The 55,702-nt window shown below is 71.7% G+C and carries 54 protein-coding genes (2 of these 54 only partly in view); 26 read left to right on the top strand and 28 right to left on the bottom strand.

What is annotated here, in order from left to right:
* Positions 1-721: the 5' portion of a cell division protein FtsQ/DivIB gene (locus B0I28_RS02605; RefSeq protein ID WP_106362235.1), read on the bottom strand. The gene continues 14 nt to the left of window position 1, outside the view; 721 of the gene's 735 nt are visible here — the first part of the coding sequence; its start codon is at positions 719-721; the stop codon falls past the left edge of the window.
* 96 nt (positions 722-817) lie between these two features.
* On the opposite strand from B0I28_RS02605, the gene B0I28_RS02600 reads away from it, so the two are divergent.
* On the top strand, positions 818-1,741 hold the full coding sequence (locus B0I28_RS02600; protein ID WP_106362234.1) for a siderophore-interacting protein: 924 nt from the start codon (positions 818-820) through the stop codon (positions 1,739-1,741).
* Between the two features lie 43 nt (positions 1,742-1,784).
* Here the strand turns inward: B0I28_RS02600 and B0I28_RS02595 are convergent, their stop codons facing one another.
* The 9 genes from B0I28_RS02595 to B0I28_RS02555 form a co-directional block, all read right to left on the bottom strand.
* Positions 1,785-4,892: a COR domain-containing protein gene (locus B0I28_RS02595; protein ID WP_181245610.1), complete on the bottom strand. Its 3,108-nt coding sequence runs from the start codon at positions 4,890-4,892 to the stop codon at positions 1,785-1,787.
* Between the two features lie 134 nt (positions 4,893-5,026).
* Positions 5,027-6,436, bottom strand: coding sequence for a UDP-N-acetylmuramate--L-alanine ligase (murC, locus tag B0I28_RS02590; protein ID WP_106362232.1), 1,410 nt, complete (start codon positions 6,434-6,436; stop codon positions 5,027-5,029).
* Positions 6,433-7,545 carry a UDP-N-acetylglucosamine--N-acetylmuramyl-(pentapeptide) pyrophosphoryl-undecaprenol N-acetylglucosamine transferase gene (locus tag B0I28_RS02585; protein WP_106362231.1) on the bottom strand — a complete coding sequence of 371 codons (1,113 nt, stop codon included), beginning with the start codon at positions 7,543-7,545 and terminating at the stop codon, positions 6,433-6,435. Before B0I28_RS02585 ends, murC begins: the two co-directional genes overlap by 4 nt.
* A 2-nt stretch (positions 7,546-7,547) precedes the next feature.
* Positions 7,548-8,840: an FtsW/RodA/SpoVE family cell cycle protein gene (locus B0I28_RS02580; protein WP_245888858.1), complete on the bottom strand. Its 1,293-nt coding sequence runs from the start codon at positions 8,838-8,840 to the stop codon at positions 7,548-7,550.
* Positions 8,837-10,201, bottom strand: a complete 1,365-nt coding sequence (gene murD / locus B0I28_RS02575; protein WP_245888857.1) for a UDP-N-acetylmuramoyl-L-alanine--D-glutamate ligase — start codon at positions 10,199-10,201, stop codon at positions 8,837-8,839. The genes B0I28_RS02580 and murD overlap by 4 nt, the downstream gene beginning before the upstream one ends.
* A 3-nt stretch (positions 10,202-10,204) precedes the next feature.
* A complete protein-coding gene (mraY, locus tag B0I28_RS02570; RefSeq protein ID WP_106362229.1) occupies positions 10,205-11,332 on the bottom strand; it encodes a phospho-N-acetylmuramoyl-pentapeptide-transferase in 1,128 nt (375 codons plus the stop codon).
* Positions 11,329-12,699 (bottom strand): UDP-N-acetylmuramoyl-tripeptide--D-alanyl-D-alanine ligase, encoded by a 1,371-nt coding sequence (locus B0I28_RS02565; RefSeq protein WP_106362228.1) that lies wholly within the window; start codon positions 12,697-12,699, stop codon positions 11,329-11,331. Before B0I28_RS02565 ends, mraY begins: the two co-directional genes overlap by 4 nt.
* A 45-nt stretch (positions 12,700-12,744) precedes the next feature.
* Positions 12,745-14,247, bottom strand: a complete 1,503-nt coding sequence (locus B0I28_RS02560) for a UDP-N-acetylmuramoyl-L-alanyl-D-glutamate--2,6-diaminopimelate ligase (RefSeq protein WP_106362227.1) — start codon at positions 14,245-14,247, stop codon at positions 12,745-12,747.
* Positions 14,248-14,319: 72 nt separating this feature from the next.
* Complete coding sequence (locus B0I28_RS02555) at positions 14,320-14,820, bottom strand: MarR family winged helix-turn-helix transcriptional regulator (RefSeq protein ID WP_106362226.1); 501 nt, start codon at positions 14,818-14,820, stop codon at positions 14,320-14,322.
* Positions 14,821-15,067: 247 nt separating this feature from the next.
* Here B0I28_RS02555 and B0I28_RS02550 point away from each other — a divergent pair, with 247 nt between their 5' ends.
* Positions 15,068-16,075 carry a VldE C-terminal domain-containing protein gene (locus B0I28_RS02550; RefSeq protein ID WP_106362225.1) on the top strand — a complete coding sequence of 336 codons (1,008 nt, stop codon included), beginning with the start codon at positions 15,068-15,070 and terminating at the stop codon, positions 16,073-16,075.
* Positions 16,076-16,144: 69 nt separating this feature from the next.
* Complete coding sequence (locus tag B0I28_RS02545) at positions 16,145-17,350, top strand: L,D-transpeptidase (protein ID WP_106362224.1); 1,206 nt, start codon at positions 16,145-16,147, stop codon at positions 17,348-17,350.
* 50 nt (positions 17,351-17,400) lie between these two features.
* Here B0I28_RS02545 and B0I28_RS02540 read toward each other — a convergent pair whose 3' ends face one another.
* Both B0I28_RS02540 and B0I28_RS02535 read right to left on the bottom strand, forming a co-directional pair.
* A complete protein-coding gene (locus tag B0I28_RS02540; protein WP_106362223.1) occupies positions 17,401-17,745 on the bottom strand; it encodes a DUF3817 domain-containing protein in 345 nt (114 codons plus the stop codon).
* Positions 17,742-18,074 carry a hypothetical protein gene (locus tag B0I28_RS02535; RefSeq protein ID WP_146147944.1) on the bottom strand — a complete coding sequence of 111 codons (333 nt, stop codon included), beginning with the start codon at positions 18,072-18,074 and terminating at the stop codon, positions 17,742-17,744. The genes B0I28_RS02540 and B0I28_RS02535 overlap by 4 nt, the downstream gene beginning before the upstream one ends.
* Before the next feature lie 65 nt (positions 18,075-18,139).
* Here B0I28_RS02535 and B0I28_RS02530 point away from each other — a divergent pair, with 65 nt between their 5' ends.
* Complete coding sequence (locus B0I28_RS02530; protein ID WP_106362221.1) at positions 18,140-19,048, top strand: acyltransferase domain-containing protein; 909 nt, start codon at positions 18,140-18,142, stop codon at positions 19,046-19,048.
* Positions 19,049-19,100: 52 nt separating this feature from the next.
* Here B0I28_RS02530 and B0I28_RS02525 read toward each other — a convergent pair whose 3' ends face one another.
* The gene (locus B0I28_RS02525) at positions 19,101-19,586 is read right to left on the bottom strand and encodes a cupin domain-containing protein (RefSeq protein WP_106362220.1); all 486 of its coding nucleotides are present in this window, start codon (positions 19,584-19,586) and stop codon (positions 19,101-19,103) included.
* A 116-nt stretch (positions 19,587-19,702) separates the two neighbouring features.
* On the opposite strand from B0I28_RS02525, the gene B0I28_RS02520 reads away from it, so the two are divergent.
* From B0I28_RS02520 to B0I28_RS02505, 4 genes are read left to right on the top strand one after another with little or no spacing between them, the layout of a single operon-like run.
* Positions 19,703-20,206 carry an RrF2 family transcriptional regulator gene (locus B0I28_RS02520; protein ID WP_106362219.1) on the top strand — a complete coding sequence of 168 codons (504 nt, stop codon included), beginning with the start codon at positions 19,703-19,705 and terminating at the stop codon, positions 20,204-20,206.
* Between the two features lie 10 nt (positions 20,207-20,216).
* Positions 20,217-21,092 (top strand): TIGR01777 family oxidoreductase, encoded by an 876-nt coding sequence (locus B0I28_RS02515; protein ID WP_106362218.1) that lies wholly within the window; start codon positions 20,217-20,219, stop codon positions 21,090-21,092.
* 38 nt (positions 21,093-21,130) lie between these two features.
* On the top strand, positions 21,131-21,583 hold the full coding sequence (locus B0I28_RS02510) for a hypothetical protein (RefSeq protein ID WP_106362217.1): 453 nt from the start codon (positions 21,131-21,133) through the stop codon (positions 21,581-21,583).
* Positions 21,584-21,616: 33 nt separating this feature from the next.
* A complete protein-coding gene (locus B0I28_RS02505) occupies positions 21,617-22,180 on the top strand; it encodes a hypothetical protein (protein WP_106362216.1) in 564 nt (187 codons plus the stop codon).
* Here the strand turns inward: B0I28_RS02505 and B0I28_RS02500 are convergent.
* Together B0I28_RS02500 and B0I28_RS02495 are read right to left on the bottom strand one after the other, a co-directional pair.
* On the bottom strand, positions 22,137-23,174 hold the full coding sequence (locus B0I28_RS02500; RefSeq protein ID WP_106362215.1) for an LLM class flavin-dependent oxidoreductase: 1,038 nt from the start codon (positions 23,172-23,174) through the stop codon (positions 22,137-22,139). The two genes, B0I28_RS02505 and B0I28_RS02500, sit on opposite strands and share 44 nt — an antisense overlap.
* A 31-nt stretch (positions 23,175-23,205) precedes the next feature.
* Positions 23,206-24,588, bottom strand: coding sequence for a class II 3-deoxy-7-phosphoheptulonate synthase (locus B0I28_RS02495; RefSeq protein ID WP_219926511.1), 1,383 nt, complete (start codon positions 24,586-24,588; stop codon positions 23,206-23,208).
* Positions 24,589-24,732: 144 nt separating this feature from the next.
* Between B0I28_RS02495 and B0I28_RS02490 the strand changes: the two genes are divergently transcribed.
* The 3 genes from B0I28_RS02490 to B0I28_RS02480 all read left to right on the top strand — a co-directional run bounded on the left by B0I28_RS02490 (position 24,733) and on the right by B0I28_RS02480 (position 26,826).
* The gene (locus B0I28_RS02490; protein ID WP_106362213.1) at positions 24,733-25,356 is read left to right on the top strand and encodes a cyclodeaminase/cyclohydrolase family protein; all 624 of its coding nucleotides are present in this window, start codon (positions 24,733-24,735) and stop codon (positions 25,354-25,356) included.
* Positions 25,353-26,201 (top strand): bifunctional 5,10-methylenetetrahydrofolate dehydrogenase/5,10-methenyltetrahydrofolate cyclohydrolase, encoded by an 849-nt coding sequence (locus B0I28_RS02485; protein ID WP_106362212.1) that lies wholly within the window; start codon positions 25,353-25,355, stop codon positions 26,199-26,201. Before B0I28_RS02490 ends, B0I28_RS02485 begins: the two co-directional genes overlap by 4 nt.
* Before the next feature lie 235 nt (positions 26,202-26,436).
* Complete coding sequence (locus tag B0I28_RS02480) at positions 26,437-26,826, top strand: hypothetical protein (protein WP_146147943.1); 390 nt, start codon at positions 26,437-26,439, stop codon at positions 26,824-26,826.
* A 21-nt stretch (positions 26,827-26,847) separates the two neighbouring features.
* Here B0I28_RS02480 and B0I28_RS02475 read toward each other — a convergent pair whose 3' ends face one another.
* The 3 genes from B0I28_RS02475 to B0I28_RS02465 all read right to left on the bottom strand — a co-directional run bounded on the left by B0I28_RS02475 (position 26,848) and on the right by B0I28_RS02465 (position 29,112).
* A complete protein-coding gene (locus tag B0I28_RS02475) occupies positions 26,848-27,282 on the bottom strand; it encodes a hypothetical protein (protein WP_106362210.1) in 435 nt (144 codons plus the stop codon).
* A gap of 145 nt (positions 27,283-27,427) precedes the next feature.
* The gene (locus B0I28_RS02470) at positions 27,428-28,453 is read right to left on the bottom strand and encodes a 6-phosphofructokinase (RefSeq protein ID WP_106362209.1); all 1,026 of its coding nucleotides are present in this window, start codon (positions 28,451-28,453) and stop codon (positions 27,428-27,430) included.
* Between the two features lie 110 nt (positions 28,454-28,563).
* On the bottom strand, positions 28,564-29,112 hold the full coding sequence (locus B0I28_RS02465; RefSeq protein ID WP_106362208.1) for a polyadenylate-specific 3'-exoribonuclease AS: 549 nt from the start codon (positions 29,110-29,112) through the stop codon (positions 28,564-28,566).
* A gap of 327 nt (positions 29,113-29,439) precedes the next feature.
* On the opposite strand from B0I28_RS02465, the gene B0I28_RS02460 reads away from it, so the two are divergent.
* Positions 29,440-30,129 carry a Crp/Fnr family transcriptional regulator gene (locus B0I28_RS02460; RefSeq protein WP_198667126.1) on the top strand — a complete coding sequence of 230 codons (690 nt, stop codon included), beginning with the start codon at positions 29,440-29,442 and terminating at the stop codon, positions 30,127-30,129.
* Between the two features lie 23 nt (positions 30,130-30,152).
* Here B0I28_RS02460 and B0I28_RS02455 read toward each other — a convergent pair whose 3' ends face one another.
* The gene (locus tag B0I28_RS02455) at positions 30,153-30,833 is read right to left on the bottom strand and encodes a lysophospholipid acyltransferase family protein (RefSeq protein ID WP_106362614.1); all 681 of its coding nucleotides are present in this window, start codon (positions 30,831-30,833) and stop codon (positions 30,153-30,155) included.
* Positions 30,834-31,045: 212 nt separating this feature from the next.
* Here B0I28_RS02455 and B0I28_RS02450 point away from each other — a divergent pair, with 212 nt between their 5' ends.
* Entirely contained in the window at positions 31,046-31,816 is a 771-nt protein-coding gene (locus tag B0I28_RS02450) for an alpha/beta hydrolase (RefSeq protein ID WP_219926510.1), read from the top strand.
* Positions 31,809-32,303, top strand: coding sequence for a hypothetical protein (locus B0I28_RS02445; RefSeq protein WP_106362207.1), 495 nt, complete (start codon positions 31,809-31,811; stop codon positions 32,301-32,303). Before B0I28_RS02450 ends, B0I28_RS02445 begins: the two co-directional genes overlap by 8 nt.
* Before the next feature lie 106 nt (positions 32,304-32,409).
* Here B0I28_RS02445 and B0I28_RS02440 read toward each other — a convergent pair whose 3' ends face one another.
* Both B0I28_RS02440 and B0I28_RS02435 read right to left on the bottom strand, forming a co-directional pair.
* Positions 32,410-33,039 (bottom strand): hypothetical protein, encoded by a 630-nt coding sequence (locus B0I28_RS02440; protein WP_106362206.1) that lies wholly within the window; start codon positions 33,037-33,039, stop codon positions 32,410-32,412.
* Positions 33,036-34,385: a flavin-containing monooxygenase gene (locus tag B0I28_RS02435; RefSeq protein WP_245888855.1), complete on the bottom strand. Its 1,350-nt coding sequence runs from the start codon at positions 34,383-34,385 to the stop codon at positions 33,036-33,038. The genes B0I28_RS02440 and B0I28_RS02435 overlap by 4 nt, the downstream gene beginning before the upstream one ends.
* Positions 34,386-34,541: 156 nt before the next feature.
* On the opposite strand from B0I28_RS02435, the gene B0I28_RS02430 reads away from it, so the two are divergent.
* Positions 34,542-35,666: a cytochrome P450 gene (locus B0I28_RS02430; protein ID WP_219926509.1), complete on the top strand. Its 1,125-nt coding sequence runs from the start codon at positions 34,542-34,544 to the stop codon at positions 35,664-35,666.
* A 67-nt stretch (positions 35,667-35,733) separates the two neighbouring features.
* Positions 35,734-36,219, top strand: coding sequence for an NUDIX domain-containing protein (locus B0I28_RS02425; protein WP_106362205.1), 486 nt, complete (start codon positions 35,734-35,736; stop codon positions 36,217-36,219).
* Between the two features lie 136 nt (positions 36,220-36,355).
* On the opposite strand, the gene bioD is transcribed toward B0I28_RS02425, so the two are convergent.
* From bioD to bioA, 3 genes are all read right to left on the bottom strand, one after another.
* The gene (gene bioD, locus B0I28_RS02420; protein ID WP_106362204.1) at positions 36,356-37,009 is read right to left on the bottom strand and encodes a dethiobiotin synthase; all 654 of its coding nucleotides are present in this window, start codon (positions 37,007-37,009) and stop codon (positions 36,356-36,358) included.
* Complete coding sequence (locus tag B0I28_RS02415) at positions 37,006-38,106, bottom strand: aminotransferase class I/II-fold pyridoxal phosphate-dependent enzyme (RefSeq protein ID WP_106362610.1); 1,101 nt, start codon at positions 38,104-38,106, stop codon at positions 37,006-37,008. The genes bioD and B0I28_RS02415 overlap by 4 nt, the downstream gene beginning before the upstream one ends.
* A 164-nt stretch (positions 38,107-38,270) precedes the next feature.
* Complete coding sequence (gene bioA, locus B0I28_RS02410) at positions 38,271-39,593, bottom strand: adenosylmethionine--8-amino-7-oxononanoate transaminase (protein ID WP_106362203.1); 1,323 nt, start codon at positions 39,591-39,593, stop codon at positions 38,271-38,273.
* 387 nt (positions 39,594-39,980) lie between these two features.
* Between bioA and B0I28_RS02405 the strand changes: the two genes are divergently transcribed.
* The 3 genes from B0I28_RS02405 (at position 39,981) to B0I28_RS02395 (ending at position 44,032) form a co-directional block, all read left to right on the top strand.
* Positions 39,981-41,276, top strand: a complete 1,296-nt coding sequence (locus B0I28_RS02405) for an MFS transporter (RefSeq protein ID WP_106362202.1) — start codon at positions 39,981-39,983, stop codon at positions 41,274-41,276.
* Positions 41,277-41,402: 126 nt separating this feature from the next.
* Positions 41,403-42,647 (top strand): ornithine cyclodeaminase, nickel-pincer nucleotide-dependent, encoded by a 1,245-nt coding sequence (locus tag B0I28_RS02400; RefSeq protein ID WP_219926508.1) that lies wholly within the window; start codon positions 41,403-41,405, stop codon positions 42,645-42,647.
* A gap of 263 nt (positions 42,648-42,910) precedes the next feature.
* The gene (locus B0I28_RS02395) at positions 42,911-44,032 is read left to right on the top strand and encodes a hypothetical protein (protein WP_106362200.1); all 1,122 of its coding nucleotides are present in this window, start codon (positions 42,911-42,913) and stop codon (positions 44,030-44,032) included.
* 67 nt (positions 44,033-44,099) lie between these two features.
* On the opposite strand, the gene B0I28_RS02390 is transcribed toward B0I28_RS02395, so the two are convergent.
* Positions 44,100-45,059: an ROK family glucokinase gene (locus B0I28_RS02390; RefSeq protein WP_106362199.1), complete on the bottom strand. Its 960-nt coding sequence runs from the start codon at positions 45,057-45,059 to the stop codon at positions 44,100-44,102.
* A 282-nt stretch (positions 45,060-45,341) separates the two neighbouring features.
* Between B0I28_RS02390 and B0I28_RS02385 the strand changes: the two genes are divergently transcribed.
* Genes B0I28_RS02385 through B0I28_RS02375 form a run of 3 tightly spaced genes read left to right on the top strand, consistent with a single transcriptional unit; the run spans position 45,342 to position 49,606 of the window.
* The gene (locus B0I28_RS02385) at positions 45,342-47,153 is read left to right on the top strand and encodes an AMP-dependent synthetase/ligase (protein WP_106362198.1); all 1,812 of its coding nucleotides are present in this window, start codon (positions 45,342-45,344) and stop codon (positions 47,151-47,153) included.
* 11 nt (positions 47,154-47,164) lie between these two features.
* Positions 47,165-48,922 (top strand): sensor histidine kinase, encoded by a 1,758-nt coding sequence (locus B0I28_RS02380; RefSeq protein ID WP_106362197.1) that lies wholly within the window; start codon positions 47,165-47,167, stop codon positions 48,920-48,922.
* Between the two features lie 12 nt (positions 48,923-48,934).
* Positions 48,935-49,606 carry a response regulator transcription factor gene (locus tag B0I28_RS02375; RefSeq protein WP_106362196.1) on the top strand — a complete coding sequence of 224 codons (672 nt, stop codon included), beginning with the start codon at positions 48,935-48,937 and terminating at the stop codon, positions 49,604-49,606.
* A gap of 18 nt (positions 49,607-49,624) precedes the next feature.
* On the opposite strand, the gene B0I28_RS02370 is transcribed toward B0I28_RS02375, so the two are convergent.
* Positions 49,625-50,761, bottom strand: a complete 1,137-nt coding sequence (locus tag B0I28_RS02370) for a glycosyltransferase family 4 protein (RefSeq protein WP_106362195.1) — start codon at positions 50,759-50,761, stop codon at positions 49,625-49,627.
* A 131-nt stretch (positions 50,762-50,892) separates the two neighbouring features.
* Between B0I28_RS02370 and B0I28_RS02365 the strand changes: the two genes are divergently transcribed.
* Positions 50,893-52,308, top strand: a complete 1,416-nt coding sequence (locus B0I28_RS02365) for an NYN domain-containing protein (RefSeq protein ID WP_106362194.1) — start codon at positions 50,893-50,895, stop codon at positions 52,306-52,308.
* Here the strand turns inward: B0I28_RS02365 and B0I28_RS02360 are convergent.
* Positions 52,305-52,733, bottom strand: coding sequence for an RDD family protein (locus B0I28_RS02360; protein ID WP_106362193.1), 429 nt, complete (start codon positions 52,731-52,733; stop codon positions 52,305-52,307). The two genes, B0I28_RS02365 and B0I28_RS02360, sit on opposite strands and share 4 nt — an antisense overlap.
* A 277-nt stretch (positions 52,734-53,010) precedes the next feature.
* Here B0I28_RS02360 and glnA point away from each other — a divergent pair, with 277 nt between their 5' ends.
* The 3 genes from glnA to B0I28_RS02345 all read left to right on the top strand — a co-directional run bounded on the left by glnA (position 53,011) and on the right by B0I28_RS02345 (position 55,540).
* Positions 53,011-54,435 carry a type I glutamate--ammonia ligase gene (gene glnA, locus B0I28_RS02355; RefSeq protein ID WP_106362192.1) on the top strand — a complete coding sequence of 475 codons (1,425 nt, stop codon included), beginning with the start codon at positions 53,011-53,013 and terminating at the stop codon, positions 54,433-54,435.
* A gap of 98 nt (positions 54,436-54,533) precedes the next feature.
* Complete coding sequence (locus tag B0I28_RS02350; RefSeq protein ID WP_106362191.1) at positions 54,534-55,232, top strand: AzlC family ABC transporter permease; 699 nt, start codon at positions 54,534-54,536, stop codon at positions 55,230-55,232.
* Positions 55,229-55,540, top strand: a complete 312-nt coding sequence (locus tag B0I28_RS02345; protein WP_106362190.1) for an AzlD domain-containing protein — start codon at positions 55,229-55,231, stop codon at positions 55,538-55,540. The genes B0I28_RS02350 and B0I28_RS02345 overlap by 4 nt, the downstream gene beginning before the upstream one ends.
* 89 nt (positions 55,541-55,629) lie before the next feature.
* Here B0I28_RS02345 and B0I28_RS02340 read toward each other — a convergent pair whose 3' ends face one another.
* Positions 55,630-55,702, bottom strand: partial view of an LPXTG cell wall anchor domain-containing protein gene (locus B0I28_RS02340; RefSeq protein ID WP_181245609.1) — the final stretch only. The gene runs 1,004 nt beyond the window's last position; the window shows 73 of its 1,077 coding nt (coding positions 1,005-1,077); its start codon lies beyond the right edge, outside the window — the gene reads right to left on this strand; its stop codon occupies positions 55,630-55,632.

The raw sequence follows: 55,702 nt of genomic DNA, 5'->3' as shown, positions 1-55,702 counted from the left end.
GGGCATCTGGTGCGCTGACATCGACATGTTCGTACCCGACCGCGAGCAATCGATCGGCGACCTCGGCCTTCTGCTCCCCCTCGGAACCGTCGCCCCACGTGAGCGTCCGTCCACCTTCGAGGAACAGCGTCACCCCCGCGGGGGACGGCGATTCGACGTGTTCGACCTCGTCGGCCAGGCTCGCGGGGAGCGATTCGAGGACCTTCAGGGTCTCCACCGTGGCGAGGTCGTCCGGTGACGGATCGTCGAGTTCGACTATCCATACAGAACCGGAAGGCGAATCGGTCTCGTCGAATGCCACACCTTCGGAATCGACCATGAGAAAAGTCTCGTCGCCCGACGGAACGGCCATATACGGCTCGCGTTCCGTGACGTCCACGCGCAGCGCGTCCGGCCACGACCGGGTGACGTCCACCGACTTCACCGGCGCGAGCCCCGCGACCGCCGACGCGAGCGAGTCCAGGTCGGCGCCGAGCAGCGGATCGCCAAGGGCCCCTTGGCCGAGCGCCTGGACCTCCGCCGGGTCGAGCACCGAGGTCCCCTCGACCTCGATGCGCTGCACCTGGAACCACGGCACGGTCCACAGCACGAGCAGTGAGGCCAGGAACAGGGCCAGCAGGCCGAGGACCGTGTACCTCAATCTCTTGTCGGGCAGGCCGCGGCGCACCACGTGGACCAGTCGCCAGGGACCGGGCCCGGCCGGATCTTCGGAGCCGCGCATGCACCGATCATGGCACGGGCGGGCCACCTGACGGTGGCGGCACGCCGCACCTTCGGATAAGGTTAGGCAATCCTAAACCTCAAGGAGGGGCAGCGCGTGGCGACGCAGACACAGGCCGAAGCGGCACCGGAGCAGACCGTCCGGGCGTTCGACATCTTCCCCGGGGAAGTGCGGGCGCTGCGGCGCCTCAGCCCCTCCTTCCTTCGGGTGACGTTCGCCGGGGAGTCCCTCGCCCACTTCGCGGACAACGGGAACGACCAGCGGTTCAAGCTCATCTTCCCCGCCCCCGCGTGCGGCTTCGACAAGATGCCCCGCTCCGAGCGCTGGTACTCCGAGCTGCGCGCCCTCCCCGAGCAGGAGCAGTGCGGGGTGCGCACCTACACCGTGCGCGCCGTCCGCCCCGAACTCGGCGAAGTCGACGTCGACATGGTCGTCCACGAGGCCGGCGCGAACGAGCACTGCGGCCCGGCCCTGCGCTGGCTCCAGACCGTCCAGGTCGGCGACGAGCTCCTGCTCCTCGGCCCCGACGCCCGCTACGACGGCCCCCACGGCGGCGTCGACTTCCACGCGCCCGAGGGCGCGGACCTCTTGATCGCAGGCGACGAGACGGCGGCCCCCGCCATCGCCGCGATCCTGGAGGACCTCCCGGTCACCGCCCGCGGCAAGGTCTACATCGAGATCCCCACCGCCGCCGACGTCCTCGAACTCGACGCCCCCGAAGAGGTCGAGGTCCACTGGCTGCCCCGCGAAGGCGCCGTCTGGGGCGACAAGCTCGTCCCCGCCGTCACCGACGCCGCCCGCGCCATGGACTTCGGCGCCCGCGGCGAGTTCGAGGAGACCGGCGAGGAGATGATCTGGGACGCCCCGCAGGAACCCGTCACCGCGGGCGCGTACGTCTGGATCGCCGCCGAGACCGGCGTCGTCAAGACCCTCCGCTTCACCATCCGCAAGGAGCTGGGCCTGCCGAAGGAGTCCGGCGCGTTCATGGGCTACTGGCGCAACGGGATGCCCTGGGACTGAACGGCTTTGAAGCAGGGGCGGGCGCTCAGCGCCCGCCCCTTCGTCATGTGGCGTCGAAGGTCGGCACGCCCGGCTCGTACTCCCCCGCGAACCGCCGGTGCACCCACAGGAACCGCCCCCGGTCCTGGACCCGTTCGAGGCCCCCGTAGCCCGGGTCGGTCTTGTTGAGGAACGCGTGCAGGCGCCGCAGCTCCGCGCCCGAACGGGCGCTCCCCGAACCCGCGGCCCACGGCTGCTCGGCCGCCAGCGCGTCCTCCCCGACCTCGGCGATCACCTTGAAGGACTCCTCCGCGAGCTCCAGGTGGTTCTCGATCGCGGCCGGGTCGAACGACGGCATGAGCAGGTCCAGCGCGACCGACCCGCCCGGCAGGACCGTCGACCACAGGACCTTCAGGGTGCGGCGGATCAGCGGCGCCGACTTCAGCAGCCACTCGCGCGGCACGTCGATGTCGAACACGCCGCTCGACGGGTCGCCGTCGAGGACGTACAGCGGCAGCTGCGAGTGCTCGCACCACAGGACCACCCGGATGCCGACGTGCGTCAGCCGCTTCGCCCAGGACCCCTTGTCCCGCAGCTCGACCGTGTAGAACCGCGGTCCCTGGACCGCCTCGTCGGAGAGCAGGCCGATGATCTTCCGCAGCTCTTCCTGGGTCCGCGTCCACTGCTCGATCGCGTCGAGCCCCTGCGGCGCGCCGGGGGCCTCGTCGGGCTCGTCGTCGGCGGGTCGGCGGTGCAGGAGCGCGTCGATCGGCACGTCCTGCCAGCAGCGGCGGCACTCCGCGGTCTTCTTGCCGAGGCGGCGCCGCGACAGCAGCCGCTCCATGCCGAACAGGCCCGCTTCCGAGACCTCGGGGTCGATGCACACGCCCGCGCACGGCACGAGCCGCTTGAGCCGCAGGCCGGGCCACAGCTCGCCCGCGTACGCCTCCAGGTCCCGCACGAACTCGTGGAGGAACTGCTCGGGGTAGACGGCCTTCACTTCGATGCGCAGGCGCTGTCCCTCCAGGCGGACCAGGGCCCGCGAGAACGGGTCCGGTTCGATGACGAAGCCGCTGTGCCAGTGGACGGAGTCCTCGAAGCGCTCGCGGCCGAGGGAGCGGCGGTGCCAGCGCACGATGAGCTGGTGCATGAGGCCCTCGGGGACGGCCTTGGCGCCGTTGGCGTCGAGGAACTCGCACAGCTGCGCGTCGCGGGCGAGGCGCGGGCCGAACGCGTGCCACACGTCGTCGAGCGGGGGCGGGGCCTCGTCGAGGAGCTGCGCGATGAGGCTCGACTCGGGGCGGCCCGGCTCGCGGGCGATGCGGTAGGAGATGTCGTACTTCTCCATGAGCTGCACCAGGGCCGGGTGGAACTTCGGGTCGTAGCGGTAGCGGGGGCCGCGGCCGGGGTCGTCCCACAGGTCGCCGAGGCGCGGGTGGGCGACGAGGCCGTTGGCGGCCGCGGCGGCGGGGTCGTCGAGGACGAGGCTGACGGCGGTGGAGAGCCAGTCGCCCTTGAGGACCACGATGTCGTCGAGGCCGGGGATCTCGGGGTAGTGGATCCAGTAGCCGAGCTGGGTGGCGATGCGGGCGAGGGCGCGGGCGGCGTCGGCGTCGAGGCCGAACGCGTCGGCGCGGCGCTCGTAGGCGTCGTATTCGAGGTAGGACTCGCCGCTCTCGATGAGGTTGCGGCGCAGGTTCCTCCAGCTGGCGGGGACCTCGCGCTCGATCTGGGGCATCGCGGCGGCGGACTCCCACAGGGCTGCTTTGAGGGCGGGGATGCCGGTGCCGGTGGCGGAGTCGATGAAGTGGAAGCCGCCGACGAGGTCGCCGTGGCGCTCCCTGATGCCGGCCTGGTCGATCTTGGGGTGCTGGCCCTCGGCGTCGACGTGGGTGGCGACGACGTGGATCTTCACGTTCGCGTCGCTGGTGCGGCGGCGGATCAGGTCGATCCAGTAGTCGACGAAGCCCTGCATGGGGCCCTGGCGGGCCTTCCACACGACGACGTAGACGGCGGGCGCGGTGAAGAACAGCTGGTGCGTGGGGCGGTAGGCCTTCTGGCCGCCGAAGTCCCAGGCGTTCAAGGAGATCGCGTCGGCGGGGTCGGCGCCGGGCCCGGCGAGTTCGAGGGTCTTCACCTCGATGCCGTGGGTGGAGCCGCGGTCGGGGTTGAAGGGCTCGCCGCGCATGGCGGCGAGGAGGGAGCTCTTGCCGACCTCGCCTTCGCCGACGAGCACGAGCTTCGACTCGCGGAAGTCGGCGCCTTCGACGTCGGTGCGCTCGATGAGCTTGCGCAGTTCGGGCAGGCCGGTCTCGGCGGCGCCGCGCTGCTCGGCGGGTAGGAGGTTCCCGTCGAGGTGGAGCACGGCGAGCTTGTCGAGGCGGAACAGGGAGCGGGGCAGGGCGCGCAGGCCGTTGCCCTCGACGTCGAGGCGGCTGAGCTCGGTGAGGGCGCCGATGTGCTCGGGCAGCTCCTTGAACTGGTTGCCGTTGAGGTTGAGGCGGTCGAGGGCGGTGAGCGAGGCGATCGAGCGGGGCAGGGTGGTGAGCCGGTTGTCGCCCAGGCCCAGGTGGATGAGGTTGACGAGGCGGCCGATCGCGTCGGGCAGTTCGGTGAGGCCGACGCGGGACAGTTCGAGCCAGGTGAGGCCGGTGAGCGCGGTGATGGGCGCGGGGAGGGTCCCGAAGCGGTTGTCGCCCGCGTCGAGCCACGTGAGCGCCTGGAGCCGTTCGAGGGCGACGGGGAGGTCGGTGAGGCGGTTGCGGAACAGGTCGAGCCGTGCGAGGCGCGTGAGGCGGCCGATGGAGCCCGGGAGCGCGGTGATCCGGTTGAGGTCGAGATCGAGCCGGGTGAGGGCGGCGAGCCGCCCGATGGACGCGGGGAGCGCGGTGAGCTGGTTGTCGCCGGCGTTGAGCCACGCGAGCCGGTCGAGCCCGCCGGCGGACTCGGGCAGGGCGGCGAGGCGGTTGCCGTACAGGTTGAGGCTGGTGAGCGCGGTGAGCTCCCCGATCCAGTCGGGGAGGCGGGTCAGGCCGTTGACGGAGAGGTCGAGTTCGGTGAGGTTCGTGAGCCCCCGAACGGCTTCGGGGACTGCGGTGAGGTTCCTGCGGGAGAGGTCGAGCCGGGTGCGGCCGGAGCGTTTCGCGTCCGCGATGAGCCTCTTGACGGACATGGTGCGGTCACCTGCCGGGGGGGTGGGATGGCGTTCGGGGGCAACATGGTACCCACCGAAGGCGACCTCCCGGTTACAAGCGGGAGCACGACGACGGGGCGGTGCCGGACCGGCACCGCCCCGTCGTCGAGTCGTCAGCGCAGGAGGTCGTCGGGCATGAGGGAGACGGGCGGGGCGCCCATGGTGACGACGACGTCGCCTTCGGAGGCGAGGGCCGCGACGGCGGCGGGGACGTCGTCCCATTCGGGGACGAAGACCTTGTCGTCGGCGTGGAGCGCGATGGCGTCCAGGAGCGTTTGTCCCCCTTCGCCTTCGGGGATCTCCTCGCCGGGGCCGAAGATCTCCATGACGACGACCTTGTCGGCGAGGGAGAGCGCGGCGGCGATCTCCTCGCGCATCGCGATGGTGCGGTAGGCGCGGTAGGGCTGGAAGACCACGATGAGGCGGCCGTCCCCGGCGACCTCCTTGAGGGTCTTCACGGCCTCGGTCATCGCGGTCGGGTGGTACGCGTACTCGTCGAAGACCGCGTAGCCGTCCTTCTCGCCGCGCTTCTCGAAGCGGCGCTTGACCCCTCCGAAGGCGGCGATCCCGGCGGCGATGTCCTCCGGTTCGAGGCCGAGGTACAGGCCCACGGCGATGGCGGCGGTCGAGTTGAGGGCGATGTGGCGGCCGGGCATCGGCAGGTGGAAGCGGCCGAGGACCTGCTGCTCGTAGAGGACCGTATAGTCCACGCCGTCCACACTGGACTCGACGTCGCCGAGCTGCACGTCCGCGCCGTCGCTGAACCCGTAGGTCGCGACGGTGCGGCCCTCCGCGCGGAGCTTCTTCGCGAGCCCGAGCGTGCCGGGGTTGTCGGCGCACAGGACGAGCAGGCCGTCCTTGTCCGTGTTGCGGCAGAACCGCTCGAACGCCTCGGTCAGGGACTCCATGTCCCCGTAGGTGTTCAGGTGGTCCACGTCGATATTGGTGACGATGCCGACCTCGGGCCGGTAGCGCAGGAACGAGCGGTCGGACTCGTCGGCTTCGGCGACGAACAGGTCGCCGGAGCCGTGGGCGCCGGTGTACGCGCCGATGTTCTCGCCGCCGTTGACGTACGAGGGCGCGAGCCCGGCGTGTTCGAGCATCTGCGTGATGATCGCGGTGGTCGTGGTCTTGCCGTGGGTGCCGGTGACGACGATCGAGCGGCGTCCGGTCATCGCGGCGGCGAGGGCCTCGGAGCGGTGGTAGACGCGAATGCCGCGGCGGCGGGCCTCGGCGACTTCGAGGTGCTCGTCGTTGTGCGCGGTCGAGCGCACGACGGTGTCGACGCCGTCGAGGTTGGAGGCGACGTGCTCGCGGTGGATCGTCACGCCGAGTCGCTCCAGCTCCGGCAGCGAGGGCCAGTCCTTCAGCTCGGAGCCGGACACGGGGAGCCCGCGGGTGGCGTACAGGCGCGTGAGGCCGTTCATGCCGACCCCGCCGACCCCGATGAAGAGCACGTGCCCGAGGTCCTCGGCGGTGACGCCCTCGTCGATCGGGCTGGTCAGGTCGTTGGGATCGCTCATGCCTGGGAGACCACCTTCAGCGTGTAGTTGCGGAGCGCCTCGTCGCCGGTGCGGGACCCGAAGGCCGCCGCGGCCTGCGACATCTGGAGGACGCGGTTCCGGTCGGTGATGACCGGGATGAGGTTCTCGGCGATCCAGCCGGGGCTGAGGTTCTCGTCGTCGCAGAACATCGCGCCGCCCGCGGCGACGACCGGCCCGGCGTTGCGGTACTGCTCCTTGTTGCCCCACGGCATGGGGACGAACACCGTCGGGATGCCGAGCGCCGAGACCTCGGCGACGGTCATGGAGCCGCCGCGCGCGAGGACCATGTCCGCGGCGGCGTAGCCGAGGTCCATGCGGTCGAGGTACGGGAGCGTCCGGTACGGGACGGGCAGGCCCTCGGGGATGTGGACGGGCTCGTCGCGGCGGGCGCCGGTGATGTGCAGGACCTGCACGCCGCGGTGCGAGAGCATCTGCGCCGCACCGGAGACGGCGTTGTTGATCGAGGCCGCGCCCTGGGAGCCGCCGTACACGAACAGCACGGGCCGCCGCGGGTCGAGCCCGAAGTACTGGCATGCCTGGGCGCGCAGCGCGTTGCGGTCGAGGTGGCTGATCGCCGGACGCAGCGGCACGCCGGTGAACTCGCCGTCGGCGAGGATCGGCGAGGCCTGCGAGAGGTGCGGGAAGCCGAGCGCGAGGTTGTCGCTGAACTTCAGGGCCATCTTGTTGGCGACCCCGGGCGGGTCGTTGAACTCGAAGATCACCATGGGGGTCTTGCGGCGCCACGCGGCGAGGTAGGCGGGGACGGCGACGTAGCCGCCGAATCCGACCACGACGTCGGCCTGGACCTCGTCGAGGATGTCGCGGGTGGCCTTCATGGCCTTGAGCATCCGGGGCGCGGTCAGGAGGAGGTCGAGGTTGACCTTGCGCGGCAGCTGGTGCGCGGGCACGTTGCGGAGGTCGTACCCGGCCTTGGGGATGAGGTCGTTCTCCAGGCCCTTCTCGGTGCCGAGGCAGGTGACGCGCACGTGGGGGTCGTGGCGGCGCAGGCAGTCGGCGTAGGCGAGGAGCGGGTAGATGTGGCCGCCGGTGCCGCCGCCGGCGAGGACGACCGATCGAAGCTGTGCCAACGTCATTTCTTTCTGGTCGTAGGACTCTTCTTGGTGGTCTCCGAGTCGGATTCGGAGCGAGGGGCGGGCGGCAGGGGGGCCCAGAGCAAGCGTACGAGACGGGACGGATTGCGCGCCCGGAGCGCCTGCGCGGCGTCGGGTTCGGCACGCGCGAACCCGGCGAGCATCCCGACCGCCGCGAGGACGACGACGAGCGCGGTGCCGCCGTCGGAGATGAACGGGAGCGGGACGCCGGTCATGGGGATGAGGCCGAGGACGCCGCCGATGTTGATGAACGCCTGGCCCGCGATCCAGATCGTCACGCCCGCGGCCACCAGGGACCGGAACGCGTCGTCGGAGCGGCGCGCGATCCGGAAGCCCGTGTACACGAGCACGCCGAACAGCGCGAGGATCACCAGGCAGCCGACGACGCCGAGTTCCTCGGCGATGAGCGCGAAGATGAAGTCGTTGTGGCCGTTGGGGAGCCACTCCCACTTCTGGCGGCTCTCGCCGAGGCCGAGCCCGAACCAGCCGCCGTCGGCGATCGCGTAGTAGCCCTGGATCGCCTGGTAGCCCCAGGTGTCGGCGAAGTCCTCGGGACGCGAGAACGAGATGATCCGCTCCATGCGGTAGCCCTCGAACGCGATGAGGAGGGCCGAGCCGACCATGGCGATGGCGAACAGGACCCCGAGGATGCGCAGCGGCACGCCCGAGGCCCACAGGAGCCCGACGAACATCGCGAGGATGATGAGCATCGTCCCCAGGTCGGCGTAGCCGATGATGATCATGAGCAGGCCCGCGATGGGGAACATCGGGATCGCGAGGTCCCGCCACGAGGCGATGCGCGGGCCCAGGCGCACCAGCGAGTCCGCGGCCCACAGCAGGAGCGCGAACTTCGCGATCTCGGCGGGCTGGAACTGGACGTTGCCGATGTGGATCCACAGCTGGTCGGTGGCGATGCCGCCGGAGGCGTCGCCGCTGGCCTCGTCCTGCTTCTGCTTGATGGACATGACGACCAGGAACAGGCCGAGGAGGATCGCGACGACCAGGAGCGGGCGCGAGACCGCCCGGTAGGTGCGGGCGGGCAGGCGCTGGGCGATCCAGAAGCACACGAGGCCCACGACCGCCCAGATGACCTGCTGGAGGATGACGGCGAACGCGTTGCCGGTGGCCTCGTAGGACTCGACCATGGTGGCGGAGAAGACCATCACCAGGCCGATCGTGAGCAGCAGGCCCGCGGAGGAGAGCAGCAGGTAGTACGAGGCGAGCGGCCGGTCGAGCAGGCCGCGGAGCATCTCGGTGAACCCGCTTCTCACCCCTCGTCCCCCCCGATCAGCCCCCGGACGGCGGCGGCGAACGCGTCGCCGCGGTGCGCGTAGGAGCGGAACATGTCGTAGGAGGCCGCGGCGGGGGCCAGCAGCACGGTGTCCCCGGGCTGCGCGAAGCCCGCGGCGCGGGCGGCGACGTCGGTCATCACCGCATCGTCGCCGCCGTCGAGCACGGCGACGGGGACCCCGGGGGCGTGTCGCGCGAGCGCGTCGGCGATGAGCGCCCGGTCCTGTCCGATGAGGACCGCGGCGCGGAGCTTGTGCGCGTACTCGGCGACCAGCCCGTCGACGTCGACGCCCTTGAGCTGGCCGCCCGCGACCCACACGACCGAGTCGTACGCGGCGAGCGCGGCGGCCGCGGCGTGCGGGTTGGTGGCCTTCGAGTCGTCGACCCAGGTGATCCCGGCGTGCTCGGCGAACGCGACGTTCCGGTGCGGCTCAGGGGTGTACGTGCGCAGCGCCTGGGCGATGCCGGCGTAGGAGACGCCGACCTGGCGCGCGAGCGCGGCCGCCGCGAGCGCGTTGGCGACGTTGTGCCACCCGGCGGGGCGCACGTCGTCGACCGAGCAGATCTGCACCGGCCCGTCCCCGGTGTAGTCGACGAGGTAGCCGAGCGCGACGCCGAACTGGCCGGGCTCGGGCTGGTTGAGCGTGAACCCGGTGACGTGCGCGTCGGTGTGCTTGGCGAGGGCGACCACCGCCGGGTCGTCGAGGTTGACGACGGCCCGGCCGCCGCGCCAGACCGCGGCCTTGGCCTCGGAATAGGCGTCGAAGCTCCCGTGCCAGTCGAGGTGGTCGGGCGCGAGGTTGAGGACGGCCCCGGCGGTCGGCGCGAGCTCGGAGGACCAGTGGAGCTGATAGCTGGAGAGCTCGACGGCGATGACGTCGTAGGGACCGTTGGCGGCCTCCACGAGCGGCGCGCCGATGTTGCCGAGGGCCGCGGTGCGCAGGCCCCCGGCCGCGAGCATCGCGGCGAGCATCGTCGTGGTCGTGGTCTTGCCGTTGGTGCCGGTGACGGCGAGCCAGCGCGCGGCCCCCGGTTCCCGCAGGCGCCAGGCGAGTTCGGGCTCGGAGAACATCTCGATCCCGGCCGCGCGGGCGGCTTCGGCGACCGGGTGGTCCGGCGGGAACCCGGGCGAGAGCAGGACCTGCTGCACGCCGTCGAGGAGGGCCGGGTCGAACTCGCCGGTGGCGGTCCTGGCGCCGCGGGCGGCGAGGGCCCGGAGCCGGTCGGAGTCGTCGCGGTCGTAGACGGTGACGGCGGCGCCGCGGTCGAGGTAGAGCTCGGCGCAGGCGGCCCCGGCCATGCGGGCTCCGGCCACCAGGACGCGTTCGGGTACTCCGGTCACCGGCTACCCCGCTATCCGCAGGAAGTCGGCGAAGAAGAAGCCCAGGGCGATGGCGACGCCGATGCCCGCGATGATCCAGAAGCGGACCACGATGTTGACCTCGGACCAGCCCGCCAGCTCGAAGTGGTGCTGCAGGGGCGCCATGCGGAAGACGCGGCGTCCGGTGAGCTTGAACGAGGTGTACTGGATGATCGAGGAGCACGTGATGATGACGAACAGGGCGCCGACGATCGGCAGGAGCAGGATCGTCTTGGAGGTCAGGGCGAGCCCGGCGATGAGGCCGCCGAGGCCCAGCGCGCCCGAGTCGCCCATGAAGATCTGGGCGGGCGAGGTGTTCCACCACAGGAAGCCGAACATGGCCCCCGCGGCGGCCCCGGCGACGAGGGCGATCTCCAGAGGGTCGCGCACGTCGTAGCAGAGGTTCGCGGCGGGCTGCGCGCCGCCGCACCAGTGGCGGTACTCCCAGAAGCCGATGATCATGTACGCCAGGAACGCCATCATGGAGGCGCCGGTGGCGAGGCCGTCGAGGCCGTCGGTGAGGTTGACGCCGTTGGCGGTGGCGTTGACCAGGAAGATGATGATGATGACCATGCCGATCTTGGTCACGTTGAGCCACTCGACTTCTCGCGTGAAGGAGAGGTACGGGGTGGCGACGGTCTCCGAGATCTCGTCGGTGTGGATCGAGCCGGTGTAGTAGACGGCGACTAGGCCGAAGATCGCGGCGGCGATGGAGAGGCCGAGGATCTTCATCCGGCCGGAGATGCCGCCGGAGTGCTTCTTGCGGATCTTGATCCAGTCGTCGATGAAGCCGACGAAGCCGCAGGCGACGAACAGGCCGATGAGGACGATGCCGGTGGCGGTGAAGCCGGTCGGGCGGTTGAAGGTGACGCCGTTGACCTGCTCGGGCAGCGCCATGAGGACGAGGTGTCCGGCGACGTAGGCGAGCACGGTCGTGAAGATGAAGACGACGCCGCCCATCGCGGGCGTGCCGGCCTTGGCGAGGTGGGTCTGGGGGCCGTCGGAGCGGATGGGCTGTCCGGCCTTGAGGCGGCGGAACAGCTTGGCGGCGAGGGGTGTCAGCGCCATGGTGAGCGCGAACGCCACGAACGCGGCGACGATGACTGCTCTCACTGGTCGGTTTCCTCCTTGGCGCGCAAGTGGTCGGCGACGTCCCAGGTGCGGTAGCGGGAGCCCTTCACCAGGACGGCGTCGCCGGGGCGCAGCCGGTTTTCGAGCAGCGCGATGGCCGCGGCTTGATCGGGGACATGGGTGGCGGTGACGCCGTCGGCACCGTCGATGATGGGTTGTGTGCCTTCGCCGACGGCGATGACTTCGTCGATGCCGGCGTCGCGGGCCTGCTCGCCGAGGCGCCGGTGGCATTCCTCTTCGAGCTCTTCGAGGTCGGCCATGAGTCCGAGGACGGCGATGCGGCGGCCCTCGGTGGGCAGGAGCCCGAGGGCGCGGACGGCCGCGCCCATCGAGGCGGGGTTGGCGTTGTAGGAGTCGTCGATGACGACGGTGCCGTCGGGGCGGGTGAAGACGTCCATGCGGCGCTCGGAGAGGCGCCCGGACTCGGCGAGCCCTTCGGCGATCTCCTCGGGGGTCGCGCCGAGCTTCCAGAGGACCCCGGCGGCGGCGAGGGCGTTGTAGACGTGGTGGTCGCCCCACAGCTTCAGCTGCACGCGGGCGGACCCGGCGGGGGTGACGAGGGTGAACGCGTGGCGGCCGTCGCCGGGGTCGACGTCCTCGGCGCGGATGTCGGCTTTTTCGCGGACGCCGAAGCTCCAGGCCGTGGCGTCGGTGAGGCCCGCCATCGCGGCGACGCGCGGGTCGTCGGCGTTGAGGAAGACGGTGCCGTCGGGGCCGAGCGCCTGCGGCAGTTCGGACTTGGCCTTGGCGGTGGTCTCGATGGACCCGAAGCCGTCGAGGTGGGAGATGCCGACGTTGAGGACCACGCCGATCGAGGGCGGGGCGATCTCGCACAGCTGCGTGATGTGGCCGAGGCCGCGGGCGGCGAGTTCGAGGACGAGGTACTCGGTCTCGGGGGTGGTGCGGCAGACCGTGTACGGGTGGCCGAGCTCGTTGTTGAAGTTGGCCTCGGTGGCGACGGTGGGGCCGAGGCGGGCGCACAGCTGGCCGATGAGGTCCTTCGTGGAGGTCTTGCCGTTGGAGCCGGTGACGCCGATGATGCGGACCTTCGCGTTCGCGGCGATGTGCTTGGCGAGGCGGGTGAGCGCCGCGACGGCGTCGTCCACGTAGACCGCGGGGACGTCGACGGGGCGGGTCGCGATGGTCGCGACGGCGCCCTGCTCATGGGCCTTGGCTGCGAAGTCGTGGCCGTCGACCTTGGCGCCGGGGATGGCGAGGAAGAGGCCGCCGGGCCCGGCCTTGCGGGAGTCGAACTCGACGCCGCCGGTGACGACGGCCTCCGGGTCGGCCGTCTCGCTGAGCTTGCCGCCCGTGACGGCGGCGACCTGGGCCAGGCTCATGGGGATCACGCGGCGGACTCCTCCTGCTGTTGTGAGGTCATGCTTGTCGGACTATCACGCTTCAGCGTGCGGTCCCGGTTTCACCCATCCCGCGTCGGCGAGCGCGCGGGCCAGGAGCACGCGGTCGTCGCTCGCCACCGGGCCGTCGGCGGTCTCGGTGTACGTCTCGTGCCCCTTGCCGAGGAGCGCGACGGCGTCGCCGGGCGCGGCCAGTGCGGCGGCCTCCCGGACGGCGGCTTCCCGTCCCGGAATATTACGGCAGGGCACGCCCTGGACGGCGGCGGCCACCTCGTCCCGGATGCGCGCGGGGTCCTCGGTGCGGGGGTTGTCGTCGGTGACGATGACCAGGTCGGCGGCGGCCGCGGCGGCCGCGCCCATGAGGGGGCGCTTGGAGCGGTCGCGGTCGCCCCCGGCGCCGAGGATCGCGATGACCCGGCCGGGCGTGGACTCGCGGAGCGCGGCGAGGACCGCGGTGATGGCCTCGGGCTTGTGGGCGTAGTCGACGACGCCGCGCACGGGCGAGTCGCCGGAGACGAGTTCCATGCGGCCGGGCACGCCGGTGCAGGAGGCGACCCCGGCGAGGGCGGCGTCCGTGTCGAGGCCGACGGCTTCGAGGAGGGCGACGGCGAGGACGGCGTTGGCGACGTTGTGGCGGCCGGGCATGTTGACGCGGCCGTCGCCCTTGCCGAAGGGGCCGCTGAGGTGGAACGTCTGGGTGAAGCCGTCCCCGGCGATGTCGTGCGCGTAGTAGTCGGCGGTGGGGTCGCGGAAGGAGAAGGTGCGGTTGACGCCGTCGGCGAGGGTGGCGACGCGGGCGTCGTCGGCGTTGAGGACCTCGATCTGCGCGCGGCCGTCGAAGAGGCGGGCCTTGGCGGCGAAGTAGTCGTCGAGGTCGGTGTGGAAGTCGAGGTGGTCGGTGCCGAACATGGTGAACCCGGCGGCCTTGAAGCGGCAGCCTTCGACGCGGCCGAGGACGAGCGCGTGGCTGGAGACCTCCATGACGACGTCGGTGACGCCGCGTTCGAGGGCGGTCGCCAGGAGCGCCTGGAGTTCGGGGGCCTCGGGGGTGGTGCGCTCGGACTCGATGCGCTCCCCGGCGATGCGGGTCTCGACGGTGCCGATGATGCCGGTGGTGCGCCCGGCGTGCGCGAGCGCGGCCTCGACGAGGTACGCGGTGGAGGTCTTGCCGTTCGTGCCGGTGATGCCGATGAGGTTGAGGCGCTCGGAGGGGCGGCCCCAGACGCGGGCGGCGACCTCGCCGGTGAGGGTGCGGGGGTCCTCGGTGACGAGGACGGGGAGGAGGCCGTCCACGAGTTCGGCGCCGCGGGCGTCGGTGAGGACGGCGACGGCGCCCCGTTCGGCGGCTTGAGCGGTGAACTCGGCGCCGTGGCGGTTGGCGCCGGGGAGGGCCGCGAAGAGGTCGCCCGGTTCGACGGCGCCTGCGGCGAGGCTCACACCGGTGACGGCGAGGTCCAGGTCCCCCGCCTCGGGCAGCAGGTCGGCGAGTCCGTCCACTCGGAAGGGGACGGTCGAACGGGGACGTGGAAAGCTCGGCACGGCCTGACCCTACACCGGTACGGACCGTCGGCAGGCCGTACACCGCCCGGCGCCCCGGACGGGTGGTGCGGCTCAGTGCTCGGGGTGGCGGACGGGGTTGCGCTCGTGCTCGTCGAGGTTGTCGGACCAGGTGCCGAGGAGCTTGTCGAGCTCGGCGGACTGGGTGCAGTTGAGGTCGTCGAGGAACAGCTCGCGGACCAGGGAGAGGATGCACGGCGCGGCCTGCTCCAGGCGCTCCAGCCCGGCGGGGGTCAGGGTGACCCAGGTGCCGCGGTTGTCGGCGTCGCACTTGCGGCGGTGGACCAGGCCCATGTCGGTGAGCCGGTTGACCTGGTAGGTGACGGCGCTCTTGGCGGTGACGATCTGGTCGGCGAGGTCGCTCATGCGCAGGGCCCGCTCGTCGGCGTCGGCGAGGCGCACGAGGATCTCGTACTGGGTGTGGGTGATGCCGTGGTTGTCCTGGAGGCGCCGGTCGATGTGGTGCTCCAGGCGGTGGGTGACCTGGAGGAACCGGGTCCAGACGGCGTTCACGTCGGGTCGGAGCCAGCGGCTCTCGAAATCGCCCGCGCCCATCCCGTTCCTCCTCTCTGCTCCCGTGGACCAGCCCGCGGCTGGTTCAATTTCGAACAATCCTAGCAGTTCACCTTCCCCCGGAAGGGTCGCGCGTAAGCGACGCCATAGTGCTGTCGCAGCCCGTGACGCGGCGGCTGCCTGGGGCTATGCCCGACGGCCCGGTTCGGCCCGAGGAATCCTCCCGTTCTAGAGTTGGGCCCGACCAATCGACCCCAGAGGTCGGCTCCCCACCGGAGGACCGCAAGCCGTGAACGCCGGACGCCCCGCACGACGCGCAGCGCTGCTCAAGCGCCTGCTCACCTTCCCCGTCGCCGCAGTGGCGGCCGTCGTGTTCCTGGTCTCCCCCGCGTCCCAGTCCAGCGCGCAGGAGGGCGAGGAGGGGGCCTCGGCGGCGCTGAGCCAGGCCATCGAGGACTACCTGAACGCCCAGGACGAGCTGGCCGAGCTGCAGCAGCAGCAGGAGGACCTCGAAACGGAGCTGGCGGACTCGACCGAGGAGCGGGCCGCGCTCCAGACCGAGCTGGAGGAGTTCGCGTACGTCGCGTCCACGACCTCCGACTACCAGTCGACCGCCGCGCTCCTGGCCTCCGGCGACCCGCAGGACGCCATCGCGGCCATGGAGATGCTCCAGTTCCTCGGCGAGTCCCGCGCCCAGCGGCTGAACGAGCTGATCACCCGCCTCCAGGAGATCGAGGCGCTCCAGCAGACCCTCGACGACAACATCGCCGAGCAGGCCGACGTCACCGAGGAACTCCAAGCGGCCCGCGACGAGGCCGCCCGCGAGCTCGCGGGCTCCGGCGGCACCTCCACCGACGGCCCGACCGCGTCCGATGCGCCCGCGGCGGAGCCGTACGAGGGCGGCGGGGGCGGCTGCACCGAGGACGACCCGACCCCGGCCGACGGGTGCCTCACCCCGCGGACCCTCCACGCGCTGGAGCAGGCCCAGATCGCCGGGTTCACCAGGTACGTCTCCTGCTACCGGCCCTCGGGCTCGGGCGAGCACCCCAAGGGCCGGGCCTGCGACTTCTCCTCCGAGCCGGGCGGCTTCGGCGGCGACGCGACGGGCGGCGACTACGACTACGGGCAGAACCTCGCGGCCTGGTTCATCGAGAACTCCGACGCCCTCGGCGTCCAGTACGTCATCTGGTACCGCCAGATCTGGTTCCCCGGCAACGGCTGGAAGTCCTACTCGGGCGCGTACGGCGACCCGTCCTCCGACCACACCAACCACGTCCACCTGAGCATCCGCGCGTAACCCCCGACCCGGCGGAACTCACAGGTTCACAGGGGACTCGGGCTGGCCGCACATGTGTACCGTTGGGCGATGAGCTTCGGACGATCCTCTCTGACCCGGCGCGGCGCCCTCGCCGCCGCGGGGTCGGCCGCCGCCCTCGGGCTGGCCGCGGCCTGCACGAAGGAGAACGGCACCATCTCGGACGGCGGGTCCTCCGAGGAGCCGCAGAGCGCCGCCAAGGTCACCATCACCCCCGCCGACGGCTCGGCCGACGCCACCGCCGCCACCGAGATCGCCTGGACCGTCGAGGACGGCGAGTTCCAGGAGTTCGCGCTGACCGACGCGTCCGGGAACGCCGTCGACGGCGCCATGCACCCCGACGGGACCACCTGGGTCCCCGCGAGCCCCCTCGAATGGGAGGGCGTCTACACGGCCACCGTCAAGGCCGCCGACGCCGCCGGGCTCGTCGCCGAAGCGACCTCGACGTTCACCGTCATCGCCTCCCCCGGCGACCGCGTCAGCATCGAGAACTACCTGCCAGGGCAGGACTCCACGGTCGGGCAGGGCGCGATCCTCGCGTTCCGCTTCTCCGACTACGAGGTCGCCGAGGACATGCGGGCCTCGGTCGAGCGGCGCCTGTTCGTCACCTCCGAGCCGGCGCAGGAGGGCTCCTGGCACTGGATCACCGGGCGGGCCCTGGAGTACCGGCCCAAGGAGTACTGGCAGCCGGGCACGCAGGTCACCGTCAGACTCGGCCTCGGCGGGCTGGCGCTCGGCGACGGGAAGTACGGCGAGTTCGACCAGGAGACGTCGTTCACCACCGACTCCGAGGCGCGGCTGCTGGAGGCGGACAACAACACGAAGCAGATGCGGGCGTACCTGGACGGCGCGATCGTGCAGACCATCCCGATCTCGCTGGGCTCCGACGAGCCGATCGACGGGAACGACGCGCGGTCGTTCTCCGGCACCATGACGATCATGAGCCGCGAGGAGTCCTCGACGTTCGTCTCCGACCTGTACGACTACGAGACCGACGTCAAATGGGCGATGCGCCTGACGTTCTCGGGGCAGTTCATCCACGGCGCCCCGTGGGCGGCCGACCGGCTCGGGCGCTCCAACGGCTCCCACGGCTGCATCAACGTCTCCGACGAGATGGGCGAGTGGATCTACAACTTCGTGCGCTGGGGCGACCCGGTCGTGGTCACCAACACCGGCATCGACGTGCCGCAGGGCGACGGGTTCACCGGGTGGTCCCTGGACTGGGACACGTTCAAGGCCGGGTCGTACCTGGAATAAGGCGTGAACGAAGGGCCCGGCGGCCTGGCCGCCGGGCCCTTCGACGCGTCTCAGACCCGCTCTTCCTGCCGGATCTTCGGGTCGGCGGCCTGCGGGTGCTCCTCCAGGATGCGGCGGTGCGCCCAGCGCTCCACGAAGAAGGAGCCGATCGGGACGGTGCCGCCGAGGAGCAGGCCCACGGTGTGCGGCCAGAACTTCCAGCCGGCCTGCTGCGCCAGGTGGAAGCCGAGCACCAGGTAGACCATGTAGCAGAGGCCGTGGATCGGGCTGATCACGGTGACGAGGACGTCGTTGTGGCCGATGTACTTGAGCGGCATGGCGACGAAGACGAGGCCGATGAGGAACGTGCCGACGATCCAGGCGACGATCCGGAAGCGTTTCAGAGCGGCGTTCATGCGTGGCTCCCCTGGGAGGATTCGGACGAGGACTGCCGGGCGCTCAAGATGGAATCCTCGAACGGCGAGGCCATCGGCGGCGGTTCGGGGCGGCGGCGCGGCGCTTCGCCTTCGGGGCGGTCCTTGCGCAGCTCCAGGCGCATCTGCCTGATCCACACCGTGAGCGTGAAGATCGCGAACACCGGCCATTCGAGCGCGTAGCCCCAGCTGATGGCGTTGCCGCCCTGGGCGCGGCCGAGCTGCCACCACCCGAGCAGGCCGAAAGCGACCGTCAGGACCACGGCGAAGCAGTGGAGGACGATCCAAGGGGGCGTCAGCAGCCGTCGCACGGACCCAGACTAGGGTGACCGACCCGATGTTGCCGCCGGGGGGCCGGGCATGGTGACATAGGCCGGTGACTCTCGACCTCCCCCAGGCGGGCGCCGTGCGGGCCTACCCGGCCCCCGACACCGCCGCCGTCCGCGAACTGCTGCTCGACTGGTGCGGCGCCGACGCGGACGACGCCGACGACGCGGTGCGCGCCCTCGGCTCCCTCGACGGCGCCGCGCTGGAGCTCGCCGACCGGCTGTACCAGAGCATCGCGGCCGACATGGGCGGCAAGAAGTGGCTCGGGTGGCCGGGGCCCCCCGCCGGGCAGCCGATGCTGAGCCTGTTCCCCCTGCTCGCGGCCGTCCCGGACATGCTGAAGTTCCACGGCGACCGCGGCGTCGACGAGGACCTGTCGCGGCGGGTCCTGGCCGACATCGGCGAGAAGCTGCGGCTGAACCGGCGGATCTACGGCCGGCCCGGGCTCGACGTCGGCAACTGGTTCACCGGTCACGTGCGCGGCGCGCTGTACCAGCTCGGACGGCTCCAGTTCTGCGTCGAAGGGCCCGATCCGAAGCCGTTCGCAGGCATGCACATCCGCGGCGAGGGCGGGCCGCTCACGCTCGACGCCGTCCGCGACTCGGTCGAATGGGCCATGGAGTTCCTGCCCGCGGTGTTCCCTGAGCGGTACGCCGGCCCCGAGGACCTCGAATTCCGGTGCGAGTCGTGGCTGCTCGACCCGCAGCTGCGGGACTGGCTGCCGGAGCGGTCGAACATCCCCGGCTTCGCGGCGCTGTTCGACCTGCTGAACGAGGGCGACCCGGCCGGGAACAGGACCGACCTGTGGCGCTTCGTGTTCGGGCGGCCCGAGGACACCCCGGTCGACCAGCTGCCGCAGGACAACACGCTCCAGCGGTCCGTGATGGCCGGGATGAAGGCGGGCGTGGTGTGGCGCAACCGCTACGGGCGACTGGACCTCGCGAAGCTGGGTTTGTAGTGACGGCGACGGCCGCCCCGGGTGCGTTCCCGGGGCGGCCGTTTCGCGTTCCCTAGGCGCGGGCGCGGACCCAGGCGTCGCTGGCGACGTAGTGGTTGTCGTACTGCTGCCCCGACGCGGGGATCTCGGCCGGGTCGGCCTCGCCCGCAACGACGCGTTCGAGCAGGCGGTAGTAGTCGAACCGGTCGGCGGCGGGCGTGAAGACCGCGAGGACGTCGGCGTCGGAGCCCTTCGCGGCGCCGAAGGCGTGCGGCAGGCCCGGCGGGATCGACACGAAGTCCCCCGCTTCGAGGACCACGACCTCGTCCCCGGTGAGGACCTGGAGGCGGCCCGCGATGACGAACAGCGATTCGCTTGCAGCGGTGTGGAAGTGCGAGGGCGCGCCGTCGCCGCCGTCGGGGAAGGTCGAGCGGGTCACCGACAGGGCCCCGCCGGTAGCGGAGGAGTCGGCGAGCAGGGTCATGACCGACTGCTGCGCGTGGGCGAGGCGCTCGGCGTCGGCGGCGCGGGCGATGACGGGCTGGGGGGCGGTGCTCATCTGGTGTTCCTCCGGTTCGAAGTTGATATCTAGACATTACATGTCTAGATAAAGATCGGCAAGTGCAGTGCTCTGGAACACGTGTGCACGAAACCGGGACGACTATCATCGGGATTATGCGAATCAGCGAAGGCGTCGAATGGGCCGCGCACTGCTGCCTGCTGCTCGACTGGATGGGCCGCGGCGACCCCGAGACGGCCGAGCCGGTCTCGACCGCCCGGCTCGCCGCCGGGTACGGCCTGCCGCCCGCCTACCTCAACAAGCAGCTCCAGCCGCTCGTCAAGGCCGGGATCCTCACCTCCACCGCAGGCAAGAAGGGCGGGTTCAGGCTCGCGAAGCGGCTGGCGGACATCACGCTCATGGACGTGCTCACCGCGATCGAGGGCCCCGACGAGGCGTTCCAGTGCGCGGAGATCCGGCAGCACGGCGTGTGGGCCGACGAGCCCGCGTCGGTGTTCCGCGCCCCGTGCGCGATCGACACCGCGATGCGCACCGCCGAGCTCGAATGGCGCCGGGCCCTCGCCGCCCAGACCCTCGCCGCGATCCAGGCGAACGCCGAGCTCCAGGCGCCGGGCCTGCGAACGCAAGTCCTGGACTGGTACGCGCATCCGAGGACTTAGTCTTGAGCCCATGCGCATCGTCATCGCCGGTTCGAGCGGCTACCTCGGCACGGCCCTCATGCAGGCCCTCGAAGGCCACGACATCGTCCGCCTCGTCAGGCGCCGCCCCGACGAGGAGAACGAGATCCGCTGGGACCCGTACCGGGAGTCCCTCGACCCGCAGATCCTCGACGGCGCCGACGCGGTCGTGAACCTCTGCGGCGCCTCCATCGGCGGCCAGCGCTGGAACGCCGCGTACAAGCAGCGCCTGCGCACCTCCCGCGTGATCCCGACGACTGTGCTCGCCAAGGCGGTCGCGCAGGCGGGCGTCCCGGCGCTGATCAACGGCTCCGCGATGGGCTGGTACGGCGACCGCGCCGACCTCGAAGTCGACGAGACGTACCCGGCCGCGGCCGACTTCCTCGGCCAGCTGTGCCTCGCCTGGGAGCAGGCCGCCGCCCCTGCGGCCGAGGCGGGCGCGCGGGTCGCCTACCTGCGTACGGGCCATGTGCTCGGCCCCGGCAGCGTCCTCATCGCGCGCCTGAAGCCCGCGTGGAGGTTCGGCCTGGGCGGCCGGTTCGGCAGCGGGCGCCAGTACATGTCGTGGATGTCCCTGCGCGACTGGACGGCCGCCGCGAAGCTCGTCATCGAGGGCGACACCGCGGGTCCGGTCAACATGGTCGGCCCGAACGCCGTGCGCAACAAGGACTTCGCCAAGGCCCTCGGCGCGGCGGTCCACCGCCCCGCGATCTGGCCCATCCCCGGCTGGGCGGTCAAGATCGTCGCAGGCGAGGCGGCCGTGGAAATGCTCCGCGGCGCGAACATCAAGCCCCGCAAGCTCGAAGCGATGGGTTACGAGTTCCAGGACGAAACGGTCTTCGAGGCCCTCCGCACCGCGCTCCGCTGAAGTGGGCGGCCCGGCCGCGGATGCGCGACACTTGGGCCATGACCCCCACCTCGGACCGGCCGGTGAAGCCGCGCTCGATCGGCCGCGCCCAGGCGGGGCTGTGGCTCCAGTACGGCTACCTCCTGTGCGACGTGCTGCTGACCTCGCAGGTCACGGACGACTCGTTCGGCGCGCACCTGCTCACCGCCGCCGGGCCCGGGCTCGCGCTGCTCATGTTCCTCGTGGGCCTCCCGGCGCTCGGCATCGGCGCCGGGCTCCTGACCCTGATGCTCGGCGACCGCATCGCCGGGGCGCGGACCGCGGCGACGCTCGCCTGCGCCGCATTGGCAGTGGCCGCCTGCGCGGTCGCCTCCGTCTCACCGGCGCCTCTGACCACCTTCGCGACCGCCCTCCCCTGGCTCGCCTTCCAGGCCATGACCGTCATCAACCTCCACACCCCCGACGCCGACCGCTGGTTCACCGGACCGGACGCGGTGGCCCCCGAGCCCTAGAATTCAGGGACCGCCCACCCGGAGGACCCGCCCATGCTGACCCCGCCTTCCACGCCGCTGCCGCCGGAGCTGCTGCATCGCAAGCCCGGCACCGTCACCGCCGCGCAGGTGATGATGTGGCTCCAGTTCTCGTTCCTGATCTGCTGCGGGGCGGGGACCGGGACGATCGGGTTGTTCTGGACCTCCGTCGACTTCGACGACTTCGGGTTCGAGGAGGACCTCTCCGAAGGCTTCGAGGACCTCGCGGCGCTGCTCGTCGTCGTGATCGCGGTGACGATCATGATCGTGATCCTGTACGGGATCCTCGCGGTGAAGATCGGCACGGGGCGGCGCTGGGCGCAGGTCACGACGATCCTGCTCATGCTCGGGTCGATCGTGACCGGGTTCTACGGCTTGTACGCCGGGTTCCGGGTCGGCGACATGGAGGCCTCGGTGGTCGACGGGTCGCGGCTCGTCTGGACGCTGCTGGGGCTGTCGATGCCGATCGTGACGCTCCTGTGCCTGTTCACGGGCTCGGCGAACCAGTGGTTCCGGCAGAAGGGCCGCGATCCGCTCAAGGGCCTGCCGCCGCAGGCGCCGCAGTTCCGGCCGTACTAGTCCCCGCGGGCGCCAGGGCCGCCCCGAGGGCGGCGACGTTGTCGCGCACCGCGTCCGGGTCGCCGCAGCCTTCCACGAGGAGGAGCTGCCGGGCGACGCCGGTGGCATCGGCGGAGGCCGCGAGGCGTTCGGCCACATGGGAAGCGGTGCCGACGGCGTGGCGACCGATCATCCAGTCCACGTACGCGCCGTGGTCGCGCTGGGTGCGGCCGGGCTTGAGGGACACGTACTGGCCGGTGCCGCGGACGAGCAGCTCGGTGAGGGATTCGCGGAGGCGGTCGACGTCTGCGGGAGTGTCGGCGACCTGGGCGAGGTGCGTCGAGACGTGCTCGGCGGCGTCGGGGTCGTGTCCGGCGGCCTCGGCTTCGGTGCGCCATGCTCCGATCAGCGAGCGGTGCTCTTCGTCTGGAGCGTGCATCCCGAGGAGGAGCGGCAGTCCGAGCCGTCCGGCGAGCCGGGCGGTGCCTTCGCCGGTGGCCGCGACCCACAGCGGGGCGCCGGAGCCGGGGGGCATGACGCGGACGGGCAGGACGTCGAAGAACTCGCCCGCGTGGGCGACTTCGGTGGCGCCGGAAAGCCAGGTGGCGAGGAGCCGCAGGCCCTCTTCGAAGCCGCGTTCGTACCGGTCGAGGCCGGCGTCGAAGACGTCGAGGTCGATCCAGGGGCCGCCGCGGCCGACGCCGAGGCGGAACCGGCCGGGGGCGAGGGCGTCGAGCGTCGCGGCCTCCTCCCCCAGGGCCACGGGGTGGCGGGTGGAGAGGACGGCGACGGCCGTGCCGATCTGGATGCGCTCGGTCGCGGCGAGGAGGTGCGCGGCCATGAGGGTCGCGGAGGGGCTGGCGCCGTACTCGATGAAGTGGTGCTCGGCGGTCCAGGCGCCGTCGAGTCCGGATGCTTCGGCTTGGCGCGCATAGGAGACGACTCGGCGGAGCGCTTCCGCCGGCGCGGTACCGGGGAACACTCCGCCGAGCAGGAACACGTCGTGTGCACTCATGCACACCACTCTATTGGTCAGCGGGGCGGGATCAGTGGCGCAGCATCTCCGCGACGAGGAACGCGAGCTCCAGCGACTGCTGCGTGTTCAGGCGCGGGTCGCACGCGGTCTCGTACCGGTCGGAGAGCTGGTCATCGCGGATCTCCTGGGCGCCGCCGACGCACTCGGTGACGTCCTCGCCGGTGAGTTCGATGTGGATGCCGCCCGGGTGGGACCCGATGCGGCGGTGGACCTCGAAGAACCCGAGGACCTCGTCGACGACCTGGTCGAACGCGCGGGTCTTGTACCCGGACGCGGACTCGTAGGTGTTGCCGTGCATGGGGTCGCACTGCCACACGACCTTGCACCCGGCGGCCTCGACCTTCTCGACGATCGGCGGGAGGAGGGTGCGGACGTTCTTGTGCCCCATGCGGGTGATGACGACGAGCTTCCCGGGGACGTTCTCCGGGTTGAGCTTCTGGCACATCTCCACGACCCACTCGGGCGTGGCGGTGGGGCCGATCTTGCAGCCCACCGGGTTCGCGACGCGCGAGAGGAAGTCGATGTGGGCGCCGCCGAGCTGGCGGGTGCGCTCGCCGTTCCAGACCATGTGGCCGGACAGGGCGTACGCCTTGCCGTCGAAGATGCGGGTGAGCGCCCGGTCGTACTCGATGGCGAGCATCTCGTGGGACGCGAAGACCTCGGCGGTGTGGAGGTTGTCGTCCTCGACGCCGCACGCGGCCATGAAGCGCACGGCCCGGTCGATCTCGCGGCCGATGGCCTCGTACCGCTCCCCGGCCGGGGAGGTGCGCACGAAGTCCTTGTTCCAGTCGTGGACGGCCATGAGGTCGGCGAGGCCGCCGCGCAGGTAGGCGCGGAGCATGTTCATGGTCGCGGCGGAGTTGGCGTAGGCGCGGATCATCCGCTGCGGGTCGACGACCCGGGCCTCCTCGGTCGCTTCGAGCGAGTTGAACATGTCGCCGCGGTACACGGGCAGGCCGAGCGAGTCGGTCGCGGCCGAGCGCGGCTTGGAGTACTGGCCGGCGATGCGGCCGACCTTGACGACCGGGAGCGACGCGCCGTAGGTGAGCACGACCGCCATCTGGAGGAGCGTGCGCATGTTCGCGAGGACGTGGTGCTCGGTGTTGTCGATGAACGTCTCGGCGCAGTCGCCGCCCTGCATGAGGAACGCGCGGCCCTCGCACACCTCGGCGAGTCGCTCGCGCAGGTGGTCGACCTCGTAGGGCGCGACGATCGGCGGGACGGCGGCGAGCACGCCGGTCACGTCCTCGACCTCGGCGTAGTCGGGCCACGGGGGGACCTGCTCTCGGGGCAGGTCCCGCCAGGCGTCGAGCTGATAGCGCTCGGCTTCCTCCTCGTCGGCGACGACGGGGACGAGACCGGGGTTTCGCAGGTCATGCCATTGGCGGTTCACGCGCATATCGTACGCGGGCCGCACCGGCGGCGGTGACACCGATTTGGCAATCCCATGGGTTGGGCCACTGCCCGGACCGGCCGCCGCGACACACTCGGGGTCGCGCAGACATCCCACCTTTGGGGGCGCGTCTAGGCTGGTCGGGTGCGTAAGACGACGATTGATGAGTGGCTGTCCGACCTCGCGTCGGACAAGCCGGCGCCCGGCGGGGGCGCCGCGGCGGGGGTGAACGCGGCCATGGGCGCCGCCCTGGTCTCCATGGTGTGCAACCTGACGATCGGGAAGCCGAAGTTCGCGGAGCACGAGGCGGTGATGCGGGAGGTCCTGGCCGAGGCCGAGCGGCTCCGGGGCGAGGCGCTCCAGCTCGCCGAGGACGACGCCGAGGCGTTCTCCGGCGTCGTGGCCGCGTACAAGCTCCCGAAGTCCTCCGACGAGGAGAAGGCCGCGCGGACCGCGGCGATCCAGGTGGGCCTGGTCGAGGCCGCGGCGGTGCCGCTCGCGGTCGCGCGGGTCGCCGCGGAGGTCATCAAGCTGTCGGGGCGGATCCTGGAGGGCTCCAACCCGAACGTGCTGTCCGATGTGGCCGTGGCGGCGTCGGCGGCGAAGTCGGCGCTGGAGTCGGCCGCGCTGAACGTGGACATCAACCTGGTGTCGATCAAGGACCAGGCCGAGCGCGAGCGGCTCGCGGGCGCCCTGAACGAGGCGCTCCAGGCGAAGGTGCAGGCCGAGGCGATCATGCACGCCGTGGCGAAGCGGATCCGCGCATGAGCGACATCGACGGGCGCGCGGTCGCCAAGGCGATCCGCGCAGACGTGGCCGCGGCGGCGGCGAAGCTGCGCGCGGAGGGGACGGCGCCGACGCTCGCGGTCGTCGTGCCGACCGACGACGAGGGCACCGCCTGGTACGTGCGGTCCATCAAGAAGGCCGCCGAGAAGGAGGGCGTCGACTGCCGCATCGAGCAGCTCGACGCGCCCGGCAAGGGCGAGATCATCGCGAAGCTCCAGGAGCTGTCCGCGGACCCCGACGTGCACGGGATCATCTGCCAGACGCCGCTGCCCGAAGGGGTGACGCTGCCCGAGGTCGGGTGGTACATCAGCCCGTTCAAGGACATCGACGGCGCGAACTCCGAGGGCCTGGGGCGCCTCGCGCAGGGCCGCCGCACGTGGGCCCCGGCGACCGCCGCGGCCGTCTTGGAGCTGCTCAAGCGCGAGGACCTGGAGCTGGCGGGCACACGGGCCGTGGTCGTGGGCCGCTCGACGGTGGTCGGCAAGCCCGCGGCGCTGCTGCTGCTCAACGAGTCCGCGACGGTGACCGTGTGCCACTCGCGGACGAAGGACCTCGCCGCGGTCTGCCGCGAAGCGGACATCCTGGTCGCGGCCGTCGGCCGCGCGGGCATGATCGGCGCCGACTTCGTGAAGCCCGGCGCCACCGTCATCGACGTGGGCACCAACCCGACCGACGACGGCGGCCTGGTCGGCGACGTCGACTACGCCGCGGTCGCCCCGGTCGCGGGCCGCCTCACCCCGGTCCCCGGCGGCGTCGGCCCCGTGACCACGGCGCTCCTCTTGCGCCACACGGTCGAAGCGGCGGAGCTGTCCAAGACCCACCCGTAAACCCGCAGTACTGCGACGCGAACGGCCGGGAGCCCGCTGGGCTCCCGGCCGTTCGCGCGCACCACGGAGACCGCCGGGCGCCCTGGGGAAGGCCCCCCGGTTTCCCAAGCTACACAGGAGAACCTGAAGGGAAGCTGAAGCGGGGCGAACCCGGTCCGGCTAGTGGCGGATACCCGACAGACATGGGCGACTACTGGACGTAGCGTTAAGGCTTCGCACGCAAAGGAGGTCACGAATGACACGTCGTCTTGCATTCGTGGCGACCGTCGCCGCCATGATCCTGGCGGTGTCGAGCCCGGCGATGGCGTTCCAGCACGACCGGGTCCACAACCCGGTGCTGCACTGGGCGCTCGACATCGCGACCCTGGCCATCGTGGTCGCGCCCATTTGGACGGCGCTGCTGTGGGGGCGGGGCCAGAACAAGTGGCTCCTGGTGGGGCTGATCGGCATCGTGCAGGTGCCGGTGGCGATCCTCGGGTTCTCGCCGAGCGCTTCGTCCCTGTTCGCGGGCACCGGCCTGTTCTTCGGGCTGGCGATCACGGCCGCGGCCATCGTCTACACGCGGCGGGCCACCCGCCTGGAGCGCGCCGAAGCGGCCGACGCGCAGGCCGCCGAAGGGGAATGACCCCGGCCCGGCAGGGGCCGGTCAGACCGGGCGCGCGGTGACCGCGCCCGCCACAACTCCATCCTCCGGATCGACGAGGAACCGCCGGGCCGGGCCGTCAGGGCCCAGCTCGAACCCGCGGGCCCGCCGGCCGTCGAGGATCACCCGCAGCAGCGGGCATCCCGCGAACGGCCCGTCGAACCCGCCCGTGCCGGGGTCCCGGTAGGCGTGCCACGAGCAGTGCGCCTCGCCGACCCAGCCCCAGGCCCGGTGGGTCTCGCTCCCCCCGAACCGGTAGACCCCGACGCTGAGCAGCCGGTCCCCGACCGGGCGCCGGTAGAAGTCGGCGTCGAGGCCCTTGACCGGGACGCCCTCGAAGTCGACGTCTCGAAGGGTCTTGTGGAACGTGAAATCGGCGAGATGCGGGATCTCGCCGATTTCCCTCTGCGCGATGGACTCGGTGAAAGCGACGGGCACGCCCGGTCTAACGACCGGACGCGCCCGCGGTTGCGCATTCGCAGTGCTTTGTGGCCGGTCCGTCTTCAGCTCCCCTTCAGGAACCCGCAGGTAGCGTTGAAAACGGGGGCCCACCCCAGCGGATAGGACCGGCCTTCGGGGTGCGCTAGACGCCGAAGAAGACCTCGGCGTCGGCGTAGCGCTCGACCGGAACGGTCTTGAGCACGTCGGTGCCCTCGTGGATCGGGATGCGCACGACGTTGGTGCCCTGGAGCGCCATCATCTTGCCGAAGTCGCCCTCGTTGACCGCGTCGGCGGCTTCGAGGCCGAGGCGCGTCGCCAGGACGCGGTCGAACGCCGTCGGGGTGCCGCCGCGCTGGAGGTGGCCGAGGATGATCGCGCGGGTCTCGATGCCGGCGCGCTCCTTGATCTCCGCCGCGACCCAGTCGCCCACGCCGCCGAGCTTGACGTGGCCGAACGCGTCGACCTCGCCGTCCTTGAGCACCATGCCCTCCTGGGCGTGCGCGCCCTCGGACACCGCGACGATGGTGGCCTTCCCGGCCTCCTTGCGGTCCTTGACGAACGCCGCAACCTTCTCGATGTCGAAGGCGACCTCGGGGATGAGGGTCACGTTCGCGCCGCCCGCGATGCCCGCGTGCAGCGTCATCCAGCCCGCGTGGCGGCCCATGATCTCCACGACGATGCAGCGGTCGTGCGAGTCGGCGGTCGTCCACAGGCGGTCGATGGCCTCGGTCGCGATGTTCACGGCCGTGTCGAAGCCGAACGTGTAGTCCGTGCCCGACAGGTCGTTGTCGATGGTCTTCGGCACGCCCACGCAGTTCACGCCGTCGGCGGTCAGCTTCGTGGCCACGCCCAGGGTGTCCTCGCCGCCGATGGCGATGAGCGCGTCCACGCCCAGGTCGGCCATGTTCTTCTTGATGGCCTCGACGCCGCCCTCGATCTTGTAGGGGTTCGTCCGCGAGGAGTGGAGGATGGTGCCGCCCTGGTCGAGGATGTTCTCGACAACGTCCCAGTTCAGCTCCTGGGTGATGCCCTCGATCGGGCCCCTCCAGCCGTAGCGGAAGCCCACGAACTCGTGGCCGTATTCCTTGGTGCCCTTACGGACAGCGGCTCGGATGACCGCGTTGAGACCGGGGCAGTCGCCGCCGCCGGTGAGCACGCCAATGCGCATGCGTCTAACTCCCTAGAAGTGAGGACTGTTAACTGGGCGGCCTCATTGCCGAAACTTCGCCCACCATATATCGGGGCCCGGGAGCGGCGACCAGGGGTTCAGGACGGGGTTCAGCGGTGGGACTCGACGACGCCCGAGCGGTCCCCGCGCACCGCCTCCATGGCCTTCCACCGGGCCAGATTCAGTTTCGCGTCGGTCAACGCGTCGTGCATGTCCGCGTCCGGGGTCACCGGCAGGTCCGGGCGCCCCAGGTCCTCCCAGCGCTGGCGCAGGTCCTTCGTCATCCGCGGCAGCGCGCGCGGCAGCTCCGGCATCGTCCCCCACAGCTGCGCGAGCACGACGTGGTCGTACGCGCCGATCCACGCCCACAGCTCCACCCGCTCCCCCGGGTGGCTGCCGGTCTTGCGGCGCACCGGCCCGACCAGGAACTCGTACAGCTCGTCGCGGATCGTCGCCCGGTCCTTCCACAGGTGGCTCGACGGTGCCGGGAGCTTGTCGAGGACGTTGCGCCGCACCCACTCGATCGCCCGCGACGGGTCGAACTCGGTCGACACGGCGTAGTACTCGCGGCCGTGCTCGTCGACGACCGCGATCGAGACCAGGTCGATCGTGCGACCGTCCTCGATGAACTCGGTGTCGTAGAAGTAGCGGTACGCCACGCATCGGCCTTTCGTATGATCACGGGCGGTCTGTTCAGCCCGAATCGGGACCCGCCCGTATGTCGCCGGGCTGGAGTCGACGCTACGCCATACGATCAGGCAGCCGGAATCTGACCTCGCAATCTGCATATGAGAAGCGCGATACCGGACAATCAACGCGAAAGCACGTAGACTCGATCGTACGCGCGGCCGAGCGACAAGTGCACCGTCTGGACACACGACCCAACGGAGCGTGAAGTTTCCGACACCGGGCTCTGTACAACGACGGAAAAGACAGCGATCATCGGAGGGAACCCGCGACCCGGGACCCACCGAAGGGGGAGAACTATGGGTGTCAGCCCATCTGAAGACCCGCTTGCAGGCGTCGCCATGTTCGCCGGCCTCGACCCGCAGGCGCGGCGGCAGATCGCGGGCGTGGCCGTGCAGCGCCACTACCGGCGCGGGCACCTCCTGTTCTTCGAGGGCGAGCCGGGCGAGTCGCTCATCATGATCCGCTCCGGCGCCGTCAGCGTCTTCCGCACCGCGGCCACCGGCGAGCGGGCCATGCTCCACGTCGCCCGCGCCCCCGAGGTCCTCGGCGAGGTCTCCCTCCTCGACGGCTCCCCCCGGTCGGCCAGCGCGGAGGCCCTGGAGGACACGTCGGCGCTGGCGCTGGCGCGCTCGTCGTTCCTGGAGCTGGTGCACGGCAACCCGAAGATGCTCGACGCGGTGCTGCGGTCGATGGGCATGATCGTGCGGCGGCTGACGGAGCAGTCCTCGGACCACGTGTTCCTGGATCTGCCGGGCCGGGTCGCGAAGACGCTGGTGCGTCTGGCGGAGCAGCACTCGTCGCCGATGACGACGATCGAGCTGAACCAGACGCAGCTGGCGGAGATGGCGGGCGGGTCGCGCCAGAGCGTGAACCAGGCGATAGGGATCTTCGCGAACCGGGGCTGGCTGCGGACGGAGGGCCGCAAGATCGTGGTGGTGGACCTGCCCGCGCTGCGGCGGCGGGCGGGCTTCGGAGGACCCGAGTAAGAGGTTCGGGTCAGCGGTACCGACTATTCCTTCTGCTGCTGGCGCTTCTTGACGTTCGCGGCGTACTCGTCGACGTAGTCCTGGCCGGTGAGCTCGCGGAGGGCGTCCATGACCTCGTCGGTGACGGCGCGCTCGATGAACCGGTCGCCCACGAGGCCGCTGTAGCGGTGGAAGTCGAGGGGCGGCCCGAACTTGATGCGCACGCGGCCGATCCGGGGGATGCGGCGGCCGATGGGCTGGAGTTCGCCCGTGTTGAGCATGGCGACCGGCACGACCGGGGCGCCGGTCTGGAGGGCGAGGCGGGCGACGCCGGTCTTGCCCCTGTACAGGCGGCCGTCGGGCGAGCGGGTGCCCTCGGGGTAGATGCCGAACAGGCGGCCTTCGGTGAGGATGCGCTTGCCGGTGTCGAGGGAGACGTTGGCGGCGTCGCCTCCGGCGCGGTCGACGGGGATCGCGCCGACGGCGTTCATGAAGGTGCGCACGAACCAGCCTTTGAAGCCGGTGCCGGTGAAGTACTCCTCTTTCGCGATGAAGGTGACCCGGCGCGTGAGGACCAGGGGCATGAAGAAGGAGTCGGTCACGGCGAGGTGGTTGGAGGCCAGGATCGCCGGGCCGTCGTCGGGGACGTGTTCGAGCCCGTCGACCTTCGGGCGGTAGACCACCCACAGCAGCGACCCCAGTGTCGCCTTCAGAAACCACCACATGATCACGGGTCCAAGCGTATCGGCATCGGTCAATCCGGCGGACCGGCGTCCGCCCGGGGCGGGCCGGTCGCGCGCCTTGAGCGGTGGCAGGGCGGGGCGGGCGCGTGCGAGAATGGGCACGCAGCGCGAAAAGGGACCTCCCCGGCCGCGGCCCCGGGCCGCTCCGGGCCGGGCGGGTCCGGCGCCCCACATTCGGCGATCCGGGAGGCGACGTGACGATCGATTCCGAGGAGTTCGCGTTCGACCTCGGACCTGACGCCAAGGCCACGATGCTGCTGTGCCACGGGTTCACGTCGGATCCGGCGTCGATGCGGCCGTGGGGCGAGCACCTGCGGGACGCGGGCTTCAACGTGATCGCGCCGCTCCTGCCGGGGCACGGCGAGACGTGGCAGGTGCTGGCGAAGTCGACGTGGCAGCAGTGGTACGCCCGCCTGGAGGAGGCGCTCGACGAGGCGCTGGCGCTGGGCCTTCCGGTGTTCGCGGGGGGCCTGTCGATGGGCGGGTCGCTGTGCCTGCGGCTGGCGGAGCAGCGCGGGGGCGACCTAGCGGGGCTGGTGCTGGTGAACCCGGCGATCTTCGACTCGAAGCGCGAGGGGTTCCTGGCGCCGGTGCTGCGGTATGTGATGCCGAGCGTCGCGGCGATCGGGTCGGACCTGAACAAGCCCGACGTGCGGGAGAAGACGACCGACCGGACCCCGGTGGCGGCGTACGTGTCGCTGCGGCGGTTGTGGAAGGTGACGCGGCCGGAGCTGGCGCGGGTGACGGTGCCGTTGCGGCTGTTCACGAGTGCGCAGGACCATGTGGTGAATCCGCGGAACAGCGCGGTGGTGCGCGCGGGGGTGCGGTCGAAGGACGTGGAGTCGACGGTGCTGCCGCGGAGCTTCCATGTGGCGACGCTGGACTACGACGCGGAGACGATCTTCTCGGGGAGTGTCGCGTTCATGGAGCGGCAGCTGGCGAAGGCGCGGTCGGTCCATGACTGATCGGGGCGAGGAGCCCGAGGCCGGCGGCCAGGAGGACGGCCGGGAGGGCGAGCTGCTGCCGGAGGACGTGGACCGCCGGTTCGCGGAGCTGGTGGCGGGCCTTGAGGACCCGACGCTGTCGCAGTCGCCGGAGCCGGAGGAGGAGGTCGCGGCGGAGGCGGTGACGCCGCCGTCGCGGATGTCGTCGTCCGATGAGGAGCCGGGCCTGCTGGAGCTGTGGGACGCGGACCTGCCGGATGACGACGAGGACGACTACGACCCGCCGGAACCGCCGCCGGTCCCGTGGCCGAGCCTGCCCGCGGTGGGCGGGGTGCTGCTCGTCATCGCCGGTCTGGCGCTGCTGGTGAACCCGGGCATCGCGCCGCTGGGGACGACCCCGGGCCGCCTGGTCGGCTTCGTGGGGTTCCTCATCGGCGTGTGGCTGCTCATCAGTCGCCTGCGCCCGGACAAGGACCCCGACGACACCGACGACGGCGCGGTCGTCTGACCCCTTTCGGGGGACGCGCTTCAGCTCCCCTTCAGGTTCCCGCCAGTAGCTTGGAAAACGGGGGGCCTTCCCCAGCGCCCCGTCGGGCCCTTGGCGTGCGCCGGGGCTATTCCTTTCGGGCGAGCCAGGAGAGGATCGCGTCGAGGAGTCCTTCGGCGCCGGCGCCTTTGAAGACGTCGTCGGGGGAGCCGGCGAAGGTGAGGGGCGCGATGCCGTAGGCGTCGGCGACGGCCTGCACCTCCTTCGTCTGGGTCTCGGCTTCGGCGACGACGAGGAGGACCGGCGGGCCGCCGACGGGGGTCGGGGGCTCCTTCGGGACCTTCTGCGGTGAGACGAGGACGAGCGCGGCGGCCGGGTAGCGGCCCGCGGCGAGCGCGGCCCAGGCCGCGCCCTCCTTGTGGCCGATGAGGACGGTCTGGCGGGGCACGGTGACCGCGGCCTGGACGAGGTCGTGGGCGCGCGCTTCGAGGCCGCCGTCGGCGGCGGGCGTGCCGCCCTGGCCGCGGACGCTCACCGACGCGGCGTACCGGCCCGTTCCCGCGATCCGCTTGAGCCACAGGGCCTGGAAGGCCGCGGCCCCGGCGGGGTCGCCGGTGCAGCACAGGACGGGGCTGGCCTCGGGGTCGTCCTTGATCTCCATGTCGAAGAGGTCGGCCGGTTCGAGGTAGGCGTACTCGCGCGCGACCGGCGCGGGGGCGGGGGTGCGGGCGCGCCGGACCCAGGCGGCGAGGCTCATTTGGCGGGCTCCTGTTCGAGGGTGTCGATGATGCGGCCGAGGCTGGCGAGGTAGGTGGCGGCGTCGACGGCGAGCCGGTGGCGCGGCGACGTCCCGGCCGGGGCGGTGTCCTGCTCGGCCTCGGTGCGGACCTGGACGCGGAAGTTCGCGGCGCGCTCGGGGTCGCTCTTGCGCACCAGCAGCCAGTGGGCGATGGCGTGGGTCTGCCAGTGGACGATGGGGAGGACGCCGACGCCGGGTTCCACGAGGCCCGCGACGGCGAGGGTCTCCATCTTCGGGGAGAACATGCGCGCGTACAGGTTCGGGTACGGCGACTCGTCCTGGATGCCGAGGAGCTTCGGGTCGACCGACGTGAACTTGGGCCGGTACCCGGTGGCGAGGACGACCAGGTCGGGGCGGATCTCGGTGCCGTCGGCGAACGCCACGTCGAACCCGTCGAAGCGCGCGACCTCGCCGCGGCGGCGGATCGAGCCGTCGCCGACGTGCTCCATGTAGCGGCCGTTGCGCACCGGCTCCTCCGCGAACGGCTTCCCCTCCGGGACGATCCCCATGCGGGCGGCGAGGCTCGCGGGGCCCTTGAGAAGGCGGTCGGTCAGGAAGCGGCGCAGGAACTTCGGGCGTCCGCCGACGCGCGCGAGCGCGAAGTCGCCGGGCTCGCCGCCGAGGTACTTCGGCAGGTGCCAGGAGCCGCGGCGCACTGAATGGGTGCAGGAGGCGGCGTTGACGGCCGCTTCGCACGCGATGTCGGTGCCGGAGTTCCCGCCGCCGATGACGAGGACGTGCTTGCCGCGCAGGCGGGACGGGTCCTTCAGCTGCGAGGAGTGGAGGACGGTGCCGCGGAACTGGTCGAGGCCCGGGTAGGACGGGAGGTTCGGGGACCAGTGGTGGCCGGTGGCGATGATGACCGCGGCGTAGCGCAGGCGCCGGGCGGCGTTGCCCGCGGCGGGCTTGACGACGACCTCGAAGCGGGAGCCCTCGACGGGCTCGACGTGGGAGATCTCGGAGCCGTACCAGATGTGCTCGGAGAGCCCGAAGTGCTTGGCGTACGCGGTCAAGTAGGTGAGCATCTGCGCCGAGGACGGGTAGTCGGGCCAGTCGTCGGGCATCGGGAAGTCGGGGATCTCGGTCTGGGACCGGGAGGTCACGAGGTGCGTGTTCGGGTACAGCGGGCTGTGCTGGTTCTGCGGGTTCCACAGGCCGCCGAGGACGGTGTCCCGCTCGTAGCAGTCCACTTCGAAGCCGTTCTCGCGGAGGTTCTTGACGGCGATGAGGCCCGCGGCCCCGGCGCCGATCACGCAGACGGCCTCGCCGCGGTCGTACGCGGCCTGGGAGGAGTACTCCTGCAAGGGAACGGTCTCCTTCTGTGGGCATGTCGGGTCCTGCGCCGGACGGCGCCCCCGCGGCGCGCCCGGGGGCGGCCGTCCGGGGTGAAATGCGCCGAAAGACTGCAAGCAGATTACCGTGAGCGGGCCTCGTACTTTCGGGGGAGGTAGGCTCCGCTCGTGCTGTTCGAGCTGTGGAAACATCCGCGCCCCGCAGCCCCGGTGTTCCGGCGCGACGGGCAGGTCGTGGTCGCCTCGCACCGCCTCGCCCGCGAGGTCCTCGCCGACCGGGAGCGGTTCTCGGCGGCGAACGCCCTGGACGCGGTGGTCCCGGTCCCCGCCGGGGCGCTCCGCGAGCTCGCCTCGCACCGGTTCCGGCTCCCCGCCACCCTCGCCAACAACGACACTGCGACGCACGGCCCGATCCGCGAGCGCTTCGGCGAGGTGTTCGCGCCTGCGCGCGTCGCGGCGCTGCGTCCGTGGCTCACCGGCCTCGCGCGGCGCACCGTCGCCGTTGCGGCGCACCGGCTCCGGGCCGGGGAGGACGTGGACCTCGACGCGGCCGTGTCCTCGGAGATTCCGCTCGCCGCGCTCGCGCGCCTGCTGGACTTCGAGGCGTCGGCGACCGCCGAGGTCAAGCGCTTCAGCCGGGCGGCGCTGGAGCTGTTCTGGGGCGACCCTTCGCCTGCGCGCCAACGGGAGCTCGCCGAAGCCGTGGGGCCGTTCCACGCGATGCTCCGCGGCTGGGCCGCGGTCTCGGGCGGCGCCGCCGGGGACGTGCGCGAGGCGTACGGGGAGGACGCCGCGACCGCGGCGCTGTTCTTCCTGCTGGTGGCGGGCCAGGAGACGACTTCGCAGTTCCTGACGCTGCTGCTGCACCGGCTCGTCGAGGAGCCCGCGCTGCTCGCCCACGAGCCCGCGTTGATCGTGGAGGAGGGCCTGCGGCTGCTCCCTCCGATCACGTCGTGGCGGCGGGTCGCGTTGCGGGACACCGAGATCGGCGACGTGCCGGTCGCGGCCGGGGACTCGGTCCTGGTGTGGCTGGCCGCCGCGGGCGCCGACGAGGGCGTCGCCGCGTGCCCGGCGCACCTGGTCCCGGGCCAGCGCGGGTCGCGGCGCCACCTCGCGTTCGGGGCGGGCGCGCACCGGTGCCTGGGGAGCCAGCTGTCGCGCCTGGAGGCGGAGGTCGTGGTGGCGGAGCTGGCGCCGCTGCTCCCGCGCTGCACGGTGGTCGCGGCGCCGGTGAGCGACCCGAACCTGTCGTTCCGGATGCCGAGCCCGCTCGTGGTGCGGCTGGCTGGCTGAACGACGCGGGGCCGAACGGCGCGCTAATGCGTTGCAGCGCGGTGCATGCGCTTGCCAGACTGGCGGGATGTCTGAGCGATTCTTGAAGTTCCGCCAGCGCGGCACCGCCTACGTCCTCCGGGAAGGACCGAGTGGGACGGAAGTGCTCGTGATGCTCCACGTCGACCGCCCCGAAGCCGGCGTGCAGGTCCCCGGCGGCGGGGCGCGGCCGGGCGAGACGCCCGGCGAGACGGCGATGCGCGAGGCCGCCGAGGAGACCGGCGTCCGGGATCTCATGTTCGGGGAGGTGCTGGGCTCCAAGCTGATGAAGGTCGACTGGATCGCCTACGACTACCAGGTGAACACGTACTCGTGGATGACCACGACGGACCCGCGCGACGCGTGGGAGCACACGGTCCCGCACACCGGGGACGGCGACGACGGGCTGCGGATGCGCGCGGAGTTCCGTCCGATCGGGGAGTCGGGGATCGACTGGGGGCTGGACTGGCTCCTGGAGGCCGCGGTGCCGCGGTACCTGGCGCGGCGGGCGGAGCCTGATCCGGTGTCGGCCTAGGGGAACAGGGCTCGGAACGACCGTCGCGCGATGCGGGCGCCGGGGGTAGGGGCGCCCGCATCGCGTTGATATGGCCCGATTGGGCCAGATCGCAGCCAAATGTAGCGGGGTGGTGCAACCGCCGGACAAGCCCTGGTCAGGGGCGTTCGGGGAGGGCGAGCCATTCGGTGGCGGCGAGGCGGAACGCCTCGGGGTCGAGGGCGGCGGCGCCGTCGGGGATCCAGCCGAGGCGGTCGCCGGGCAGGTCGGTGAGGTTCTCGTATTCGGCGATGCCGGGGTCGTGGGGCCAGGCGCCGACGACGATCGCCGCGTCGATCCCCCTGCGCGCGAGGGCTTCGAGGGTGAGCGCGGTGTGGTTGAGGGTGCCGAGCCCGGCGCGGGTGACGACGACGGCGGGGCAGCCGAGTTCGACGGCGAGGTCGCGGGCGGTCCAGCCGTCCTCGCCGAGCTGCACGAGGAGGCCCCCGGCGCCTTCGAGGAGCACGACCTCGGCGGGCGAGTCGAGGGCGGCGTCGACGACTTCGGCGAGTTTCAGCAGCGGCAGGCCGCTGCGGCGCGCGGCCGCGAAGGGCGCCAGGGGGTCCGGGTAGGCGGCGAGGGCGCGGGCGGGGGCGCCGGAGAGGCGGGTGACCTCGGCGGCGTCGTCGTCATCGCCGGTCTGGGCGATCTTGATGACGTCGACGCTGCGGCCCTGCCGGATGAGGGCGGCGGCGATCGCGGCGGTGGCGACGGTCTTGCCGACGCCGGTGTCGGTGCCGGTCACCAGGACCGGGCCTTCGAAGGGGATCACGGTCGTGCCTCCAGGACGGTGTCGAGGGCGTGCGCGAACTCGGCCGCGGGCACGCCGGTGTTGACGGTGATGCGCAGGCGGGAGCGGTGGTCGGGGGTCGACGGGGGCCGGAAGCAGCCGACGGCGACGCCTTGTGCGGCGCAGCGGGCGGCCCAGGCGGTGGCGGCGCGGGCGTCCCCTGCGGGCGGGGAGCAGACCCCGGCGGCGGGCGCGGGGGCGTCGAGGAGCTTCGCGGCGAGGGCGGCGCGGCGGGCGAGTTCGGTTCGGGCGCCGTCGGATTCGCGGGCGATACGCAGTGCGGCGGCGGCTCCGGCGATGACGGCCGGCGGCGGGGCGGTGTCGTAGATGAAGGTGCGGCCGGTGTCGTGGAGGTGGCGGCGCAGCACGGCGGGTCCGGCGACGACGCCGCCCGCGGCGCCGAGTGCCTTGGAGAGCGTCGCGGTGAGGACGATGCCGGGCTGCCCGGCGAGCCCGGCGGCGGCGACGCCTCCGGCGCCGTGCGGGCCGATCGTGCCGATGGCGTGGGCCTCGTCGACGAGGAGCAGCGCGCCGTGCGCCGAGGTGAGGGCGTGCAGGTCGGCGAGGGGCGCGGCGTCGCCGAGGACGGAGTAGACGGACTCGACGGCGACGAGCGCGGGCTTCAGGTCGCGGAGCCGCCGTTCGAGGTCGTCGAGGTCGTTGTGCGCGAACGTCTCCGCGCGGCGGCCCGCGAGGCGGGCGGCGTCGTGGAGCGAGGCGTGCGCGTGGGCGTCGAGCAGGACCGGGCCGCTCGCGAGCGCGGCGACCGCGCCGAGGTTCGCGAGGTACCCGGAGGAGTAGAGGACCGCGGTCGCCGCGCCGGTGTGCCGCGCGAAGTCCGCCTCGAACGCCTCGTGGACGCCGGTGGTGCCGCGCACGAGCCGCGACCCGCTCGCCCCGAGGCCGTGTTCGGCGAGGGCCGCGGCCGCGGCGGCGAGCACGTCGGGGTGGCGCGAGAGCCCGAGGTAGTCGTTCCCGGCGAGGTCGATCGCGTCGGTGCGCGGCGCCGCGGTGCGGGCGAGCCCGGCTTTGGCGCGCAGGTCCGCCTTGCGCGCCAAGCGGTCCCAGACGGCGTTCATCGGGTCGGGCGCCCGCTGCGGCTGCGCGGGGACGCCAGGCGGCGGGGTCGGCGCGCCGCCGGGCCGCGCCCGGCGCTCTTCGGCCGCCGCGAGCGCCTCCGGCGAGGGCCCGGCCTGCGGCTGTGTCCGGATCTCGGGGCGCGCCGGTTCGCCGTGCGCGGCGCTCATCCCAGGACCTCGTCGATCGCGGCGTCGAGGGCTTCCACGAGGAGGTCGGCCTCGTCGTCGCCGAGCGTCAAGGGCGGCATGACGACGACCGTATCGCCGAGGGGGCGCAGCCAGACGCCGCGGTCGCGGGCGGCGCGGCAGACGCGGAAGCCGGTGCGGTGGCCGTCGGGGGCGACCTCGACGCCGATCATGGTGCCGAGGCGGCGCACCTCGGTGACGGCGTCCTTGGCGGCGACCGGTTCGAGGAGCTTCCCGAGGCGCTCGCCGAGGCGGTCGGCGCGGGCGACGACGTCCTGCTCCCCCATGACGCGGAGGTTCGCGAGCGCGGCGGCGCAGCACAGCGGGTTCGCGGTGTAGGTGTGGCCGTGGAAGAACGTGCGCGGGCTCGAATCGCCGGGTCGGGTCAGGAACGCCTCGTAGACGTGCTCGGCGGCGAGGACCGCCGACAGCGGCAGGTACCCGCCGGTGACGCCTTTGCCGCAGGTGAGGAGGTCGGGGACGACGCCGGCGTGCTCGGCGGCCCACATGCGGCCGGTGCGGCCGATCCCGGTGGCGACCTCGTCGAAGATGAGGAGCGCGCCGTAGGTGTAGGCGAGTGTCCTTGCCTCGCGCAGGAACGCGGCGTCGTAGTCGAGCATCCCGGCGGCGCCCTGGATCATGGGCTCGACGATGATCGCGCAGACCTGGTCGCCGTGCTCGTGCATGACCGATCGCAGGTGGGAGATCGCCGTGGTCAGGCGGTCGGCGCCGAGGGCGCGGTCGCCGGGCGACTCGATGCCGACGGTCTCCAGCAGCAGGGGCTTGTACGCCTGGTGGAACAGGTCGTGGCCGCCGACGGCGACCGCGCCGAGCGTGTCGCCGTGGTAGGCGTGGTTCAGGCGCACGAACTTCGGCCGCGGGTGCCCGGTCTGGGTCGAGTACTGGTAGGCGATCTTGAGGGCGGCCTCGACGGCGGAGGAGCCGTCCCCGGCGTAGAAGACCTTCGTCAGGTCCGGGTCGTCGCCCTTGGGCGCCAGGGCGATCAGGGTCTCGGAGAGCTCGATGCCGGGGGTGTGGGAGGCGCCGAGGAAGGTGGCGTGGTCGAGCTTCGCGAGCTGGTCGGCGATGGCGGCGTTGACGCCGGGGTGGCCGTGGCCGAGGGTCGTGGTCCACAGGGAGGAGACGCCGTCGAGGTAGCGGCGGCCGTCGACGTCCCACAGCCAGGGCCCCTCGGCGCGGGCCACCACGGTGGGGTCGTCGCCGGTCCAGTCGGCGTGCTGCGTGAACGGGTGCCAGACGGCGGCGGCGTCTCGGGCGATCCAGGAGGCACTGGCGGACATCACGGCTCCTTAGCGGGTTCCTACAACGACCGTTGGAGGATACCGTCAGTGGCATGGCCCTCCGAGGACCGACCACCGTTACGCCGCCGCGACCCGCCGCGATCCTCCTGAAGTGACACGCTTAGGCTGGGGCGCGGTTCGGTCCGGACCCACCGGGTCCGTCCGCCTTTTTACACTTTGAACACAGTGGGATGCTTGACAACCTCCTGCGCCAGCGGCAGACTAGTGACACTTGCGGCAATCGCGGAGGATTGTCGCTTACCGCCCCTTCAGGTATCGCACCCCCGGTGACGCCCGCGGAGCGCGGGCACCGCCCGCCCCGCCCGCCGAGCCGAGCACCGTCGCCGCCGCGGGCGCACGGCAACGTGGAATGGCAGGGAAGGCCCCGTGTCCGACCAGAACCCCAAGGCCGCCGATCCCCCCGGCGCGCCGGAGGCCGAGCGGCGCTCGCGGTTCTCGGACGTCGTCCGCGACCGCGAGGCCGCCGCGTACCTCCTCGCATTCTGCCTCTCCAACGCCGGGTCGATGCTCAACCGCGTCGCCGTCACCGCGCTCGTCTGGGCGAACACCGGGTCCTCCGCGCTCGCCGTCGCCTCCTTCGCGATCAGCTACGCCCCCTACCTCGGCCTCGCGCAGGTCCTCGGCGCGGTCGTCGACCGCTACCCGTACCGCAACGTCATGGTCGCCTGCGACGTCCTCCGCGCCGGCCTCATCGCCCTGCTCCTCATCCCCGGCATGCCCGTGCCCGCGATGATGGCCGTCGTCTTCGCCGTCGCCGCCGTCCAGCCCGCCTACAACGCCGCCCGCACCGCGACCCTCGCGCAGATCCTCACCGGCGAACGCCTCACCACCGCCATCGCCCTCACCATGAGCGCCGCCGGGATCGCGCAGATCATCGGCTTCCTCGCAGGCGGCCTCCTCGCCTCCATCGACCCGTACACCGCGCTGACGGTGAACGCGGTCCTGTTCGCCGTCAGCGCCGTCGCCGTCCTCGGCCTCGTCCGGTACCGGCCCTCCGCGAACAAGCGCGAGGAGCGGCGGCACGTGCTCGCCGAGACCGCCGACGGCCTGCGGATGCTCCGCGACAACCGGGTCCTGCGGACCGTGTCGCTGGGTATCTGGGGCCTCTATGCGCTCACGGCCGTCCCCGAGGGCGTCGCGGTCCTGTGGGCCGCGCACCTCGGCCGCGGGTCGGCGACGCAGGGCCTCATCATGGCGATCGACGCCGTCGGCGCGGTCCTCGCGGTGCTCCTGTTCACCCGGTTCGTGCGGCCCTCGGTGCGGTTCCGGCTCATCCGGCCGCTCGCGTTCCTCGCGCCGCTGGCCCTCGCGGCGGCGCTGCTGGACCCGCCGCTGCCGGGGGTCCTCGTGCTCGCGTTCGGCGCGGGCGCCGCGACGATGATCATGGCGCCCATGAACGCGACGCTCGCGCAGTGCATCCCCGAAGGCTGGCGCGGCCGCGTCGTCTCGGCGGTCAACGCCGGGCTCCAGCTCTGCCAGGGCCTGGCCATCGCCGGGGTCGGCCTCGCCGCCGAGCTCGGCGTGCCCATCCCGTACGCGGTCGGCGCCTGGGGCGTCGTCGGGTTCGCGATCCACTTCCTCATCACCCGCGCCTGGCCCACCGCGGACGAGGTCGACGCCGCGAAGGCCGCCGCCGCTCCCCCGCAGCCCGCCGCCCCCTGACCGCGCCTCCCCGAAGAGCCTGCCGCGACGCACCCGGCGGGCGGCGCCCAGCGCGCGCCTCCGGTTAGGCTCGACCCGGCGCCGCCGTGCCGGGTCGGGGCGCCGGGAACGACAGGAGCACTGAACGTGGAACACGCAATGACCGTCGAGCTGCGCGGGCACCTCATCGACCAGGGCGTCTTCGCCCGCGTCATGGACGACGTGCTGGAGTACTCGGGGGCCTACTCGATCGACCGCTTCGACGTGGGGCGCCACCACACCGACGAGTCGTACGCGCAGCTCACCATCTCCGCGGAGACGCCGGAGCTGCTGGAGCGCATCGTCATGCGCCTCCAGACCCACGGCGCGAACCCCCTCGAACCCGGCATCGCCACGCTCAAACCGGCCCCGCGCGACGGCGTCTTCCCCGAGGACTTCTACTCCACCACCAACTTCGACACCCAGATCCGCCTCAACGGCGGCTGGATGGACGTCGAGAACTCCGAGATGGACTGCGGCATCATCGTCACCGCCGACCACTCCCGCGCCTGGACCCTCCCGGTGTCCGACGTCAAGGAGGGGCAGCTCGTCGTCTGCGGCGGCGAGGGCGTCAAGGTCCTCCCGCTGCCCGAGCCCGAGCGCAAGAGCCCCGAGGCGTCGAACTTCGAGTTCATGAGCGGCGGCGTCTCCTCCGAGCGCCCGCAGGCGCTCCAGGTCCGCCAGATCGCCCAGCACATGCGCGAGGTCAAGGCCCGCGGTGAGAAGATCCTCTGGGTCGGCGGCCCCGCGATCGTCCACACCGGAGCCGGGAAGGCCCTGGAGGCGCTCATCAACGAGGGCTACGCCGACGTGGTCTTCGCCGGGAACGCCCTCGCCGCCCACGACATCGAGTCGAACCTCTTCGGCACCTCCCTCGGCGTCGACCTCGACAAGGGCCACGGCGTCCCCCACGGCCACGAGCACCACATCCGCGCGATCAACAAGATCCGCACCTGCGGGTCCATCGCCGACGCGGTCGAGCAGGGCGTCCTCAAGGGCGGCATCATGCACGCGCTGGTCAAGAACGGCAAGGAGTTCGTGCTCGTCGGCTCCGTGCGCGACGACGGGCCCCTGCCCGACGTGTACACCGACGTGATCGAGGGCCAGCGCGCCATGCGCGCGGCCCTGCCGGGCGTCGGGTTCGCGATCATGGTCGCCACGATGCTCCACTCGATCGCGACGGGGAACCTGCTGCCCGCGAAGGTGCCGCTGGTGAGCGTCGACATCAACCCCGCCACGGTCACCAAGCTGGCCGACCGCGGCTCGGCGCAGGCGATCGGCGTCATCACCGACATCGGCCTGTTCTGCGAGCAGCTCGCGGGCGAACTGGTCGTGGGCTACAAGCGCGACTGAAGCAATCGGGGGGCTAGAGGTAGTGGACCATCCCTAGCCCCCACCCTCCCAGAGGGGACCGTAGCGGCGAGTCTTGCCGAGGGGTGCGACAGCAACGCCCGGCGGCGGGCGGTGTGTCACCCGATCGTGTCGATCTACGCGTGGGTAGCGCTTTCCAATCGCGGGTCCGCCCGCTATGATCCCATTAAATCGATTCATTTCGATCTCTCGATCATAGATCGGTTGAAACGTTCAAATCGATGGGAATCTCAAGGAGCACAACGATGTCCCCCACCGGCAATCCCAGACGACGAATCCGCCTCGCCCTCGCGGCGGCCGCGGTCGTGTTCACCGGCGCGCTCGGCGCCGTGGCCGTCCCCGAGGCCGCGCTCGCCCAGGGCTGCGGCGCCGGCACGCCGAACGCCACCGTCACCGGCTCCTCCGGGGCCTACACCACGAAGGACGGCGGCACGACCGTCTACTCCGGCTCCGACTACCGCGCCGCGGTCCAGGCCGGGGTCGACACCATCGCCAGCGGCGAGCGCGTGGCCGTCATGGCCTCGGGCAACATCGGCGCCAGCACCATCACCATCCAGAGCGGCAAGACCTTCGAGGGCTGCGGCACCATCACTGTCGCCAACCGCTCCGGGCGCGGCGCGATCGAGGCGATCAACACCACGAACGTCAACATCGCGTACCTGAAGATGGCCGGGAACCCCTACTTCGGCCTGCGCTTCTCCGGCACCAACGGCCTCAAGCTCGGCGACATCGACCTGACCCTCAGCGGCGGCCTCGGCATCCGCTTCGACCGCGACGCCGCGTGGAACTACAACGTCACGATGAACGACGTCTACGTCTCCGGCGCCGGGTCGCACGCGGTCGAGACGTGGAACATCGACGGCTTCAACATCACCAAGGTGACCGCCCGGAACGTCGGCGAGTCGGGCCTGCTCATCCAGAACTCGCGCAACGGCTGGGTCGGCACGGTCGACGGCGACAACGTCGCCACCGGCACCGGCTACGCCACGTTCCGCATGGCGAACACCAACGGCAAGACCGCGAGCGGCGGCTATGCGACCAACATCTGGGTCGACAACGTCATCTCCCGCGGCGGCGGGCGCGGGATCTTCTGCGTCTCGCAGTCCGGCGGCGTCGTCATCAAGAACGTCGACCTGGCGAACAACGGCAACAACGCGGTCCTCATCGAGAACTGCTACAACGTCTCGATCCGCGGCGGCACGGTCAACGGCGGCGGCGAAGTGCGCCTCGCGGCCCGCACCGAGTTCGCCAACAACAAGGACATCTGGATCACGATGACGGTGAACAACACGTCGGTCCGGGAGTCGCCGTGCGGCGAGAACACGAACTGGACGATCAGCGGCAACGCGTCGGTGAACGTGTGCTGATCGCGCATATATAAGGAGTAAGGGAAAGGCCCGGAGCGATCCGCTCCAGGCCTTTCCGCCAGTCGTCTTAAGGGACGATGTCGCGGTGGCGGGCGAGGTCGGCCGCGCCGATCACGCCGGCCTTCGAGCCGAGCTCGGCCGCGCGGACCTCCGCGAACGGCACCTGGGCGCGGTTCGCGAGCGCCTGCTCGTAGTGCTTGCGGATCGGATCGAGGAGCAGGTCCCCCGCGTCCACGACGCCCCCGGCGATGAGGATGACGCCCGGGTCGATGAGGTTGACCATGTCCGCGGCCGAGTTGCCGAGGTAGTAGCCGATCGAGTCGAACGCGGCCAGCGCGACCTCGTCGCCCTCGCGGGCGGCGTCGGTGACCTGGCGGCCGGTGATCGCCTCGGCGTCGCCGCCGGCGAGCTTGAGGAGGACGGCGGCCTTGGCGGGGTCGGCCGCGGCGCCCTCGCGGGCGGCGCGGGTGAGGGCGCGGCCGGAGGCGTACTGCTCCAGGCAGCCGACGCGGCCGCATCCGCAGGGGCGGCCGTCGGGCATGACGGAGCGGATGTGGCCGATCTCGGCGGCGACGCCGTGGGTGCCGCGCAGGAGGTTGTCCTTGACGACGATGCCGCCGCCGACGCCGGTCCCGATCGTGTAGAGCACGGAGGAGCGGTGGGCCTTGGCGGCGCCGAAGCGGTGCTCGCCCCAGATGGCGACGTTGGCGTCGTTCTCGACGACGACGGGGAGGTCGATGACCGCGGTGACCTTGTCGCGGAGGGGCTCGTCCTTCCAGGAGACGTTGGGGGCGAGCATGACCGTGGACCGGTCGGAGGAGATCCATCCGGCCGCGCCGATGCCGACCGCCTCGATCTCGTGGCCGCCGCGCAGCTCGTCGACGACTTCCTTGACCGCCTGGATGACGCCCGCCTGATCGTCGGCGGGGGTGGGGCGCCGGGCCGTGGCGAGGACGTTGCCGTTCTCGTCGACGAGTCCGCCGCCGACTTTCGTGCCCCCGATGTCGACTCCGATAGTCAGACTCACAGCTGTCCCTCCAGCGGTTCCCGGAATTGAGGCGTTGGCTGCCACGCGACGCTGCGGGCCACCGACAGACTTTACGGCACGATTAATTCCCGAGGAAATCGGCTGTTCCATCCCCCTTGGCGAAGGTATCACCGCAGTGGCTTTCGCTCTCGTTCCCGTTGCTCTAGCATCGGAATTCAACCTGACTTGCCAAGGGAGTTTACTCACCGGTAAGTTATGCCCATCACGTGTCGACCGCCTTCTTTACAACGCCGTAACCACGGCGCGTTGAACGGAGCCATAATGCGCGAGTTCGCCGTCCCCCCAGTGGTGACAGTGCCCGACGAAGACAACACCCTCACCGCCCTGTGGGACGCGGCCGAGAACCACCCCTCCTCGATCCTCTACATGCGCTCGTTCGACGAGGGCGCGACCTGGCAGGACGTCACCTCCGTGCAGTTCCGGGACCAGGTGGTCGCGGTGGCGCGGGGCCTGGCCGCGGCGGGCGTGCAACCCGGCGACCGGGTGGCGCTCATGTCCGCGACCCGCTACGAGTGGACCCTGCTGGACTACGCGATCTGGGCGGCCGGGGCGGTGACGGTGACGATCTACGAGACGTCCTCGGCCGACCAGGCGAAATGGATCCTGGAGGACTCCGGCGCGACCGCGGTGGTCGCCGAGACGCCCGGGATGGCCGCGATGGTCGAGGGCCTCAGCGCCGACGTGAAGCACGTGTGGACCATCGACGAGGGCGGCGTGGACGCCCTGACCGCGCTCGGCGCGGACGCCGACGTGGACATCGAGGAGCGCCGGAGGTCGCGGCGCTCGGGCGACCTGGCGACGATCGTGTACACCTCGGGCACGACCGGGCGCCCCAAGGGCTGCATGCTCACCCACGGGAACCTGCTCAACGACATCCGCAACATCATCCCCGAGGTCCCGGGCGTGCTGTACGACGGCGCCCGCATGCTGCTGTTCCTGTCGCTCGCGCACGTGCTGGCCCGCATCCTCCAGATCGCGGGGATGGAGTCGCGCACGACGATCGCGCACGCCGACCGCACGAAGCTGACGGCGGTCATGCCCGTGGTCAAGCCGACGACGCTGCTGGCGATCCCCCGCGTGTTCGAGAAGGTGTACGCCGGGGCGTACCAGAAGGCCGTCGACGAGGGGAAGGGCGGCCTGTTCGAGAAGGCCGCGGTGACCGCCAAGGAGTACAGCCGCGCGCTCGACAAGCCCGGCGGGCCCGGCCTGGGCCTGAAGCTGCGCCACAAGCTGTGGGACCTGCTGGTGTACAAGAAGATCCGCGCGGCCGTGGGCGGCGAGTGCAACTCGGCGGTCTCGGGCGGGGCGGCGCTCGGCCCGGAGCTGGGGCACTTCTTCCGCGGCGTGGGCATCACGATCTTCGAGGGCTACGGGCTCACGGAGACCTCCCCGGTGCTGTCGCTGAACCTGGAGACGGCCATCAAGGTCGGCTCGATCGGCCGGCCCACGCCGGGCACGGCGCTGCGCGTCGCCGACGACGGCGAGCTGGAGGCCAAGGGCCCGCAGGTGTTCCCCGGGTACTGGAACAACGACGCCGCGACCGCGGAGGTCCTCGACGCGGACGGCTGGTTCAAGACCGGCGACATCGCCGAGATCGACGACGACGGGTACGTGACGATCACCGGCCGCAAGAAGGACATCATCGTCACCGCGGGCGGCAAGAACGTCGCCCCCGGGCCGCTGGAGAAGATCCTCGACTCGCACCCGCTGATCGCGTACGCGCTGGTCGTGGGCGAGGCGCGGCCGTACATCGGGTGCCTGATCTCCATCGACGGCGACATCCTGCCCGACTGGCTCTCGCGCCAGGGCAAGGACCCGAAGACGCCGATCGCCGACCTCGTGGACGACGCGGAGCTGCTCGCGGAGCTCCAGGCGAAGGTCGACGAGGCCAATGCGACGGTCTCCCGCGCGGAGCAGATCAAGCGATTCCGGGTCATTCCGGTCGAGCTGAGCGAAGACGCCGGTGAAATCACTCCGTCAGTCAAGGTCAAACGTCACGTCGTCATGGAAAAATACTCAGGCGAGGTGAATGCGCTGTACGACTCGGCGCAGCAGGAGACCAAGACCAAGTAGGCGAGGGGCCCATGGGCGAAGAGGCGGCGCTGGAACGCCAGTGGCGACTGCCCGCCGTCGCCCTCCGGGGCGCCCTGTTCGCGCTCGTCGCGGTCTTCGGCTGGTTCTCAGTGGGCCTGGCCGAGGCCGCGACCTGGTGCGGGATCCTCGCGCTCGCCGCGCTTCCCGGGGTGGTCCTCCCCCGGCACCGGCTGCTCGCGCCCGCCGGGCGGCTCGCCGAGGTCGCCGTGGTCGTCCTCGGGACGCTCGCCACCGGCGGCCTGCCCTCGTGGATGCTCCCGTACCTGATCGCGCCGTTCGCGACCGCCGCGTTCGACGCGGCCGCGCCCGTCGAGGACGGCGACCGCTGGTCGCGGCTGCGCACGTGGGGCCCGCCCGCGCTCGTCGCGCTCGCCGCGGCCGGGCTGCTCGCGCAGGCCCCGCGGGTCGCCGACTTCAACCGCGGCACGTACGTCACGACCGCGGCGATCGCGCTCGCGTTCGGGCTCGCGTCGGCGGTCGGCGCGTGGTGGCTGCGCCGCTCCCGCACCTCCGACATGCACCACTCGCAGCTGCCGTACGCGGAGGCCGCGGCCCTGCTCACGCAGCTGCGGGTCGTCGCCAGGCAGCTCCCGGGGTCCACGCTCGACCCGGGCGGGATCGCCACCGAGATCGTCGACACCGCCGCGCGCATCCCCGGCGTCGAGCGGGCCGCGGTCCTGTCGGCCGCCTCGGGCAGGCGCCTGGTCGTCCTCGCCGAGCACGCCGACGAGCGCGTCGACTGGGAGACGTCGCCGCAGCTCAACTCGCTGCTCGCCGACGCGTGGGCGGGGCAGAAGCCGCAGGCCGGGCAGGTCCCGCTGTCGCGGTCCACCCAGGGGCCCGTCGCGTCCCTCGTGATCCCGCTCGTCGCCGAGGGCCGCACGGTGGGGCTCGTGGCGATCGAGTCCGACGACCCGGCCGCGTTCGGACCCGAGGCGATCACCGCCGCCGAGGACCGCACCAAGGGCGCGGCCCTGCGCCTGGAGACCGCGCTGCTGTTCGAGGACGTCAGGTCCATGGCGACCACCGAGGAGCGCCAGCGCCTGGCCCGCGAGATCCACGACGGCATCGCCCAGGCGCTGGCGATGCTCGGGTACGGGATCGACAACGCGATGGCGATCCTGCCGCCCGAGGCCGGGGAGGCGAAGGGCGAGCTGGAGGACCTGCGCTCGGAGGTGACGCGGCTCGTCACGGAGCTGCGGTTCTCCCTGTTCGAGCTGCGGTCGAACGTCGACCGTCAGGGGGGCCTGGCCTCCGCGATCGCGGACTATGCTCGTACTGTGGGCGCCTCCGCCGGACTGCGGGTTCACCTGTCCCTGGACGAGGGCGGAGCGCGGCTGCCCGCGAGCACCGAGGCCGAGCTGCTGCGGATCGCCCAGGAGGCGATCACGAACGCGCGCAAGCACGCGAGGGCCGAGAACCTGTGGGTGACGTGTGAGGTGGACCCGCCTTACACCCGCATCGAGGTGACCGACGACGGACAGGGGCTCTCCGGTGAGGCCTCCGAGGGGCGGTACGGCCTGGCGATCATGAGCGAGCGGGCCGAGCGCATCCGCGGCTCGCTGGAGATCCGACCGCACCAGCCGCACGGGACGACCGTGGCGGTGGTGCTGAACGCGGGGGCGCGGCCCACCCCGAGGGCCGAGGCCCCCCGGCCCGGGTCCGCGGCCTGGGCGGCCGCCGACCGCGCCAGAACTGAACAGCCGGCCCGACGGCCAGACCACGGTGGTGGCCGTGGCAGCCAATGAGGAGAGACACGCATGAACGCTGACGCGCTGGAGACGACCGGTCAGACGACGGTGCTGATCGTCGACGACCACGATCTGATCCGCAAGGGCCTCCGGCATGCCTTCGACCGCGACCCCGAGTTCGAGGTGGTCGGCGAGGCCGACACCGCCGCCGACGCCCTCCGGCAGGCGGCGTCCCTCATGCCCTCCGTGGTGATCATGGACCTGCGCCTGCCCGACGGGTCGGGCCTGGACGCGACCCGCAAGCTCCGCAAGGCCCACCCGAACATGGGGATCGTGGTGCTGACGATGTACGCCGGGGACGACCAGCTGTTCGGCGCTTTGGACGCGGGCGCGTCGGCGTTCGTGCCGAAGTCGGCCCCCGCGAACGACGTGGTGTCGGCGGCGCGGCACGCCGCGTCGAACCCGACCGCGTTCAGCGCCGCGGACCTCGCCGAGGCGATGCAGCGGCGCCTGACCCCCACCGGGCCCCAGCTGTCGCCGCGCGAGTCGCAGGTGCTCAAGCTCCTCGCCGACGGCCTGTCGGTGGCGGGGATCGCGAAGCAGCTGTACGTCTCCGAGTCCACCGCGAAGACCCACATCTCGAAGCTCTACGAGAAGCTCGGCGCGGGCAACCGCGCGCAGGCGCTCATGACGGCCCTGAAGCTGGGCCTCCTCGAAGCCCCCGACCAGCCCAAGTTCTAACACCGTTTCGGCAGGCGCTCAGACGGTCTCGCCGTAGAGCATGCCTTCGAGGCGCCCGGCCTGACGCTCCCAGGTCCACTCGGCGAGGGCCCAGTCGCGGCTGGCCTCGCCGAGCTTGCGCGCGAGCAGCGGGTCGGACAGGACCTGGCTGAGGCGGTAGGCGATCTCGCCGAGGTCGCGGCCGTCGACGACCCACCCGGACCGGTCGTGGAGGACCGTGTCGGGCGCGCCCCCGGAGTCCCCGGCGATCACGGGCAGGCCCGTGGCGGCGGCTTCGAGGAACACCGCGCCGAGCCCTTCGACGTCGAGGCCGCGGCGGCGGGTGCGGCAGGGCATCGCGAAGACGTCCCCGGCGGCGAAGTGCGCGGCGAGCTCGTGCTCGGGGACCCCGCCGGTGAACACGACCTGGTCGGCGACGCCGTGGCGGCGGGCCTCGGCGCGGAGCGTCGACTCGTAGGGGCCCTGGCCGACGATGAGGAGCCTGACGTCCCGGCCGACCTGCTCGCGCACGTGCGGGAGCGCGGCGATGAGCTTGTCCTGGCCTTTGCGGGGCACGAGGCGCGAGACGCACACGATGACGGGCAGGTCGCCGAGGCCGTGGCGTTCGCGGATCGGGGTGCCGTCGACGCCGGGGTGGAACGTCTCGGTGTCGATGCCGAAGGTGAGCTGTTCGAGCCGCGTGTAGGGGGCGGCGACGGGGGCGAGGCGCCGGTACGTGTAGTCGCCGAGGTAGGTCATGACGTCGAGCGACGCGGCGATGCGGCGCAGGAGCCCGCGGGTGCCGGGCATGGCGGCCCAGCCGACCTCGTGGCCGTGGGTGAGGGCGATGGCGCGCTCGATCCCGGTGCGGTGCTTGAGGTCCGCGGCGAGGAGCCCGAGGGGCGCGGCGGCGCCGAACCAGACGCGGTCGCAGCGGTGCTCGCGGGCGAGGTCGGTGACGGCGCGGGCGACGCGCGGCGTGGGCAGGAGCATCGCGGTGCGGTCGCGGACGACGGTGAACGGCTGGGCGGCGTCGAACTCGGCCCAGCCCGGGGAGGTCGAGGTGTAGACGACGAGGCCGTCGGAGGGCAGCCGGAGCGCCATGCCGTGCACGAAGGTCTGGATGCCGCCCCGGCGGGGCGGGAAGTCGTTGGTCACCAGCAGTGTCCGGCTCACATCATGACCCCCTTCATGATCCGACCAGTCTGCCACGCCCCGCGGTCGGGCGCGGAGATCCCGGATGAGCGGGGGGTGAAGAGGCGCGGTCGCCAGTTCCGGGCTGTGACGGCGATGGCACACTGGTGCCTATGAGCAGCGGCGACGAGACCAGCGGGCCCGGGCCCGACGCCGGCCTGCCGGAGGCGTCGGCCTCCGCGGGGGCCGGCGACGACGGCTCGGGCGAGGGGGATCCGGCCGAACGGTCCGAGCCCGGCCCGATCGTGTTCCTGACCGAGCCGGTGCGGCGCCGGGCCGTGGAGATCGCGGCGGTCGCGATGCCGGGGCTCGTCCCCGGGCGGGTGCCCGCCCGGCTGCGGCGCTTCATGAAGTTCAGTCCTCCCAAGCGCGCCAAGCTGGCCCGCGGCGAGATCGCGGCGGCCCTGGACCGGGACGAGGAGTTCCGGGCCGGGCTCGCGGAGGTGCTCGCGTCGACCGATTCGCCGCTGGTGGCGGCGATCGGCGAGGGCGGGGCGGTGTCGCCGATGGCCGACCCCGTGGAGGTCGCGGCGCTGACGTACCTGCTGCGCCCGGAGGGGTGGCGGGACCTGATCGCCTCGGCGGTGGACGCGATCCCGGACGCGCCCGACGTCCCGGCGGCGCCCGCGGCGCCGGACGAGGCGGGGCAGCGGAAGCTCGCGTCGCTGGAGAAGGAGAACGGGAAGCTCCGCGGCGCGCTCGCCGACCAGCGGACGGCCGCGGCGACGCTCCAGGAGGAGCTGCGGCGGGCCCGCAAGGACCTGCGGGACGCCGAGGAGCGGGCCGCGAAGGCCGCCGGGGACCTCGCCGCCGAGAAGGGGCGCCTCAAGCACGCCGAGACCGAGCGGCGCTCCGAGCGCCGCCGCCTCGAATCCGAAGTGGAGTCCCTGCGGGAGCAGCTGGACCGGGTCCGCAAGGCCGACAAGGAGGCCGAGCGGCTCGCGTCGGCGCGGCTGTGGCTGCTCATGGAGACCCTCTCGGGGGCGGCCACGGGCCTGCGGCGCGAGCTCGGGCTCGAACCGGTCGACGACCGGCCCGCGGACTACATCGCCGAGGAGTACTGCGACGACCCCGAGGAGCGGCCCTTCGAGGGCTCGCGCGGGCTCGGCCAGGCCGACCCGCAGCGCCTCGACCACCTCCTGTCGCTGCCGAACCCGCACCTCATCGTCGACGGCTACAACGTGACGATCTCCGCGTGGGGCGAGACGCTCACGCTGGAGCAGCAGCGCAACCGGCTCGTACAGGGCCTGGGCGCGGCCGCGGCGCAGACGAACGCGGAGGTCACGGTGGTCTTCGACGGCGCCGACGCGATCTTCGGCGCGAAGCCGTCCGCGCGCGGCGTGCGGGTCCTGTTCAGCGCCAAGGGGCAGATCGCCGACGACGTGGTGGTGGAGCTGGCGCGGGTCGAGCCCGAGGGCAGGCCCGTCATCGTCGTCTCCTCCGACCAGGAGGTGGCCGACCGGGCCCGGCGCGAAGGCGCCTACCCGGTGCCGTCGGCGGTGCTCGTCAAGTGGATGCAGCGGACCTAGCTCCGCGGGACGCGGAGGACGACCGATCCGGCCGCGAGGTCGTGGAGGCCGCGGTTGTACGGGTGCACGATCGCCGTGAGCGCCGGGAGGACCAGCGAGAGCAGGACCGCGCGGAGGATCGACCGCCACAGCGGCAGGCGCGCTCCCGTGTCGGCGTCGATGCACGCGATGTGCATGAGCGCCATGCCGAGCGTCTGCGTCCCGGCCGCCAGCGCGACCGCGGTGTAGAGCAGGAACAGCCCGGAGGGGAGCAGGTCGGCTCCGGCGACGCGCGGCGGCTCGACGCCGGCCCACTGGAGGAGGTAGGAGAGGATCAGGCACGCGACCCAGTCGATGACCAGCGCGAGGAAGCGCAGGCTGATGGAGGCCAGCTCCTGACCGGAGCCGGTGGTTTCGGGGGTCTTCGCACCGCGTTCGCTCGTCATGGCGCGAGTCTACGACTCGCCCCGATTGCGGGGTAACTGCACCGGTCTGAGCTGTGGTTTCGACCGATTGTGAACAGGCCCGCATTTTGCAAGTAACATGCGCGAAACAATTGATTTACGGTGAGGCAATTGATCGCGGTTAGCGTTTCGCCTAATAAGCTTAGGCGTCGACAGCGAGGTCGGCCCGACCGGACCGGGTGATCGACGTTCCGGGACCCGCTGGGCGGGGCCGCGGCACGGTCCTCCCGGCACCTCACCTACCGAGAGGAATACCTTCGTGTTCTCCAGCCCTGAAGAGCTCCTCGGCTACGTCCGCGACAACGACGTGAAGTTCATCGACGTCCGCTTCTGCGACCTGCCCGGCGTCATGCAGCACTTCAACATCCCGGCCGAGTCCTTCGACGACGACCTCCTCGAAGAGGGCCTCGCGTTCGACGGCTCGTCGATCCGCGGCTTCCAAGAGATCCACGAGTCGGACATGCTGCTCCTGCCGGACGTGGCGACCGCGTTCGTCGACCCGTTCCGCGAGCAGAAGACCCTGGCGCTCAACTTCTTCGTGCACGACCCCTTCACCCGCGAGGCCTACAGCCGCGACCCGCGCAACGTCGCGAAGAAGGCCGAGCAGTACCTGGCCGGCTCCGGCATCGCCGACACCGCGTACTTCGGGGCCGAGGCCGAGTTCTACATCTTCGACTCGATCCGCTTCGACCAGACCGCGAACCAGGCCTTCTACGAGATCGACTCGGTCGAGGGCGCCTGGAACACCGGCGCCGACGAGCCCGGCGGGAACCTCGGCTACAAGCCGCGCCACAAGGGCGGGTACTTCCCGGTCGGCCCCGTCGACCACTTCGCGGACCTGCGCGACCGCATGGTCACCAACCTCATCGAGGGCGGCCTCACCATCGAGCGCGCCCACCACGAGGTCGGCACCGCGGGCCAGTCGGAGATCAACTACCGCTTCGACACGCTGCTGCACTCCGGCGACGACGTGCAGAAGTTCAAGTACATCATCAAGAACACCGCCACCCAGGCCGGCAAGACCGTGACCTTCATGCCGAAGCCGCTGTTCGGCGACAACGGCTCGGGCATGCACACCCACCAGTCGCTGTGGGCCAACGGCGAGCCGCTGTTCTACGACGAGACCGGCTACGCGGGCCTCTCGGACACCGCCCGCCACTACATCGGCGGCCTGCTGCGGCACGCCCCCTCGCTGCTGGCGTTCACGAACCCGTCCGTGAACTCCTACCGCCGCCTCGTGCCGGGCTTCGAAGCCCCCGTGAACCTCGTGTACTCGCAGCGCAACCGCTCCGCGTGCACCCGCATCCCGGTCACCGGCTCCAACGCCAAGGCCAAGCGCGTCGAGTTCCGCGTGCCGGACCCGTCGAGCAACCCGTACCTGGCGTTCTCCGCCATGCTCATGGCGGGCCTGGACGGCATCAAGAACAAGATCGAGCCGCCGGCGCCGGTCGACAAGGACCTGTACGAGCTCGGCCCGGAGGAGTACGGCGACATCCAGCAGGTCCCCGGCTCGCTCGACAAGGTGCTCGACAACCTGGAGGCCGACCACGACTTCCTCACCGAGGGCGGCGTGTTCACCCCCGACCTGATCGAGACCTGGATCAGCTACAAGCGCGAGAACGAGATCGACCCGATCCGCCTCCGCCCGACCCCGCACGAGTTCGATCTGTACTACGAGGTCTAAAGCCTTGTTAGACAACGTGCTTGAAGGGCGCGTCCGGCATCGCCGGGCGCGCCCTTGAACGTTTGTTCACGGCGCCCGCGCCGGGGCATACTTCGGCGATGCCCTTCAGAATCCTCAAGCGCCTCGACCGGGGCCTGCTGCGCGACATCGCGGCGCTCGACGCCGGGCTGTTCATCGTCGGGGTGTCCTTCGGGGCGATCGCGACCTCGCAGGGCGTCCCCTGGTGGCAGTCGACGGCCATGTCCCTCTTCGTGTTCGCGGGCGCCTCCCAGTTCGCGACCATGGGGATCATGACCGCGGGCGGCGGCCTCCTCGCGGGCGTCGCGGCGGGCCTGATCCTCAACCTGCGGCACGTCCCCTACGGCATGGCCGTCGGCGACGTCTACTGGACCTCCCTGCGCGCCAAGCTCATCGGCACCCACCTGCTCGTGGACCACTCCGCGGCGTTCGCACTCGCGGCCGGGGACGACCGGCGGCGGGCCCGCCACGCGTACTGGACCGTCGGCGTGAGCCTGTTCGTCATCTGGAACCTCGGGAGCGTGCTCGGCGCGTTCGCCGGGCAGTTCATCGCCGACCCGAAGGCCCTCGGCCTCGACGCGGCCCTGCCCGCGATCATGCTCGCCATCATCATGCCGAACCTGCGCGACCGCCGCACCCTCGCGGCCGGGGTCCTCGGCACCGCGGTCGCGCTGGGCACCAGCTTCCTCCTGCCCGCGGGCGTGCCGGTGCTGCTGGCGCTCGTCGGGCTCGTGGTGATGTGGAAGGGCGCGAACCGGAACGAGGAGACGGCGGCATGACGATGATGATCGCGATCCTGGCGCTGGCGGCCGGGACCTACCTGATCCGGCTCTCGGGGCCGCTGCTGCGGCGGCGCATGACCCTCTCCGACCATGCCGAGCAGGTCATCCGGGCCGGTGCGACCGTGGTGCTGCTGGCGCTCGCGGTGACCGCGGCGCTCCTGGTCGACGGCGGCTTCGCGGGCTGGGCGCTCCCCGCGGGCGTGCTCGTCGGCGGCGTGCTCGCGTGGCGGAAGGCGCCGCTCGCGCTCGTGGTCGTCGCGGCGGCCGCGACGACGGCGCTGCTGCGGCTCGCGGGCGTGGCTTAGCGAAGGGAACGGCAAGGGCCCCGCAGCTTTCGCTGCGGGGCCCCTGACCTATTCAGCTTCTACCGGAGTCCGTACCCCTTCGGGTGTGACTACCAGTCCTGCGCGGCGCGGCGGCGACGCATCAGGAAGAAGATCACGCCGGCGGCCACGATGAGCGCGGCG

The sequence above is a fragment of the Glycomyces artemisiae genome, from assembly GCF_003002955.1.
Classification (GTDB): domain Bacteria; phylum Actinomycetota; class Actinomycetes; order Mycobacteriales; family Micromonosporaceae; genus Glycomyces; species Glycomyces artemisiae.
Note: the sequence above shows the minus strand (reverse complement) of the source record. Positions and strands in the feature narration are given on the sequence as shown.

What these genes read in the sequence shown, in the direction of transcription:
- B0I28_RS02595 (WP_181245610.1), bottom strand. Translation starts at nt 4,892, where the DNA reads ATGTCCGTCAAGAGGCTCATCGCGGACGCGAAACGCTCCGGCCGCACC.
- murC (WP_106362232.1), bottom strand. Translation starts at nt 6,436, where the DNA reads ATGAGCGATCCCAACGACCTGACCAGCCCGATCGACGAGGGCGTCACC.
- B0I28_RS02555 (WP_106362226.1), bottom strand. Translation starts at nt 14,820, where the DNA reads ATGGGCGCGGGCGATTTCGAGAGCCGCTGGCTCCGACCCGACGTGAAC.
- B0I28_RS02545 (WP_106362224.1), top strand. Translation starts at nt 16,145, where the DNA reads ATGAGCTTCGGACGATCCTCTCTGACCCGGCGCGGCGCCCTCGCCGCC.
- B0I28_RS02540 (WP_106362223.1), bottom strand. Translation starts at nt 17,745, where the DNA reads ATGAACGCCGCTCTGAAACGCTTCCGGATCGTCGCCTGGATCGTCGGC.
- B0I28_RS02525 (WP_106362220.1), bottom strand. Translation starts at nt 19,586, where the DNA reads ATGAGCACCGCCCCCCAGCCCGTCATCGCCCGCGCCGCCGACGCCGAG.
- B0I28_RS02520 (WP_106362219.1), top strand. Translation starts at nt 19,703, where the DNA reads ATGCGAATCAGCGAAGGCGTCGAATGGGCCGCGCACTGCTGCCTGCTG.
- B0I28_RS02515 (WP_106362218.1), top strand. Translation starts at nt 20,217, where the DNA reads ATGCGCATCGTCATCGCCGGTTCGAGCGGCTACCTCGGCACGGCCCTC.
- B0I28_RS02510 (WP_106362217.1), top strand. Translation starts at nt 21,131, where the DNA reads ATGACCCCCACCTCGGACCGGCCGGTGAAGCCGCGCTCGATCGGCCGC.
- B0I28_RS02505 (WP_106362216.1), top strand. Translation starts at nt 21,617, where the DNA reads ATGCTGACCCCGCCTTCCACGCCGCTGCCGCCGGAGCTGCTGCATCGC.
- B0I28_RS02500 (WP_106362215.1), bottom strand. Translation starts at nt 23,174, where the DNA reads ATGAGTGCACACGACGTGTTCCTGCTCGGCGGAGTGTTCCCCGGTACC.
- B0I28_RS02485 (WP_106362212.1), top strand. Translation starts at nt 25,353, where the DNA reads ATGAGCGACATCGACGGGCGCGCGGTCGCCAAGGCGATCCGCGCAGAC.
- B0I28_RS02480 (WP_146147943.1), top strand. Translation starts at nt 26,437, where the DNA reads ATGACACGTCGTCTTGCATTCGTGGCGACCGTCGCCGCCATGATCCTG.
- B0I28_RS02470 (WP_106362209.1), bottom strand. Translation starts at nt 28,453, where the DNA reads ATGCGCATTGGCGTGCTCACCGGCGGCGGCGACTGCCCCGGTCTCAAC.
- B0I28_RS02460 (WP_198667126.1), top strand. Translation starts at nt 29,440, where the DNA reads ATGGGTGTCAGCCCATCTGAAGACCCGCTTGCAGGCGTCGCCATGTTC.
- B0I28_RS02455 (WP_106362614.1), bottom strand. Translation starts at nt 30,833, where the DNA reads ATGTGGTGGTTTCTGAAGGCGACACTGGGGTCGCTGCTGTGGGTGGTC.
- B0I28_RS02445 (WP_106362207.1), top strand. Translation starts at nt 31,809, where the DNA reads ATGACTGATCGGGGCGAGGAGCCCGAGGCCGGCGGCCAGGAGGACGGC.
- B0I28_RS02440 (WP_106362206.1), bottom strand. Translation starts at nt 33,039, where the DNA reads ATGAGCCTCGCCGCCTGGGTCCGGCGCGCCCGCACCCCCGCCCCCGCG.
- B0I28_RS02425 (WP_106362205.1), top strand. Translation starts at nt 35,734, where the DNA reads ATGTCTGAGCGATTCTTGAAGTTCCGCCAGCGCGGCACCGCCTACGTC.
- B0I28_RS02415 (WP_106362610.1), bottom strand. Translation starts at nt 38,106, where the DNA reads ATGAACGCCGTCTGGGACCGCTTGGCGCGCAAGGCGGACCTGCGCGCC.
- bioA (WP_106362203.1), bottom strand. Translation starts at nt 39,593, where the DNA reads ATGTCCGCCAGTGCCTCCTGGATCGCCCGAGACGCCGCCGCCGTCTGG.
- B0I28_RS02395 (WP_106362200.1), top strand. Translation starts at nt 42,911, where the DNA reads ATGTCCCCCACCGGCAATCCCAGACGACGAATCCGCCTCGCCCTCGCG.
- B0I28_RS02385 (WP_106362198.1), top strand. Translation starts at nt 45,342, where the DNA reads ATGCGCGAGTTCGCCGTCCCCCCAGTGGTGACAGTGCCCGACGAAGAC.
- B0I28_RS02380 (WP_106362197.1), top strand. Translation starts at nt 47,165, where the DNA reads ATGGGCGAAGAGGCGGCGCTGGAACGCCAGTGGCGACTGCCCGCCGTC.
- B0I28_RS02375 (WP_106362196.1), top strand. Translation starts at nt 48,935, where the DNA reads ATGAACGCTGACGCGCTGGAGACGACCGGTCAGACGACGGTGCTGATC.
- B0I28_RS02365 (WP_106362194.1), top strand. Translation starts at nt 50,893, where the DNA reads ATGAGCAGCGGCGACGAGACCAGCGGGCCCGGGCCCGACGCCGGCCTG.
- B0I28_RS02360 (WP_106362193.1), bottom strand. Translation starts at nt 52,733, where the DNA reads ATGACGAGCGAACGCGGTGCGAAGACCCCCGAAACCACCGGCTCCGGT.
- B0I28_RS02350 (WP_106362191.1), top strand. Translation starts at nt 54,534, where the DNA reads ATGCCCTTCAGAATCCTCAAGCGCCTCGACCGGGGCCTGCTGCGCGAC.
- B0I28_RS02345 (WP_106362190.1), top strand. Translation starts at nt 55,229, where the DNA reads ATGACGATGATGATCGCGATCCTGGCGCTGGCGGCCGGGACCTACCTG.